Consider the following 57,671-nt stretch of genomic DNA (forward strand, 5'->3'; position numbering starts at 1 on the left):
AAACTGCTGATTTTATTATAAGCACCCCGCAGTTTGTACGACCGTACTACCTGTAAATCTTCCCGTTTCAGGTAAATGTTGGCCCGATACTTTTCTGACAGGTTGATACTACGCAGTAATGGGGTATGATTTACTACTTGCTGCAAACGGGCAGCAGCTACTTTTATATCTTCGGCTCGCACCAGCGTTGCCTTTTCCACCGCAACTTCTTCCGGCATAATTTTACTTCGTTGTTTGTTGTTGGTTACTCGTTGTTCGTCAAATTCCAGATGCGAATTTTACAACCTGCGTAATCTTTATTTAATGGTAGATTTAAGCAAAAATTCTTCTCTGAAATGGGGATTGAACAACGAGTAAAACAACAATTATTAATTATTCTGAGGACGTAGTTTACGTACTTGAGCGCCGGCTTGCCACATTTCGGAATCGCGTAGTTCTTTTAGTTCAGCATCTAGTTTTTCCCGGTAATCGGGCTGGCTGTTGGTATCAATGGAGCGTTGGGCTTCGTTACCGGTAGCTACGCTTTCGTATAATTCTTCAAATACAGGTGCTACCGCATCCCGGAATTTATCTTTCCAATCTAAAGCACCCCGCTGGGCAGTAGTAGAACAGTTGGCATACATCCAATCCATACCATTTTCGGCTACCAGTAAAATTAAACTTTCGGTTAATTCTTCTACTGTTTCGTTGAACGATTCGGAAGGCGAATGCCCTTTTTTACGTAGCAAATTATATTGCGCTTCCAGAATACCCGCTAAGGCCCCCATTAAAGTACCGCGTTCGCCGGTTAAATCAGAAAATACTTCTTTTTTGAAATCAGTTTCGAACAAATAACCCGAACCCACCCCAATACCCAAAGCAACTACTTTTTCGCGGGCTTTACCAGAAGCATCTTGGAAGATAGCGAAGCTGGAATTTAAACCTTTGCCTTCCAGGAACATGCGGCGCAAACTGGTACCCGATCCTTTTGGAGCCACCAGAATAACATCTACATCCGTAGGAGGAACAATGCCGGTACGTTCTTTAAAAGTTACGCCAAAGCCATGCGAGAAATAGAGCGTTTTGCCTGGTTTAAGAGCATTTTTAACCATCGGCCAAGCGGCAATCTGGCCGGCATCTGAAAGTAAGAATTGCAAAATAGTACCGCGCTCACAGGCTTCTTCCAGTTCAAATAAAGTTTCACCGGGTACCCAGCCGTCGTTTACAGCTTTTTCCCAAGTTTTTGAATCTTTCCGCTGACCAACAATCACGTTAAAGCCATTGTCGCGCAGGTTTAATGCTTGGCCAGGACCTTGCACGCCGTAACCGAGTACCGCAATTGTTTCATTTTTTAAAACTTCTCTTGCTTGCTCCAAAGGAAACTCTTCCCGGGTTACAACACTTTCTTCAGTTCCGCCAAAATTGATTTTTGCCATTGTTTTTTAAATAGTTTATAGATTATTATAATAGGTTTCTTTTCTGGATGTTAGACGTTAGATATTCGATATTCGCGTTTGATCAAAGGGTATACTGCTACGCATTAAAAGAGAATTGAACAATCTAGAATTGAATACCGAACATCTAAATCACAAATAAGCTTCTTCCTGTTCGCGCAGGTAAGTGCTTAAATCTTTCATGTGTTTGGTGATGGCTACCCGGCCGCTACGCACAAATTGCAGAATACCAAAAGGAGATAGTTTTTCAAATAACTCGCGGGTTTCTTCCATGTGCCCGGTTTTCTCGATAATAATGTACTGCGGATCTACCGTTAAAATGCGGGCATGGCTATCACGCACAATTTGTTCTACCTGGCTGCCATTTATCATGGAACTCATTGGTATTTTATACATCGCAATTTCCTGGAAAACGGTTTCTTCTTCCGGATAAAACGAAGCCCGCAAAACGTCGACCTGTTTAGCTATTTGTTTTACTAGTTTTTCGACCTGAGCGTAGGTAGTTTTAATGATAATGGTATAGCGGTATACATTTTTTACTTCCGACTCTGAGACGGTGATACTCTCGATATTGATGTGTCGACGGGTAAAAATAATGGTAATGCGGTTGAGCAGACCAACTTTGTTTTCGGTAAATGCAAATATGGTAAAGGTTTTTTCCTCGCCTGAATCTATTTGATAATCTTCAATCGCCATTGCTATTTATAAATACTTAATGCTGTATTAATTTATTTTACGCCCGTTTTTCTTACTCTAAAACCTCCTCTACTGGCAAAAATTTAAAAAATTGTATGGGCACTCCTTCTCCGGTTGGTGGAGGGCCATAGAACAGGATATTACGATAGCCGAATGTTAGCCACAGAATCGCCGGCAGGTACCATCGGGAATACGTTATCTTCTTTCTCTACCACTACCTCTAGTACATAGGGACCTTCGTGATCCAGCATGGCCTGAATAGACTCTTGCAGACTTTCGCGCTCCGTTACTTTATTGGCAGCAATACCGTAAGCTTTAGCAATGCCTACAAAATCGGGGTTTACCATTTCGGTGAAAGAATAGCGTTTTTGATGAAAAAGTTGCTGCCACTGACGGACCATCCCTAAGAAATTATTATTTAAAATAACCACTTTCACCCCGATCTGGTACTGAAAAATGCAACCGAGTTCCTGTATAGTCATCTGGAAACCACCATCGCCGATTACCGCAATTACTTGCCGGTCGGGAGCACCAACTTTAGCGCCCATAGCAGCAGGCAAACAAAAGCCCATCGTTCCTAAACCACCGGATGTTATGTTGCTTCGGCGGGTATCTTTGAAATTATAATAACGCATGGCGGTCATTTGGTGCTGGCCTACATCCGTAACCACTACGGCCTTGCCCTCAGACAATTCGGAGATAAGGTGCATGGCTTCGGCCATTTTCAGCTTTCCTTCTGCCGGATACATCTCGGGCGCCATTACTTTTTCAAATTCAATCTTAGCGCAATCATTAAACTTCTGAACCCAATCGGTGTGCTGGTTTTTATTAATTAAAGGCAATAAGGCTTGCAATGCTTCTTTGGCATCTGCATTTACGGCCACATCTACCCGGATATTTTTATTTATCTCCGCTGGGTCAATTTCTATGTGAACAATTTTGGCCTGCCGGCCATAACGTTTTAAATCACCCGTTACCCGATCATCGAAACGCATACCAATAGCAATCATTACATCGCACTCGTTCGTTAATAAATTAGGACCGTAATTACCGTGCATGCCCAACATACCAACATTTAACGGGTGATCGGTAGGCAAACCGGCTAAACCCAAAATTGTCCAGGCAGCAGGAATGCCCGCTTTTTCGATAAAAGCCTTTAAATCTTCTTGGGCATTAGATAATAAAACACCTTGGCCCCATAATACATAAGGTTTCCGGGCATTATTAATTAACTCGGCAGCTTCTGCTATAGCTTTTCTGTTTAGTTTTGGGACCGGATAATAGCTCGAAATGCGCTTACATTTCTTGTAGGTATATTCAAACTTGGCATTCTGCGCATCCTTGGTAATATCAATTAAAACCGGACCAGGCCGCCCAGAAGTAGCAATATAAAAAGCCCGAGCGATAGCATCCGGAATTTCTTCGGCACGAGTTACTTGCAGGTTCCACTTGGTTACCGGCATGGTTACTCCCAAAACATCCGTTTCCTGAAAAGCATCGGTACCCAGTAAATGCGAAAACACCTGGCCGGTTATACATACTAAAGGCGTAGAATCAATCTGCGCATCGGCAATACCCGTAATTAAATTGGTAGCTCCCGGCCCGGAAGTAGCAAAACAAACGCCCGGTTTACCGGTAATGCGGGCATAACCCTGAGCAGCATGCGCTCCGCCTTGTTCGTGGCGGACCAGGTAATGATTTAACTGGTCTTTGAAATCATAAAGCGCATCGTAAATGGGCATGATAGCTCCACCCGGATACCCAAAAATAGTATCGACGCCTTCTTCCAGTAAAGCAAGTAGGAGACCTTGGGCGCCTGTTACTATCTTTTTTTCTGTTACTGCTTGCTCTCCCTTTTCGGTAATTTCTGCTACTGCTGCGTTCATAACATTTTGAATTTATTCTACTCCTAGCCCGTTTGCGGAATGGAGAATCTTAAAATATTTTTATTTTTAAATTAACTATAAAGCACCTTCCAAATATCTAACTAATTATAATCCAGTAGAATTCATCCGTTACCACATTTTTATTTTTTTACCGCTATAACAATACCGGTAGCCCAAATCTGTTTTGTTAAAACTATATCATTTCGCTGATCCAGATCCTGAATGAGTTTGATTGCTTTTTGATCATGACCATCCGGCCAATTAGGTTGAGGCAACATATCATCTAAAATATAAAGCCCGCCGGTATTCAGCATTTGCAGTGCTTCTTCCAGTAAAAAGTATTTTCCAGGCCAAGTATCGGCAAAAATATAATCAAACTTCTGATCTTTATTTTGCTCCATCCACTGCTCCCCATTTGAGCAAATAAGCTGCAACCGCTCATCGTGGCCTAGGAAATCTTGAGCAATTTTTAAAAAATCTGCACTATTATCTACAGATATTAAGGTGGAGTCTTGGTCCATTCCGTCCAGAATCCAGGAGGTTGAAAGACCCGTTCCGGTTCCGAGTTCCAGAAACTTAGCAGCTGGTTTAGTAGCGGCCAAGGTACGCAGTAAAGAACAAGTCAGTACCTCCGAAGCCATGGTAAAACCCGCAGCAATTGTAGCTTCGTTTATTGCCAAGTAAGTGCTAGGCAAAGGCTGATTTATTTCGTCTGACATGAGTACTGGCTTTAACCTTATTTTTTAAATTTATTTTTTCTGATTCTTGATTTATTAAAGGTAAACACCTTAAGAAGATGCGATTTTTAAATTTTTATAAATTTAATTACCTTCATTATAAAAGCTTATTTCCTTTATCATTAATTATCGATCGGTAACACAACCTTCGGAGGCCGATGAAACCGATTTGGCGTATTTATACAAGATACCCGAATTTTTGCGCAATGGCCGGGGCTGCCAGGCTGCCCGGCGTTTCGCAATTTCTTCTTCGCTCAAATCTACTTCCAGACGATTGCTCACGGCATCAATGGTAATTTTATCACCATTCTGGAGTAAACCAATCATACCGCCCACGTGTGCTTCCGGCGTAATGTGCCCTACCACAAAACCGTGGGTACCACCCGAGAAACGTCCATCGGTAATTAAGGCTACCGATTTGCCTAAACCCGCTCCCATAATTAAAGAAGTAGGCTTCAGCATTTCTGGCATACCAGGTCCTCCTTGCGGCCCTTCGTACCGGATAACCAACACATCACCTTCTTTTACCTGGCCTGATAAAATACCATCGTTGGCTTCAAATTCGCCGTCGAATACTACCGCTGTACCGGTGAAAACTTCCCCCTCTTTACCGGTGATTTTAGCCACCGAACCTTGCTCGGCTAAATTGCCATAAAGAATGCGGATGTGACCCGTTTCTTTTATAGGCTGATCTAAGGGCATAATTACATCTTGTCCTTCGGTTAAGTCTGGTACATTGGCTAAGTTCTCGGCAACGGTTTTACCTGTTACGGTTAAACAATCGCCGTGTAATAAACCAGCATTCAATAACATTTTCATTACCGCCGGAATACCACCAATTTTGTGTACGGCTTCCATGTGGTATTTGCCACTGGGCTTCATATCGGCCAGTAACGGAGTTTTGTCGCTGATGCGTTGAAAATCATCAATGGTTAAGTCTATCCCCGCGGTTTTGGCAATGGCTAATAAGTGCAACACCGCATTAGTAGAGCCACCTAAAATTGTAAGCACCACCATGGCATTTTCAAACGCCTTTTTGGTCATGATATCCAAAGGCTTAATATCTTTAGCCAGGAGCTCCCGGATAGCAATACCCGCCTGCACCGATTCTTCTGCTTTTTCCGGACTGATTGCCGGGTTAGAAGAATTATAGGGCAAAGTCATACCCATGGCTTCTGCTGCCGAGGCCATAGTATTAGCCGTATACATACCACCACAAGCACCAGCACCCGGACAAGCATGTTCTATTACTCCTTTAAAATCTTCCGGCGAAATAGTACCAGCGTATTTTTCACCCAACGCTTCGAATGCCGAAACAATATCTAATTTTTTACCCGTGAATTTACCGGCCGCATCGCAGTAGTTACCCGGGGCAATTGTACCACCATACACCATAATAGCGGGGCGGTTTAGGCGAGCAAAGCTTATAAGTGCCCCGGGCATATTCTTGTCGCAACCTACCACCGCTACTACACCATCGTAGCTTTGGGCATTTACCACTGTTTCGATGGAATCCGCAATAAGATCGCGCGACGGTAAAGAATAACGCATGCCGGGTGTTCCCATAGAAATACCATCACTTACCCCAATAGTATGGAACATTAAACCAAGTACATCCTCTGTAGTATTTACCCCATTTTTAACCAGTTTCGCTAAATCATTCAGGTGCATGTTACACGGGTTACCATCGAATCCGGTGCTAACCACTCCTATCTGGGCTTTTTTCAGGTCGTCGTTGCTTAAGCCAATAGCGTGCAACATAGCCTGTGCCGCCGGATTGGTTTCTTCCTGGGTAACGAGGTAACTGTAACGGTTTAATGTAGTACTCATTTTAAATAGTTATAAAGTTAAAATCTAAAAGTTTAGAAGATTATTTTGACGAAAGAATCTTCTTCTTAAAGCAATTAATTTTAAAAATCAGAATTAATTACTTCCGCTTGCAGCCTTATTCTCAACATTATAGTTAAAAAAAAGCGCCATTCTTGTTAAAGGAATGGCGCTGCTTCTATTTTATCAAAGTAAATTACACCATCCATCGTTTAGCGTCGATAATGACGCTAAAAATAATTCGGTTCAGGACAGATGAAGTAAACAACATATAATTTTCTCAGTATTATTTTGCTTAAAGTGTTGCTAATGTAAAGAACAAAAATTAAAAACCAAAAATTACGATTTCAATTTTTGTTCAAATATTTTAAATCTGCTTCTTAATTTATATTAAGGAAAGCCCGTATTCTTAATAATCTTTATAACAAAAGGCTTTTACAAATATGTTTTTTATTAAATTTCAAAATATTCAGATTCTTTTTGCAAAATTATAAAATCTACTTTCTCCCTTACTTAAAGTATAAATTCATGCATTAATTTACACTCATTTATTGCTTGAATTTTAAAATTCTCCATTTCCCACTCCTTTTTTAAGCATTGTTACTAATTTTTCAGATGAAAAATAAAACCTTTTAACACATAACCTTGAAATACATATACATAGCCAGCTTATCTGAAATAAATAGCATCAGTGAAGTAATGCTAAAGAACGGCTGTAATTACCAGAAAGCCTTTAATTCACAGTAGACAAAAACCCGGCGGCGAAAGGCTTAGTGAAGCTTTTCGCCGCCGGGTTTTTGTCTACTCATCAGGGAACGGTCTAAAGAAAAATTAAAGTAAAGAAAATTTAATTTTGATAATCTTATCTACGATTAACAAAAGCTGACTCTACTGTTTTAAAAGAAGGCTCGATCAAATTTTCTTTTACTTCTAAGGTAAAAGTCTTAACTCCTTTTTTATTTAAATGAACTTCATCATAGAACATATTTAGTTCATTATTATAAATAGTGGCATAGTTAATATAATCAACCCCTTTGCGGCTCATCATCTGTTTAAATGCTTCAACGTTTTGTTTGTACTTTTCAGTAACAGCCACATTACTGTAAGGAGCAGTAAATAAAGTAAGCTTTACATTTTTAGATTTACAAAGAGCAATAACTTTATTTAAATATTTATAGTTATTTGTTAAATCAAACTCGTATGCCTGCTGCTTTTTATAAGACCTTTTATAATTGGATACTGGATAAAAACGTCCGCCGTACTTATCATATTCTTTAGGAAATAATTGGAAGGAATCGTTTAAGAATTGATGTATTCCCCAGATGGTATTATATTCCGCATAACGATAAAATGGTACATACCGGTAAACATACCATATATAACCAAATTGTTTAAAATGATTAAAAACCTCTTTCTCTTTTATATAAGGAAAAAATTTAGGAATAGTAGTACTGTTTATCTTCTCTGTTCCGGATGAAACAGGATCCACTTGCAAGTACAAATGGTTAATCTTATTCCCATGTTCCAGGAAAAGCTTTAAAGTAAGATATTGATCAGCGATGTAGGCCCCATCCACCGATAAATTTATACCCTTTAAGTGAGTGGCTTTATTAATATCGCCAACATCAATAGTAGTATACCCTCTGGAACTTCCATGAATAGCGTAATCGAACTGCTGCCCTTCCATTTTATAGATCCATTGCGTTTTGGTATATTCTCCTTTTTTGTATACCCGGGTAAAAACCTCATCGAGTATCCAAAAAAAGCCATATAGAAGCACAAGCAGCGTAAATAAATTTAAAAAAAGCTTTTTCATGATTAAAACTGGAAATATATAAAACTACTTTGCTCAACCAACACACCAAAGAAAGCTATTAAAACTATCAGGGAAATATAGCAGGCGTACCGTAAAGGCTTTGAAGAATAAAACAGATTTTGTGCCCAGTTAAACTCCTGGCTTTTCTCCAGTAATAACAATAATATAATCAGCGGAAAACCAACTGCTAAATTATATAAGTTTACTCCGCTCAATCCTTTCATTTCTTTCAGGAAAGAATAGTCAAACGAAAACATATTATTGATAAGTAAGAAAGAATCATGCAAATTATTTGCCCGGAAAAATATCCAAGCAAAGCATACTATGGTAAAGGTCCAGATATTGGCTAATAAAGGCGGAAGAGAGAACCGGATAAAATGCGTTTTAGAATTAAGAGCTTCCAAGGCATTCAGTAAACCATGAATAGCGCCCCAGATCACGAAGTTCCAACTAGCGCCGTGCCATACACCCGAAACCATAAAAGTAATAAAGAGGTTTAAAGCCCAGCGGGACGTGGAAACCCGGTTACCACCCAAAGGAATATACACATAATCCCGGAACCAGGTAGATAAGGAAATATGCCAGCGGCTCCAGAATTCTTTGATTGATTTAGAAAAATAAGGCGTACGAAAGTTTTTAACTAAATCTACTCCCATTGTTTTAGCCACCCCAATTGCCATATCCGAATAGCCGGAAAAATCACAATAGATCTGAAAAGCAAAAAATATAGTGGCTATTACTACGGATAAGCCATGATAAGAATCCGGATCGTTATAAACGATATTTACAAAATAAGCAAGACGGTCAGCGATGGCTACTTTTTTAAATAATCCCCAAAGCATAAGCCGCAGCCCAACTATAATGTTTTCTGATGCCAAAGGCTTCATGTTGCTCAGTTGGGGAAGCAGTACTTGCGGCCGGTTAATTGGGCCGGCTACCAGTTGGGGAAAATAAGAGACAAACAGGGAAAATCGGAAAAAATTTTGTACCGCTTTTTGGCGACCGTAGTAAACTTCTACGGTGTAACTGATGCTTTGGAACGTATAAAAAGAAATACCAATTGGTAATAAGATGTTAGCCAGAGGCAAAGAAAAGCTGGAACCAAATAAAGAAACGCTAGAATTAATGCTATCAATAAAGAAATTATAATACTTAAAGTAAAAAAGTAGCCCCAAATTCGTGATTAAACTAATACTTAAGAGTAACTTTTTTCTTTTTATATCTGCTGTTTTCTCTAAGCCTTTAGCAACAAAAAAGTCGATGGTGGCCGGAAAAAACATAATAAAGATGTATTGCCATTTCCAGCTCATATAAAAATACAAACTGGCAATTAGCACCATAAACCACCTGAATTTACTGGGCAGCAAGTGGTACAAGGTAAGTACTACCGTAAAGAATACTAGAAAGTCGTAAGAATTAAAGAGCATAATAGATACTGTAAAAAGCTTTTATGTTATAGTACATTTAAATTAAGATCAACTTCAAAATCAGTGGAATATCGGGCATTCTCCTTCACAGAACTAATTACACGCTAATAGATAGACTATTTACAATATTTAAATTCATTTATAGGAGAGGCTCTTAGCAAATAAATTGCCAAACTTATATATATTTTAATAATTTTTAGAATATAACTTATATCTCTTAGAACTAATTGCACTAAATTCGGCCCTATTACTAAGTTCTTCAACCCTTACGATGCATACTCTCGATTTTACCTGTAACCATAAAATAAGGTAACTCAGCAGAAATACTCTACTTTAGAAAACAGCCAGAATAGTTGATGGAGAATGTACTGCTGACAAGAATTTGCTATACACTTAAAAATGCTTATTTAGCTTTAATCATCTCGTTTAAAAAATTTACATTTTGATTATGAGAAACTTAACTTAAATACCTTAATTAAACCACTCAGCAAATTACGAGTTAGTAATATGGAATCTATATAGCACATAAATACCATAGCAATTTTTAAATATTTCCAAACAAAATTACCATACATTACCCATATAAAAAAATTATCAATCAATTATTGAAAATATTATAACTTTAAATCAAATTTTTAAAATATTTACATTCAGCAGCTAGTTACTTAAAGCAGAATAAATCTATAGCTTTGCAAGAAAAAGGTATAATAGAATTTGCAGGATTTGTAGCTGCTGTAAAATCTGCTTTACCCAAGTCTCTTTTTAAATGGGAGTTCTTGACAAAAACAAATATATAATCTTGAGCAAGATGAGGAGTATAAGTAGATTGACTTTGACAAACAGATTGTAAATTACAAGCTATACTTGTTAGGAACAAAAGCCTACATCATTAATTAAAAAGAGAAATAAACAAGGAATCAATAACCTATTATATAGAATAAACTAACGTATAGTAGCCTGTTCCTAAATTAAAGCCTTCATTAAAAATTTGCCATTTTAGACAAAAATCAATAAAATAAGTAAAACGCTGAAAATTTTCTTTGCTTTGTTTTGAAATTTTAAAAATTATAGAGTTTCTTTCGCCTCGCAAAAATCAAAGAGCATTAATTCCATAAAATCACCTTACCTTATGGCGCTTTAGCAGTTACATAACGCTGTTGAAACCAACAATCCATTAGCATATTTTTATTATCGCATGATAGTTTTAAAGTTTGGCGGGTCTTCGGTGAGTACGCCGGAGAACATCTTAAAAGTACTGGCTGTAGTTAAATCGCACGCGTCAGTAAATGAATTGGCTGTAGTAGTATCGGCGTTTGGTGGTGTTACCGATAGCTTGATTAATACCAGCCGGTTAGCCGAAAAAGGCGATCTGGCTTATAAAGAAGAACTTAAAAAATTAGAAGAACGCCACTTAACGGCCGTTAAAGAGTTAATTCACGCCACGCGCCAAAGTGCGATTATTGCCAACGTAAAGTTTTTACTGAATGAACTGGAAGATATCTTACAAGGAGTTTACTTGGTAAAAGAATTAAGTTTAAAAACCCTGGACTTTGTTTCCAGTTTTGGCGAACGCTTATCTTCGTATTTAATAGCCGAGGCTTTTAAGGAAAACGGAGTACCGGCTTTTGCCGCCGATTACCGCCAACTAATTATTACGGACCGTACTTATGGTAATGCTAAAGTAAAGTTTGAGGTAACGAATGCCCGCGTTAAGCAGTATTTAACTAATACCAACGAGTTGCCCGTTATTCCAGGTTTTGTAGGCACAACCGAACACGGCGAAACAACTACTTTAGGCCGGGGCGGCTCCGATTATACCGCAGCTATTGTAGCAGCGGCGCTCGACTCGGCGAGCCTGGAAATCTGGACCGATGTAAACGGCATGATGACCGCCGATCCGCGCCGCGTAAAAAATGCCATTCCGATTGAAGAGTTGTCGTATGAAGAAGCCTTGGAGCTATCTTACTTTGGAGCGAAAATCATTTATCCGCCTACCATTCAGCCGGCGTTAAGCAAGAAAATTCCGATTCGGTTAAAAAACACGTTTGAACCGGCGGCACCTGGTACTTTAATTACGCAAAACCCGCGACAGAGCGAAGCGCCCGTAAAAGGCATTGCTTCCATCGAGAACATCGCTTTGCTTACCATTTCGGGCAGCGGTATGGTGGGTGCCAGTGGTATAGCCATGCGTTTTTTTGGCGCTTTGGCCAACCAAAAGGTAAACGTTATTTTAATTACCCAAGCATCCTCAGAACACTCGATTACCGTAGGTATTAATCAACGCGATGCAACGCGGGCCCAACTAGCCATAGAACAGGAATTTCAGTTAGAGATACAGGCGGGCATTGTGGATAAAGTAAATATTCAAAACGATTTAGCTATTCTGGCTTTAGTAGGTTTGAATATGAAAAACACCCCAGGTATTGCCGGAAAATTATTTAGTTCGTTGGGCCGCAATGGTATTAATATAATTGCTATAGCCCAGGGCACTTCCGAGCTCAATATTTCTTGCGTTATTCAAAAGAAAGATGAAGAAAAAGCTTTAAATACCATTCACGAAGCTTTCTTCCTTTCCGACATAAAAACCCTGCATTTATTTGTGGTAGGGACCGGTACGGTGGGCGCTACTTTATTAAAACAAATTAAAAATCAAGCGTTTAATTTATACAAAACTTTAGCTATTGATATTAAACTGATTGGCCTTACCAACAGTAAGCAGGCGGTATTTAATGAAAAGGGTATTCCGTGGGCACAATGGGAAGAAATATTTGAGCAAAAAGGGCAAGAGTCGAATATTGAGATTTTTGTGGAGCGGATGGCTGAGTTAAATTTACCGAATGCCATATTTGTAGATTGCACCGCTAATCCGGATGTAGCGGCTACCTATAAGTTTTTACTGGAACGCAGCATTTCGATTGTAACACCTAATAAAATAGCGGCCTCCAGTAATTACCACACCTACAAAGAATTAAAAACCTTAGCTGCTAAACGCGGAGTAAAATATTTATACGAAACTAACGTAGGTGCCGGTCTACCCATTATTAGTACCCTAACAGATTTAATCCGGAGCGGCGATACCGTTCATAAAATAGAAGGTATTTTCTCGGGCACCATGAATTATTTGTTTAACACCGTAAGTGCCGATAAAAAACTGAGTACCGTAGTACAGGAAGCCATGGATTTAGGTTACGCCGAACCCGATCCGCGTATTGACTTGAGTGGCAAAGATGTAGCCCGCAAAATTATGATTCTGGCTCGCGAAACCGGTGATAATCTGGAACTGGAAGATGTGCATATAAAACCCTTCTTACCAGCTAACTGTTTACAAGACTCCCCCATGGACCAATTCTGGCAGAACCTGCGTTCGTACGAAGATACGTTTGAAGGGCAACGCGCCGAAGTGGAAAGCCAAGGTAAAGGTTACCGTTTAGTTGCTTCGTGGGAAGACGGCAAAGCCCGCATTGAATTACGGGAGGTAGATAAAAGCCATCCGTTCTACTCGGTTTCCGGTTCTGATAATATTATTTTGTTTACTACCGAGCGCTACAAAACGCAGCCGCTGATTGTAAAAGGTTCCGGGGCGGGTGCCGAAGTAACCGCTGCCGGCGTATTTGCCGATATTATCCGGATTGCGAATTAGATGTTAGATACTGGATGTTAGACTAAAAATAGAAAGTGTCTTTTTAAAGTAATTATATTCGATCCAGTAAATAGTTAAAAATTTAAAAATTTACCCTGTTCTACTTAAACCTAGGCGGAAAGTTCTAAAAAATGAGTACCAGCTTTTCTTTAGAACCATGGCGGCATCTCCTCCCCTGCTTTTAGGGGAGGTCCCGCAGGGGGAGGGGTTTTCACATATTCTCATGGCAGACAGTAACAGCATTAAAATATTCTCACCGGCTACCGTAGCCAATGTAGCTTGCGGGTTCGATATATTGGGTTTTGCCCTTGATCATCCGGGCGATGAAATTCAGGTACGTTTAAAAGATGCGCCCGGTATTACCGTACTGAACCAAACCAAAGACACGGTGTTTCCGGCGGATGTAAACAAAAACACCGCTGTAGTTTCGCTGCAAGCCTATTTAGCGCATCTGGGCTCGGAGCAGGGATTTGAAATTATCTTTACTAAAAAAATAAAACCTGGCAGTGGTATTGGTTCCAGTTCGGCGAGTGCCGCCGCCAGTGTGTTTGCCGTAAACGAATTACTGGGCAACCCGCTTAGCAAAGAAAACCTGGTGCAATTTGCCATGCAAGGCGAAAAGGCTGCTTGCGGTGTAGCCCACGCCGATAATGTAGCCCCTGCACTGCTGGGTGGTTTTGTATTAGTTCGGTCCTACTCTCCCCTGGATATTATTTCTATTCCGTATCCCGCAGAATTATACTGCACCATTATTCATCCGCAGATTGAAGTAAAGACGGAGGATGCCCGTAAAATTTTGCGCCAGGGCATTTCGCTGAAAGATGCCGTAAAACAATGGGGCAACGTAGGCGGTTTAATTGCCGGTTTAATGAAAGGCGATTACGCGTTAATAGGTCGTTCGTTGGAAGATGCTATTATTGAACCCATCCGTTCTATTTTAATTCCGGGGTACGATGCCGTAAAAGAAGCGGCTTTGAAAGCAGGTGCCTTGGGTTGCTGCATTTCCGGTTCTGGTCCCAGCATGTTTGCCTTAAGCCGCTCCCAGGAAGAAGCGAATCAGATTGCATCCGCCATGAAAAAAGCTTTTACCCGCTACGAAATTGATAATATTGATTACGTATCGAAAGTAAATAGCCAAGGGCCAAAGGTGATTTAGTTGCTGGTTGTTGGTTGCTAGTTATCAGTAAACAATAATTAAGCAAAATCTGCTTCTCTGATTTTAATAAACCAAACACTTACAACCTACTACTACTACCTAAAACCTACCCACCATGAGCACCTTTACTATAAGAGAACAACTGATAGAAATAGTAAACAAGTTGTTTGTATACACTGATTCCCGGGAATGGCAGAAGATTCAGGAAGAAATTTTTGGCCACAAGGTTTTATTCGATATGTCTTCGTTAGGCGCTGGTGAACCCGCCGAGAAAACCTCTGCCGATATCTGTGCCATGTGGGATGCCGGATTTAAAGGAATAGATGCGATACATCACCAGAGTGGCAACTTTTTAGTAACTGCAACAGAGAACACCGCCACCGTTTTTTGCTATGCTATTGCTAGTCATTACAAAGCCGCCGCCACGCAAGGTAAAACTCGTGAATTTGTGGGAAGCTACGATATAAACTTATCTTTAACCGGATATGGTTGGCGGATTACCGCTTTTAAATACACGGTAAAATATACCAGCGGTAATATATCCTTGGAATAGAAAAATTTAAAAATTTAGTAATTTAATACGCAATAATAAATGTCTTTTTACAGTACCAACCAGCAAACCCCGCACGTCAGTTTGCGCGAAGCCGTTACCAAAGGCTTAGCCGATGATAACGGTCTTTTTATGCCTTTACAAATTCCGGAGTTACCCCACAGCTACTTTGAGGTTATTCAGGAAAAATCTTTACCCGAAATCGCCTTAGATGTATCAGCCACGCTGTTGCGCGGCCAGATCGAAAGAGGTGTTTTGCAGGAAATTGTAGAAGAAAGCTTGAATTTTCCTATCCCGGTAGTGCCGGTGCATGGCCGTATACATACCCTGGAGTTATTTCACGGACCAACCTCCGCGTTTAAAGATGTAGGTGCCCGGTTTATGGCCCGCTTGCTGGCCTACTTTGTAAAAGACAGTGATAAAGAATTAACTATCCTGGTAGCTACTTCCGGCGATACGGGTAGTGCCGTAGCTAATGGCTTTTTAGGTGTGCCTGGCATTAACGTAGTCATTCTATACCCCCATGGCAAGGTAAGCGACATTCAGGAAAAACAATTAACCACGCTGGGTCAGAACATTACGGCTTTGGAAATTGACGGTACTTTTGATGATTGCCAGCGTTTGGTAAAACAAGCTTTCCTGGATCAGGAACTAAACCAGCGGATGCAATTAACCTCGGCTAACTCCATCAACATTGCCCGGCTTATTCCGCAATCGTTTTACTATTTTCACGCGTATGCGCAGGTAAAGCATTTGAGTGAGCGCGTTATATTTGCGACTCCCAGCGGTAACTTCGGCAATTTAACCGGTGGTTTACTGGCTAAACGCATGGGCTTGCCGGTAGCTAAATTTATTGCGGCCACGAACATCAACGACATTGTTCCGGAGTTTTTAACGAGCGGCAATTTCAACCCAAGAGCTTCTACCCAAACTATTTCTAACGCCATGGACGTAGGAAACCCCAGCAACTTCGTGCGCCTGATGGAACTATACAACCAAAATGGCGATGCTATGCGGGAAGATGTAATTGGTTACCGCTTTACCGATGAGCAAACCAAAATGCTGATGCGCGAAGTATACGAAAATCACGGCTATATTCTGGACCCGCACGGCGCCATTGGCTACGGTGCCATCCGCGATTACCTGGCTATGGAACCAGATGCTATTGGGATATTCCTGGAAACCGCGCACCCAGCCAAATTTATAGATGTGGTAGAAGAAGTTATCGGGCAAAAAGTTACGATACCGGAAAACCTGCAGGCCGTCATGCAAAAGACCAAGCAATCTACCCGCATGAGTCACGATTATAATGATTTAAAAACTTGGCTGTTAGCCCGGGCGTAGAACCTGCCCCAACCTAAATCCCTCCCCGGTGGAGAGGAACTTTAAAAATTTACTTTACCTTAACCAGCACTCCTTTTTATCTTAACTGGCACCCCTTCTCTACCGGAGAAGGGGCCGGGGGATGAGGCAAATCCGATATCATTATAGATTTTACAAAAATTTTGTAAATAAATTTAAAATTTTCAATAAACTGGGGAGAGCAAATTATTTTTACTAGTTAAGCTTGGATATTTTTAAAAAAATTACGCATCTTTAATAAACGGCTTTAGTTAAGATTTTTCTTCGGGTTTGTAAGAAAATAACAGAGCAGCCGTTTTTCAGAAAATAGATGGTGATGCCGGTTTTATTTCTGAACTATAATTCTGAGCAGAACCGCCCTTTCTGGAACTGCTGATCAAGCCTGGCAACGTGCCGGCTTCTGTTGTTTTAATACATTTAAACATTTTTCTACCATGAGCGACAAGGTCCATATTTTTGACACCACGTTACGCGACGGCGAGCAGGTTCCTGGCTGCCAGTTAAATACCAAAGAAAAAATTGAAGTAGCCAAAGCCCTGGAAGAACTAGGTGTAGATATTATCGAAGCAGGTTTTCCTATTTCCAGCCCCGGCGACTTTACTTCCATTATCGAAATATCCAAGGCGGTTTCGGAGCCGGTAATCTGCGCGCTGACCCGAGCCAAAAAAGAAGATATTGACTGTGCCGTGGAGTCGTTGAAATACGCGAAGCGTAAACGCATCCACACGGGCATTGGCGCTTCTGATATGCATATTCAGTATAAATTTAACACTTCGCGCCAAGATGTACTGGAACGCGGCGTATGGGCGGTAAAATACGCCAAGCAATTTGTAGAAGAAATTGAATTTTACGCCGAAGATGCCGGCCGGGCTGATCTGCCTTTTCTGGCGCAAATGGTTGAAGCTGTAATTGCGGCGGGCGCTACCGTGGTAAATATACCTGATACTACCGGCTATTGCTTACCCTGGGATTACGGTGCGAAGATAAAATATTTAAAAGAAAACGTTAAAAACATCGATCAAGCTATTATCTCGGTGCATTGCCACAACGATTTAGGCTTAGCTACGGCCAACTCTATTGCCGGGGTAATTAACGGTGCCCGCCAGATTGAGTGTACCGTTAACGGCATCGGCGAACGGGCCGGGAATACCTCGCTAGAGGAAGTGGTGATGATTATGAAAAGTCACAAAGAACTGGAATTACTTAACCGCATAAACACGCCGCGTATCTATCCCACCAGCCGGTTGGTATCTCGGTTGATGCGCATGCGCGTACAGCCGAATAAAGCCATTGTGGGCGACAACGCATTTGCGCACTCTTCCGGTATTCACCAGGATGGCTTCCTGAAACACCGCGAAACCTACGAGGTAATTGATCCGCATGATGTAGGTGTGGCCGATTCTTCTATTGTTTTAACGGCGCGTAGTGGTAGAGCCGCCTTAAAGCACCGTTTAGAAAATCTGGGTTACTTTGTTACCAAAGAAGACATTGACGAAGTATACCCCGACTACCTGGTGATGGCGGATGAGTTAAAAGTTATTCAGGACGAGCATTTAACCGAGCTTTTTGGAAAACTGGAAACTAAACGGGAACAAGCCGCTGTTAAAACCAACAGCTAATTTTACAGATGAGTACTTCCGATAAAAAAACATTATTTCAAAAAATCTGGGATGCCCATGTGGTAACCAGCATTCCGGACGGTCCCGATGTGTTATACATCGACCGGCATTTGGTGCACGAAGTAACGAGTCCGCAGGCTTTTGCCGGTCTGGAGAAAAGAGGCATTGGCGTATTCCGGACGCAAAATACCGTAGCCACCGCTGACCACAACGTTCCCACTATCAATCAGCATTTGCCCATTGTGGAGCCGCTGAGTAAATTTCAGGTAGATAAACTTACCGAGAACTGCGCGAAATTTGGGGTAAACTTGTATGGTTTAGGTCATCCTTTTCAAGGCATTGTACACGTTATTGGTCCGGAACTAGGTATTACTTTGCCCGGCATGACGATGGTATGCGGCGATAGTCATACTTCTACGCACGGTGCCTTTGGTACTATTGCTTTCGGGATTGGTACCAGCGAAGTAGAGCAAGTTTTAGCTACCCAATGCCTGATGCAGAACAAACCCAAGACCATGCGCATCAACATCGAAGGAGAGCTGGCGAGCGGCGTACTTTCCAAAGACATTATTCTGTACATTATTTCTAAACTCACGATGGGTGGTGCTACCGGCTATTTTGTAGAATATGCTGGTTCGGCTATTCGCAGCTTAAGCATGGAGGCCCGCATGACCATCTGCAACATGAGCATCGAAATGGGTGCCCGTGGTGGTTTAATTGCTCCTGACGATACTACTTTTGAATATATCCGGGGCCGCGAATTTGCGCCAAAAGGCGAGAAATACGAAGAAGCGGTAGCTTATTGGCGTACCTTATTCACTGACGAAGGCGCTGTTTTTGACGTGGAATATACCTACGATGCGGCTGATATTGCTCCCATGATTACTTATGGTACCAATCCGGGCATGGGCATTAAAATCGACGAAACCGTACCAAATCTGGCCGATATTAAAGAAGAAAGCAATAAAGCTTCTTTCGATAAATCATTGGCTTATATGGGTTTGCACCCGGGTGAATCGTTGTTGGGTAAAGAAATTAATTACGTATTTATTGGTTCCTGCACCAACTCGCGCATCGAGGATTTACGGTTGGTAGCGCAGTTTGTGAAAGGAAAGCACAAAGCGCCCAATATTAATGCTTTAATTGTACCGGGTTCTAAACAAGTAGAGCAACAAGCCCGCGAAGAAGGCATTGACCAGATCTTCCGGGAAGCTGGTTTTGAATTACGCGAACCCGGCTGTTCGGCTTGCCTGGGCATGAACGAAGACAAAGTACCCAAAGGCGAATACTGTATTTCTACTTCTAACCGCAACTTCGAAGGCCGCCAGGGACCTGGTGCCCGCACGTTATTGGCTAGTCCGCTTACCGCCGCAGCCACAGCCATTGCGGGAAAAATAACGGATGTGCGGGAATTGATTTAGTCGATAGTCCATGGTCCATAGACAATGGTTCGTTGACTGGAAGTAGATACAAGACTATTGGTAAATTATACTTTAAGCTTTTGTTTGCAGGAAAGAAATCAAATAACAATTTAAATCTATGGACTATCGACTGTGGTCTATGGACTTGAAATCATGGAAAAATTTAAAAAAATAACCTCTACGGCGGTTCCATTGCCGATTGAAGACATTGATACGGACCAGATTATTCCGGCCCGCTTCCTGAAGGCTACTACCCGCGAAGGTTTTGGTGATAACTTGTTCCGGGATTGGCGCTACGATAACCAAAATACGCCGAAGCCGGATTTTGTACTGAACAACCCGCTGTATACGGGTAAAGTATTAGTAGCTGGTAAAAACTTTGGTTGTGGCTCCAGTCGCGAACACGCAGCTTGGGCCATTAACGATTATGGTTTTAAAGTAGTTATTTCGAGCTTTTTCGCCGATATTTTTAAAGGCAATGCCTTAAACAATGGCCTCTTGCCGGTGCAAGTTTCCGAGGAGTTTCTGGCAGTTATTTTCGCGCACATTTTCGCCGACAGAAACACGGAACTAGAAGTAAACCTGGAAGCCCAAACCGTACGCATTGCCGGCACGGACCAAGTAGAAAAATTTGATATTAATCAATACAAAAAAACCTGCTTAATTAACGGGTATGACGATATTGATTACTTACTCAGCTTAAAGAAAGAAATTGAAGCTTACGAAAAAACCAGTAAGTATTTAAGCCTGGTGAACCAAAGCCAGGAAGAAGTAGAAGCTTAATTTTTTTAAATTTACATGCATCACAAAGCCAGTTCTAGAACTGGCTTTTTTCTTTTAAGAATTCCCGGAAAATTGTTGGGTTTCCAATTGGGTTACATTCGGCAAGCAGCTAATTGTAAAATTCTTCTCTTGGTTTTAATTCTTTATTCTTTAAATATTCAGGAATATTGGGTGGCCCGGATTTAAATTTTAAACGAATAGGCAAACTTATACAAATTGCAGACTTCCGAAATATTCCGGCAAATGAAAGTTAGGTTCTGAAGTGCTAATCGGGCTCCAGGCTAAATAATGCGGACGCGGTAAATCGTCGCCGCATTTATAAAAATTCGCACGTGCGTTTACGCCCCGAAATGTAGTAAGGCAGTGTTGGGTAAAAACTTCGGCCGGAATAAGTACCGTTAACTCCCAGAATGTTACCTGGCCGTTGCTGGGCAAAGTTGTTTTTTGCAACGTTCCGGCGTATTTAATCTTGCGGATGGATTCTTCGGGCAGCAACCGGCGGTTTTCGCGGGCGTCACCAAAACCGAGCAAACAGGTTCCTAAGCAATTAAACTCCACATTATAGTAACTGGCTTCGCCGTTAAACGCAATAAAAAACTCTACACAACTATCTTTATACACCGGATCGTTTGTGTTACGAAACTTAGCCTGGATGGCTTCTTCTGCCACGTAAAATTTTAAAAAAATACAATTGTGGTGGTAACCCAGGGCAAATTGCACCCGGGGCTTGTAGCTAAACCGGGGCCAGGGCGTGTGATCCAGGGTATGTTTGTCCAGGGTATCTAGTTCCGCACTTATTTGCTCTAAGGAGCTTTGCCGGTTCAGCATGGGCAAGGAGGCGACTTCCAGGCTTTTCATCTATTAATTAACTTCTTTTTCGGAATATCCCCAGATAATTGCTATTCTTTCGTGGAAATGAGCCATATTTTGGTAAATAGTAACCCTGAGCAAAGGCACATCTTTAAGAATAGAATGGTTAATGCGCTGCAACAGATAATCCGGATATTCTTGGTAGTTGCTAACAAGGTGAAAAATATCGCGAACGTATTTGCTAGGGCACGTTTTAATGTGCTTTAATTTTTGTTAGCTGATGTAATTTTTTTATTTAAATTTTTCTTCCCGGTTTAAAGGTTATTTATGCCTTATATCCTGTAACATCTCTCCAAATCTTTATTCTATTGAAAATTCTGTTTCTCACTTCTTCACCTTCTTTCTCTCCAATTAGTAAGATCCATTTGCCTTTGGGTGTAAACCAGTCATAAATAGAATCATATATAGGAGATCCGTTCCAGTGTTCAAGGTCATCTAATTCTTCAGAAAATGCTTCTTTGAAGTCTTCTACAAAACCTCCAGGGCAGAAGAGGTCATCTCTATTTTCTAATAATTTTTGAGCTAAGTAAAGATCATTAAGCAGTTCAGTAAGCTCCCACTTCTTCCAATATTCAGCCTTCGATAACGTCTGATTTTTCATTTTTCAAAAATATGCCTGCCAACTTGCAGCTATACAACATAACATACGGTTATCTGCACTATATATAAAGTAGGAACACTCGCTTTTATCCGGTTCTTAACAGTTTTTTTCCAAGTGTAGCGACTCGTTTTATATTACAAGTAATATATAGAATTTTTTACCAATTTATTATTCTTTGTATTTCCCTATGCAAAAGTAAATGGCTGTGCTAAAAGCGAACAAAACATTGTATCGAAACCGGACAGATTAAACTTCCCTCAAACATCATTTACACGGCAAATCACTTATTATCAACCAATTAAGATCATGGCACTTTTCTTATTTAAAGATAATCAGGTTTGCTAAAATACCGGAGAGCTAGTTTTTTAAATTTTTCATAAGATTATGTCTTCTCTTGGCTTCTATTACTTATTAATCGCCATAATATGCTTACAAATTACCTGAAAATAGCGTTGCGAAACCTGCTCCGGCATAAAGGTTTTTCTTTTATTAATATTTCGGGTTTGGCCTTAGGCATGACCTGCAGCATTTTAATTATGTTGTGGGTACAAGACGAACGTAGCTTTAACCAGTTTCATGCGCAACTCAACCGGTTGTACCGGGTAATGGAAGTGCAGCATTACGGCGGTAATTCTGATTTTACCTTCGATGCTACGCCCGGACCACTGGGCGAAAACCTACCGCAAGATATTCCCGAAGTAGCGCAAGCGGTAACTTTGCACCCGGGCTTTAACCTGCTGTTTACCCACGAGAACCAAGCTCTAAAGCAAAACGGCACCTACGCTGGTCCGGATTTTTTCCGGATGTTTTCTTTCCCGTTCACGCAAGGAAATCCTCAGACCGCGCTGAAGCAACCTAAGTCAATTGCCATTTCGGAAACCATGGCGCAAACGTACTTTCGGAGCACCAACGTAGTGGGTAAAACCATTAAAGTAAACAACAAAGATACCTACCAGATTACCGGCGTATTTAAAGATGTACCCAAAAACTCGTCGTTGCAGTTTGATTGGGTAATGCCATTTACCGACTATGTGCAGGAAAACGATTGGGTGAAAGACTGGGACAATAACGGACCTAAAACGTACGTATTGCTGCAGCCCAATACTAGCCAGGCCACCGTAGACCAAAAAATAAAGCATTACCTGGCCACCAAAAAAAAGGAAAGTACGATTGATTTATTTCTGCAACCGGTGGGGGATATGTACTTACAAGGCAATTTTAAATCCAGTAACGTGCCGGTAGGAGGTCGTATCGAGTACGTGCGGTTATTCGCGATTGTGGCCGTTTTTATTCTGGTAATTGCCTGCATCAACTTCATGAATTTAGCTACCGCCCGGTCGGCGCGGCGGGCGAAAGAAGTAGGCGTGCGCAAAGTAATAGGTGCCGGACAGCGCGAGCTCATCGGGCAATTTAGCGGCGAATCCATGCTGATTACTTTACTGGCTATTGTGTTTGCCTTAGGGTTGGCGCAGTTGTTAATACCGGTATTTAACCAGCTTACCGATAAAGCAATTGCTATTCCGTATCAAGACCCGCAGTTTATTCTGGCGGTAGCGAGTATTGCTCTTATTACCGGCTTACTCTCTGGTTCTTACCCGGCTTTGTTTTTAGCATCGTTCGAGCCGGTGAAAGTTTTAAAAGGGACTCTTCGTTTTAATACCAGTACCATCTGGTTCCGGAAAGGCCTGGTCGTATTTCAGTTTATCTTATCCTCGGTGCTGATTGTGAGTGCTTTGGTGGTATACAGCCAGGTGCAATATATCCGGACCAAAAACCTGGGTCTGAACCGCGACAATGTGGCTTACGTGTACCTGGAAGGCAAATTAAAAGAACAGGCGGCTCCTTTAAGAAATGATTTACTACGCTCCCCGGATATTAAACAAGCCACCATCGCGAACCAAAATCCGCTTATGGTGGGTTCCTCCACGGGCAATGTGCAATGGGCGGGCAAAACGCCTAAAGCCGATGTGTTGTTTAGCGTATTGGCTACCCAGTATGATTACCTGAAAACCATGGACATCCCCCTGAAAGCCGGGCGCGATTTTTCGAAGGAGTTTGGCACCGATACTTCTAATTTCGTGATAAACGAAGAAGCCGCCCGGCTGATGAACATGCGCGACCCAATAGGGCAAAAAATTCAGGTAATGGGGGTAACCGGGCAGATTATCGGGGTTACCAAAGATTTTCATTCTTCTTCCATGCACACAGCCATGCAGCCGCTGATCCTGATTTTAAACCCGAAGTATGCTGCCGATTACCTGTTCGTGCGCCTGGCCACCGGAAAAACCAAAGACGGTTTAGCCCAAATGGAAAAACTGGTGAAACAATACAACCCGGGTTATCCTTTTGAGTACCACTTCCTCGACGAAGATTTTGAGCAAATGTATAAAAGCGAAGCCATGATTGGCCAGTTAGCTTACTACTTTGCGTTTCTGGCTATTTTTATTTCGTGTTTAGGTTTGTTTGGGTTAGCCTTGTTTACAGCCGAGCAGCGTACCAAAGAAATCAGTATCCGCAAGGTATTGGGTGCCTCGGTGTTTAACATTACCCGCATGCTTTCCCTTGATTTTTTAAAATTAGTGTTACTGGCCAATATTATTGCCTGGCCTTTGGCGGCTTATGTGATGCATAACTGGTTGCAAAACTTTGAATACCGCACCAACCTGGCCTGGTGGATTTTTGCCCTGGCGGGTGGATCTACGTTAATCATTGCCCTGCTTACGGTAAGTTACCACGCCATCCGGACGGCTGTAACCAACCCGGTTACTTCGTTGCGCAGCGAGTAAGCAGTAGTTTAGTTTTTTTCGGATTGCGGCGTTTACCGGAAAAGTAATAGTAGCGTTTTTTTTCGCAGAAAGACCTGGCCAGCGGTTCGGGCAGGCGCCCATAACGGTACCGTTCCGGGAGCAATGGTCTAACTGTTTCTTTTGTAAAAATAAAAGCAGAACTACTTAGATAGGTCCATACAAATCGATCCTAGCGCTGCAAACAAGCTAAAATTTTAAAAAACTGTGGACTATGGGCCATGGATAATCGATTGAAACTATGCTGACCATCTATCTGAAAACCGCCTGGCGCATTTTGTGGCGCCACAAAGCTTTTTCGCTGATTAATAATCTGGGATTAGCCCTGGGCATTACCGCCTTTATTTTAATTTTGGAGTACGTCAGTTTTGAACAGAGTTTTAACCGGTTTCATACCAACCTATCTACCATGTACCGGCTGCAGGTGCAAGGCCGGGGCGGCGAATTTAACATTAATATAGCCCCGGCCGTTGCACCACTCGTGCAGCAACAGTTTCCGGAAGTGCAGGTTTTCTGTCGCGTGGCCGAACAAGCGGCGAATGGTTTGGTTACCTTCGCCGGTGCTAAAAAAGAAAGTGTTCCGCAATCGTTCCGTGAAGATGCTATTGCGTACGCCGACGCGAGCTTTTTTACCTTATTTACTTTTCCGCTGGTGCAGGGCCAGGCCGCTACCGCACTGCAAGCCCCCAATACGGTAGCTTTATCGCAAGCGCAAGCCCACAAATATTTCGGAAATAAGCCGGCGATGGGGCAAGTTATCACGCTTAATAACCAATTTGGTAAAACATTGTACACCGTTACGGCCGTGTACGCCGACATGCCGCTAAATTCTGATCTGCGCTTCGATGCGGTTTTCTCCCTTATTACCCTGGCCAATCCGGCGAACCTGAACGGTAACGGATGGGCCCGGTTAGATGGCTTCGACGGTACTTTTGTAACTACTTTTTTCCGGGTAAGTCCCGGTACCGATTACCAGCGGCTGGCCGCCAAACTAAACGCGCTGGCTAAAAAAATGAATCCCGACGGAGAAGACCGGTTTTGGCTGCAACCCGCCGGTAACTTGCACCTGGCAAACTCGCTGGGCGATCTCTTGCGGGCCAGCGGCAGTCTGGGTTTTGTGTATTTGCTGGAAGGTATTGCCGGGCTAATATTAATTATTGCTTGGTTTAATTACGTTAATCTATCTACGGCCGGCGCCTTAAAAAGAGCAAAAGAGGTAGGCATCCGAAAAGTAATCGGTGCTCGTTCCGGGCAATTAATATTGCAATTTTTAGGTGAGTCGTTGTTTTTGAACCTAATAGGATCTTTATTAGCGCTGGGGTTGGTAGTTTTGCTGCAAAGCCCTTTTAACAAACTGATTAAAAAAGACTTGACTTTTAGTGTACTGCAGGCCGATAATTATTGGTTAATTGGTTTAGGCTTGTTACTGGTAGGGGCGCTGGCTTCGGGTATTTACGTAGTCTTTTACGCTGGTATCGTTCCAGCCGGTGCAAACGTTAAAAGGCACTCCCCGGATGAGCCGCGGCTATTGGTTACGTAAATCTCTGGTTGTCGGGCAGTTCAGCGCCTCGGTGGTGTTAATTATTGCCACTCTGGTATTATACCGCCAGTTACAATACATGCAAAATCAGGATTTAGGCTTTGCACTCACCCAGCGTTTGGTTATCCAAAGTCCGCAGGTAGGCGAGGAAGCGGCTATAACTACGCGTACCGCCGTGCTGGAACAACAGTTAAGCCAGTTGCCATACGTCAAAAATTTCTGCCAGAGCGGCATTGTGCCGGGTAATTATTACAACTTCGGCGCCAACGGCATTGCCCGGCCCGGAGCCCCCGCCGACGATAATAAAAAAGGCTACTCCATGGGTATCATCGATGACCGTTACCTGCCAACGTACGGCATTGCTTTAGCCGCCGGGCGCAACTTTACCCACCAGGAAACTACTTTAGGTTGGGAGAAAAGCGCCAAACTGATGCTCAACGAATCGGCGGCTCGGCAATTAGGTTTTTCTTCGGCTGCCGCGGCCGTGGGCCAGACGGTAAACTGGGGGCAAGCGTACCAGGTAGTAGGCGTTATGCGCGATTACCACCACCAAGGGTTACGTAATGCCATTGATCCCATTATTTTTCTGCCCCGCCGTTCGGTAGGTTACCTAACAGTGCAACTTACCCCCGGTGGCATGTCCCGGAAACTTGCCGAGCTCGAAAAGCTATACCGGGCCAATTACCCCGGTAATCCCTTCGAATTTTTCTTTTTAGACGAACGCTACAACGAGCAATACCAACAAGAGCAACAATACGGGCAAGTATTTACCGTAGCCTCTACCTTAGCTATTTTTATTGCTTGTTTAGGCTTGTTTGGTTTGGTAGCGTTTACCACCGAGCAACGTACCAAAGAAATCGGCATTCGTAAAGTGCTGGGGGCTTCGGTAGCGAATATCCTGTCGTTGATTTCGAAAGATTTTTTAAAATTAGTAGTGCTGGCGAATCTGCTGGCCTGGCCCGTTGCCTGGTAGGGCATGCACCGCTGGCTCCAGGACTTTGAATACCGCATTACCATCACGTGGCCAGTTTTTGCTCTAGCCGGGGCCTTAGCCATCCTTATTGCTTTGCTTACCATTAGTGTGCAGGCCATAAAAGCCAGTTTAGCCAATCCGGTAAACTCCCTGCGGAATGAGTAGTCAGCACCTTGCTTGGTAGGATCAGAGGATTATCCGGATTAACTTCCTGAACTAAAAAGAAAAATTTTTTAAATTTTTGTATGTCCGGAGGCTGCTTTCTTAAAAGCAACGCATTATTTGATGCGTAATCGCCAATAAGAGAAATCTTCTTCTTTGGGTTCTGCCTGCAACAGCTTATATTTATCCATTGGTAGTGTTTTAATTAAAATAGCAGTAGAAGATTCCCAGTGCAACTCCAAAGGTTTCCAATCCTGGTGCACGATCTCCAAGAACTTTTTAATGGCAGGCGATTTTTCAGTATTTGCTACTTCCCAGATCTGGATTCCGTTCGGCGCTTCGTCCAGGGCAGTGGCAAAGGAGCTATTGGCTAAATACTTTTGGTCCGGCGAAACAATTGGTTCTGTCCAGGTGGTTGTGATAGCCCCAGTGGTTTTATCTACCAGATACGTTTCGTAGGCTTCGTAAAAACGACCAGCCACTAAGTATTGGTTAATTTTTGCGTGCTGCCCCAAGTAGCGATACGCTCTTATTGCCGGATCATCGGTATTTAGCAACGTATCCCGGAACATTTTAAAAGGGGTCCATTTATTATTTATTAGACTTCTTTCAAAAGTAATTAGATATTAAGTAAATAGCAGAACTTTGCGGTATGGTGACAAAATACGAACAAATCCGCTTTTTAAGCGAAGCTCTTTTCCGGCGCTTAACAGGGGTGCATAAAGCCACCTTTGAGCACATGAAAGCAGTTTTAAGCGAACAAATAGCCAAAAACAAGAAAGTTCTCGGTCGTCCTAGTCGCTTGTCGGAGGCCGATCAAGTATTGATGATGTTAGAATATAATCGGGAATACCGGACCTATTTTCACATCGCTCAGAGCTACCAAGTGAGTGAAGCCACGGCCTTCCGCTTGATTACACGAGCGGAAAATCTTTTACTCCAATCCGGGGAATTTAGCTTACCTGGCAAAAAAGCCCTTCTCCAAAGTTCCATCAGTTACCAAGTAGTACTGGTAGATGCTACGGAGACAAGAATCGAACGTCCCCAAAAAAACAAAGACGCTACTACTCGGCTAAAAAGAAACAACATCATCTGAAAACACAAATGATAGTGGATAAGAAGAGCGGAAAAATCATTTGTACGCATTTTGCCAAAGGAGCAGTGCATGATTTCCAACTTTTTAAATGCAGCCAGCTTAAACTCCCAACTCCTATCCTGCTATTAGCGGATTCGGGTTATCAAGGAATCAAAAAGTTGATCCCGCAAGCCCATACCCCGAAGAAGGCCTCCAAACATTATCCTTTAACGCGGCAAGACCAGCAACAAAACCGAGCGTTGTCTTCCCAGCGAATCAAGATTGAAAACGTGTTTGGTTTTCTTAAACGATTCAAAATTTTTGCTACCAAGTATAGAAATCGTCGAAAGCGCTTTGGCTTACGCTTTAACCTCTTTGCTGCCATTGCTAATTACGACACTATCTAAGTACTTTTGAAAGAAGTCTATTTTAAAAACTAGTACTCCATCTATTTTACGGGCTTCATCTGGTCCCATTTCAAAGCTAATACTTTGCCTGGTCGCGGCCTGTTCAAAGTCTGCTTTAGAAGCAGTTTCTAAGGCGTATGGCTTAGATCTTTTTAATTTTTTTACGATTTTTACAGAAGCAGTATCCCTTTTAGTTGAAGTTACATTATTTTCTCCGCTAAGATTACCTGGTGAATTATTACAGCGAGTAGTTAAAACTAACAAGATTAATAAATACCAATTACGCATAAATTTTAATTTTTGAATCAATTTTTGGAAACAACGAAATCAGCCACTCTTGTTCTTGCGAATGAAGGGATAAAAATGTTGGCAGCCCCTGCTTTTCGTTATTTCATCTATTAAAGGTGGTAGACTAGTACACAATAAAATAATATAAGAGCATGTTTAAATAATACGTTGATTAGATATCAAGGTATTCGGTTCAGAATAAGTTGACAATTGTGCCATAGCACCCAAGCTTCGGCACTTTGGGTAGTTTTTTCGTGGTCTTTGTCGAGCCGCCGGAAGAAATTAAACAGGCCAAACGCCCGTTCGCTCACCCAGCGCCATTTAACAGGCACGAAGCCTTCTGCCAGGCACGAAGCCTTCTGCATCGGGGGGCTTAGAAGTGATCTCTACTTCTACACCCCGTAGGTTCTCAGTGCCCCAATCGACAAATACCTGCTCATAAGCTGCATCGGCTAGTATCTTTTTCATCCGGTGCAAGTACCCCCGTAGCGGAGCTACCACCCGCTCGGCCGTGGCTCCATCGGCCTGATTAGCGCCATGTACCACTACCCCCCAGACTAAGCCTAGGGTGTCTGTGATTACGTGCCCTTACGGCCATTAACCTTTTTATTGCCGTCTATACCAGTCTGTTGACTAACGAACGGTGCTACTTTAATCGACTGCGAATCAATACACCATAAACTGGGGGAGTCTTCTTTCTTTCTCCTTTTCCGTTCCCAGATATTCAAATGCCAGTTGCGTTTTGCCAGGGTTCCATCCGCTTGCCACTGGTGAAAATAATAGTACACCAACGCCCACTTAGGGAAACTCGCTGGTAAGTTTCGCCACTGGCTACCTACTCGCAGATACCAGAGAATAGCATCGACTATTTCCCGCAACGAATGTTGGCGTTTTCGTTGTGTGGGCAGAGATTCTTTCATAACTTCCCACTGCGAGTCAGTGAGTCGCTGGTAACAGGATTACATAAGCTTAGCAGTTTCGTCGCTCTTTGCTTACGGGCTGACTCGCTTTTTATTCCCATTTCCTAATATTTAAACACGCTCTTACTTGTAAGTTCAAGCCTAATAATTCTCGTTCGCTTAGCATCGGCTGTTGCTTTGGTTGCTGACTAGTTGATTCTCGTTCGCATAGCTGGTTGAGTAGCTTTGGTTTCGGAGTGAAGTTGTTTCATGGCTTGTGTATTTGTTCTTAAGGACCCTTCCGCCCTAAAGGACACCATCCCTAAAAACAGGGAAGGAGAGGCGACTTTTTGCTTGAGAATAAAAGTAATGCAAGTCAAAAACTCGCTGAACAACAGAACAGTTTAGCGTCAACACTTGCACCGGGCTACTGCTGTTTGTTCCATAGCAAACGAGCAAAATTTTTAAAAATTTAAAATTTTCGTCATTCAGGAGGAACCTATTTGGCTACGCAGCAAGAATACTTTGTTAAGTAAATGCCTCTTGGTATACCACTATGTGTGATTATCCCGATTGCCAATAAAAAGTTCCCCCTTCGGAGGTAGTAGGAGGAGGATAATTATCACGATCATATATTGGTAAATGGTAACTGTAAAAAGAAAGCTCCCCGCCTTGGATAAGGAGGGGTTAGGGGTGGTTGATTTCTGGACAAATTCAGTAGTAGTTTTAATAAATAAGGAAGTAACTACCGCCTTAACTTAAGATTAATTCGGTTTTATTAAATCGCCAATTTAACTGCAAAGTACCCCGATAACCAAACCCGTACACCCAAAGAATAAACAACAGCTGCAATGGAATCCGGAACCATAAATAACTTAAACCCGGACCAGTAAAGTCGGCGGCTTGAATGTTTACGTGCTTTATAGCCGCTACTACGTTGGCCGGTAAAATAGCTATCAGGAACAGAATTAAAAGCAGACTACTGCTTTTTCTGGTTTTTTTGAACCACAAACCCAGACCCAGAATTATTTCCAGCACGCCGGTTACATAAACTAACGCCATCTTAGCCGGTAAAAAATCCGGCATCATCCATCCCAGGCCTTTGGTTAAATAAAAATGCGAGATACCGGTAAATACCAGCATGGCGCCCATAGCTATCCGGCCGGCTTGCGCTACGGAGAGGGATGTTTTTTTAAAAAATTTGCTTATCAGCAGCCCTAAGGCAAATACCACGAGCAATATTATGAGCGTAATCATAGCGTGTAAGTTTTTCACGTGAAACAAGATGCCGGCAAAATTACCGGCTCAGGTGCGCTGGAAAAATGATGTAGGTTAGGAAATGTGGTTTACTTTCTGCCGGATTCGGCTTAAACTTTCGGGATGAATGCCCAGGTAGGAAGCTAAGTGTTTCACCGAAAGGCTACGCACTAACTTCGGATTCTTGCGCAGTAAGTTCACGTATTGTTCTTCGGCGGAGAGCGACAATAAATCAATTTCGCGGTTGGTTTTGTGCACGAAAAGCGTTTCGGCGAATAAGCGGCCCAAGCGTTCGGCCGGATGATGTTGTTCGTAGGATTGATATAAATGCGCCCGGTAGATGCGCGAAGCGTGCACGTTCTCTAGTGCCTGCAAATAAACCCGCGATGGTGTTTGCGTGAGAAACGACGAAAACGCACTCACAAACTCCTGGGCAAAATGAAAGTTTAAAGTAAATTCTTGCTGCTCCGTTTGGTGGTATACCCGAACGGCACCCGCGTGAATGAAATACAAGTACTGTTCTACTTGCCCAGCCTGGCACAAATAATCCTTTTTTTAAATTTCACTTCTTCCAGGTGCTGCTCAAACGTAGCCCACTGCTCGGGGCTGAGTGCTACCAATTGCTGAAAAACTTGCCGGATTTCTTCGCCACGATTCATGTAAGTTCATTTAAAAAATACCAGATAGCCACTTTACGTGCATTGAACTGTATCCGGATAAAGACAATTTAAAAGAGTACTAATCAAAATTACAAACTTCCGGAAACCTAAAATAAGTATCTGCAAATGCGGTGAAACCTAAAATTTTAAATTTTTCGTAACATAAATTACGGATACCTGCTAGCCGAATAAATAAGTTATAGAAGAAAGTTATGCCGTTCTGGTACAAGTATTTACAAGTTTGCTTCTGGCAATTATTTAGTGTAAATTTGTAATAGACCAAGATTAAAATGCAAAATTACGATAGTGTAACGGTTGCCAATTATTTGCTGGCTTTAGCTTATAAAAAAGGCATTGTACTAAATGTAACCAAAGTACAAAAGCTTTTATTTATTGCTTACGGGTATTTTCTGGCGCACCATAACCAGCATTTATTTAACGAACCGCCAAAAGCCTGGCCTTACGGACCAGTGTTCCCGAAAACCCGTAAACAGGTCGATTACAGCAAAATAATCGATGTGAAAGATGATTCCTTAAAAGATATTGCCGCGGACCCGGAAGTTACCAATGCCCTGAACCGCATTATTGATAAATACTCTAAATTTAGCGCTTCGCAATTATCGGAGTGGTCGCACATGCCCGGAAGCCCCTGGGATAAAACCACTAAAGAAGCTTCTTTTACCTGGGACTACCCGATTCCGGACGAATACATTAAAGACTATTTTTCCGGTATTGAAATATAAAAGCGAAGGAAACAGACTTGCAGCGTTTAGAAGATATTATTCAATCGCGCATTACCCTCCCGGGCAAAGCCGATACTGATATTGATGCCGATGATTTAACAGCCCAACGCCGGCGTTTTGAAAACCAACGTTATAAAGAAGATACGTCGCACCGGAAATGGCTCGGCGTCTGGACGGCCATAGTAGTAACTTGTTGGCTGACAGCAGTATTGGCTATTCTGGTTTATAACGAGCGTTACATTTGCTTAAGCGATACCGTGCTTACGTCTTTACTGGCTACTACCACTTTAAATGTGCTGGGTTTGTCGTTTATCGTGCTGCGCGGGCATTTCCAGTTGCCCCCCAAATAACAAAAATTTAAAAATTTTATCTTTTGTAGATTATCCCCTGCCCTAGCGCCTACTTTTGGCTAAACTTTCCGCAGCTATGAAGTGTGGCTTATCGGTGAAAGCCGCTTTTAAAACGTATCCTTCTTTTACTTCAGCAGATCGTTGCAATTTTACTTTGTAGAAAAAATAATCCATGGTATCTAAAACCTGTAAGGTTTCCTGCGGTTGCACCAGGGCTATTCCCAAACCTTTTACGGTAGGCCGGTCATAGACCTTCTCCTGAATAGTGGGTATAATTACTGAAAGTTGAGGCTGTTTAACGGTGGCTTGGTTTTTCTGGTCCGGGTTGGATTGGCATTTACAGAAGACCACCAGAATAAACAGCAGCGCAAAAATATTTTTCATGTATTTCAAAAATTAGCTATTTATTTTCCGGAGAGTTATTTACTTTTAAGCAGTTACTACTGGTAACTAATTCGCTCCCACTTTACCGCGCAAAACAAACAAAAGATTATTTTGGGGAACTGCGGCTCTCTATAAACGAGCTGCGCAGTAAATAATTTTTATCTACCTACCCGACTCTTAAATTTTTAAAATTTAAACAATTTTCAACTATGCGCGCTTATTTTTTACCCCGGCAGAAGCTATGGTTAGCTTCTGCTGCCCTCGGACTTGGAATAACACTTTCGTTGGGAGCTTGTAGTCCTAAAACCGTAAGTTCTACCACCTCCGCCACCCCAACTACCACCCAACCAACCACTACCAGTCCTACTACTGCTGCGTACCAGGTAGCGGTAGATTATTACACCCTGGAAAATGGCCTACGCGTTATTTTATCGCCGGATAAAACTACGCCCATTGTTACCACCGCGGCTTACTACAACATTGGCTTCCGGAACGAACCAAAAGACCGTACGGGGTTTGCCCACTTGTTTGAGCACATGATGTTTCAGGGCTCACAGAACCTGGGTAAAATGGAGTTTATTCAGTTAATTCAGAAAAACGGCGGCGTGCTTAACGGCTCTACCCGTTTCGATTTTACCAATTACTTCGAGATTGTACCGGCCAACAAACTCGAAACTATTCTGTGGGCCGAAGCCGACCGCATGCGGGGCTTAAACATTACCCAGGATAATTTAAAAAATCAGCAGGAAGTCGTAAAAAACGAAGTAAAAGTAAACGTACTCAACCAACCGTACGGCGGTTTTCCGTGGCTGGACATGCCGCAGTACGCGAACAAAAACTGGTTTAATGCGCATAATTTTTACGGCGACTTGAAAGACCTCGATGCGGCTAATCTGGAGGATGTGAAAAGCTTTTTTAAAACTTTTTACTCGCCCAACAACGCGGCGCTCGTGGTTACCGGCGATTTTGAACCGGAGCAGGCCAAAACCTGGATCAAACAATATTTCGGCAATATTCCTTCCTCTCAATTACCGCCCAAAGTAGATTTAACCGAGCCCCGCCAGGAAAAAGAACAGCGTTTTTCCAAAGACGATAAACTGGCCACCAAGCCGGCTTTAGCGTTTGCCTATCACATGCCCGACCGCAACACGCCCGAGTACTACGCCATGGGCTTACTCGACCAGATTTTGCTGCAAGGCCACGACAGCCGCTTGTACCAGGCGCTGGTGCAGGAACGCGGCTACTCCGACGCCGTAACCGGCGGCATTAACTCGGGTTTAGGCAATATGTTTAACTATAACGGACCCATGCTCTGGGACGGCAGCCTGGTGCACGACAATACCGTTACCGCCGATTCGATTATAATGGTACTGGACCGAGAAATTAAAAAATTAGAAACCCGCGGCATCGACCAGGCTTTGTTAGATTTAGCCATTGTAAAAATGCGTTCCAGTTTTTACGACCAGATTAACGAATTATACGGTTTCGGGAAAGCCGATATGCTGGCGAGTTTTGCTTTGTTTGATAATAATCCGGCGCGTATTAACACCCTGGAAGCGGAGTTCCGGAAAGTAACGCCGGAACTGATGCAGAAAACCTTGCGCGAATATTTACGGCCGACCAACCGCACCATTTTAACCATTAATCCTTTAGCCAAAAGTTAAAAATTTCGGATCATGAAACCAATATCGCTATATATTTTAAGTGCGGCTTTCGCCCTGAGCAGTACCGCCGCCGTGGCCCAAAAACAAACGCCCCCGGCTGGTGGCGAACCGCGCAATTTTACCTTGCCCGCCAAGCAGGAATTTACTTTACCAAATGGTTTACAGGCTACCCTGGTGCCCTATGGCGCTTTACCGAAAGTTACGGTGAGCCTGATTGTGCAAGTGGGCAATGTGCACGAGCAAGAAAGCGAAAACGGCTTAGCCGATATTACCGGCCAACTCATGCGCGAAGGAACCGCTAGTTTAAACGCCAAACAAATTGCCGATCAAGCGGCCCGCATGGGTGGCTCGGTAAACGTAAGTGTCGGCTCTAACCAAACGAGCATCTCGGGATCGGTGTTATCAGAATACGGTCCGGAACTGGTAAAACTACTGGCCGATTTAGTGCAGCATCCGGCTTTTCCGGAATCGGAGATGGCGCGGATTAAGAACGATTTTAAGCGCAACATGAACCTGGCCCGCTCGCAACCCAGCACCCAGGCTGATGTTAAATTCCGGATGGCTTTGTACAAAGGCCACGCCTACGGTCGCGATTTACCCACCGATGCTCAGATTAACGCTTTTACCACCGAACAAGTCCGGGATTTTTATCAGCGGCAATTTGGCGCCCAGCGCACCGGTGTGTACGTGGCCGGTAAGTTTGAAGCGAATGCCATGCGCCAGGCCATTACGTCGGCACTCAGCGAGTGGCAGCAAGGCCCGCCGCCCCGCATCGAAATAGCGCAACCCGTTACCAAACCCGATTTGTTACTGCTCGACCGGCCGGGTGCCCCGCAATCCACTTTAATTATTGGTTTGCCCACCATTGATCCGTCGCACCCCGATTATACCAAACTGCGCGTGATGAACTCTTTACTGGGTGGCTCGTTTGGCTCCCGCATTACCAGCAATATCCGCGAAAATAAAGGGTATACCTACTCCCCACGCAGTACCGTTGCCCCGCGCTACCGGGTAGCCGACTGGAGCGAAGTAGCCGACGTAACCACCGAGCATACGGGTAATTCTTTAAAAGAAATTGTAAACGAAGTAGAGCGGCTGCAAAAAGAAGCGCCGAGCCCCGAAGAGCTAAAAGGCATTCAGAACTACGAAGCTGGTTTGTTTGTGCTGCGCAACTCCACCCCCGAAGGCATTATCAATCAACTCAGTTTTTTAGATTTGCACGGTTTGCCTGATACCTACTTAACCAACCAGGTACAAGCCATTCACGCGGTAACGCCGCAGGAGGTAAAAGATCTCACCAAAAAGTACATTCGCCCCGAAGATATGACGATGGTAGTGGTGGGCGATAAAAAAGTAATTACCCCGCAGATCAAGAAGTTTCAGGCCGAAACCAAGAAGAAAGCTCTGTAGGATTTAGTTCTTGGTTGTTAGTTGCTGGTTGTTAGAAGAATAGGTTGCTAGAAGGTGGCTCTTTGCTGATTGTATGTGCTAAATCTCAAATAAATTTAGAGCTATCTTTTAGATTTTCCCTTTTCTGTCATTCCAAAAAATCTAATCAGTAGAATGTAAACCCATTACTTAGTGACCTTCTTTTTTACCCGTATTTAAAAACTTTTTAATTTTTGATAGTACAAGTAGAGTTTATTTATCCGGAAAGGCTGGTTTTGGTACCGGCCTTTCTTTATTTTACCGTATAGCAGAAATACTTACCGCAGCTGCTTATATTATGGAAAACAAACATTTGTTTATTATAACTACTACCACTAACAAAACGGTAGATTTAACCAAAGCCAAAGAACTGCGCAGTAATAATTTATTTCCGTTTGGCCGGCACAACTACGCCATTTACCGCACCCCCGATTACGTGTTTGTAAAAGGTACCAATTCGGGCCGCGAAACGCACATGCTCGATACCTACGAGATTATTGACGAAGCTACCGCCATAAGCTATCAGCATCCTTATTTCCGGGAAGAGTAATCCGGTACAAGATTCATTAGTGAAAAAAATATACTTGACGGTTGTTAAACTTCGTACCGGCTAATTGCCTAACAGTAAGTATTGGGGGCTGTCGTCTATGGAAAGTGGACTAAAAAAACATAAAAAAGGGTAAACTGCCTGTGCTGTTTACCCTTTTAAGAGTTGGTGGTGGGGCTAAAATTTATATCCATCGGGTTTGAAAGTTGTTGGCTACAGGAGTTGGTTTTATTAATTGTTTCTCCGATTCGTAATACGTTTGGTATTCGTCGTCGGTTAATTCATCCTGGAGGGCCATGTGAAAACGGGATAATTCGGGGTAAGTGGTGTAGCGTTCCTGCCGTTCCGTTGGGTTGTCTACGTCGTAATCATAAAAGCTTTTCATACAGTTATTTAGATTAAATTTTTGTGGGGAAGACTTCTTTACTCCGATGCAGCCGAAAGGTTGTGAACTTTCTCCAAATTTTTAATTTTTTAAATTCTTTATTATTAGCTAAGTACCTAACAAATAAATAGTTTGCTTGCATAACAATTGTATTTAACAAGTATAATATAACAGTTGTGGATGCTATTGAGGAAATGTAAAATCGCTGCAATTCTGTTGTTAGAAAACACCGACCATCCAGTAATCCAATTGAGAGATTTATTGCAACAATACGGCTACCGATAAAAAAACAAATTTACTGTTATTGCTAGCTTTATTACCTTAAGCATAGCACTAAGTAACTGCCCTATGCCAGGTAATGTGTATAATAATGGCCCGGAACAGAAGTTTAAGATTACCGCTGCTTTTACATGATGTTATTTAAGATATAATTCCGGTATTTTAAATAAAAAACCGGGTTAGTAACTCCTAAACCGACTTTTGTTTCTGAAATTAAGTTATCTACTTTCTAATTTATTTTCTTTACCGCTTCTCTAAAATATTGTACGCTGGCGGTTACATCGGGGGCGCTGTTTTCCCAGTTGTATTCGTACTCCGCCGATAAAACACCTTTAAAATTTTGCCGTTTTAACTCGGCTAAAACGCCATCTACATTTGATATGCCCGTGCCCCAGTGTACATCGTGGGCATTTTTGCTTTTTTCGTTTAAATCTTTAAAGTGCAGTTGAATCACATGTCCTTCCAGCTTTTTTAAACATTCAACCGGGTCCAGGCCCGAACGGACCCAATGCCCGATATCGGCGCAGGCGCCTAAGCGATTGCTCTGGCCCTGCATGGCCGCAATCACCACATCGGGGTTCCAATAACGCGAAGGGTTAGGGTGATTATGTAGTGCGGCGTTAATCTGGTATTCGTCGCAAAGTTTAGAAACCAAGGGAATAAATTCTGGTTCCGGTTCCATGGTAATATTTTCCAGACCCATCGCTACCGCAAATTCAAATAATTCCCGCCAGCCGGCTTCGTCTTTCGCGCCGGTAACGCCAAACGATACCATTTTCACGCCTTTGTCCTGCAACATTTTTAAAATTTGCTGGCGTTTTTCGGCCGGCATGCTGGGTTCCATTTTACCTTCGATGCCGCCGCCAATGGTTTGGCCCGGATACGCTTCGACGTAGCTTAAACCGCAGCTTTTAATTTTATCAATAGCTTCGGCAAAGGTAAAACGGTTAAAAGTATACGCCTGCGCACCCAATTTCCAACCTAAAGCTACTTCCGGATTCTGGCTCTGATCGCCATTGGAAGTGGTTGTAGTGGTTGTTGTAGTGGTGGTACCGGAGTTAGTGGTAGTGGTAGATGTAGCCGAACTAGTACTATCGCTGGTTTTACACGATACCGCTAAGCAACAAACGGCTAAAGAGATTAAAAGAAAGTTTTTCATGTACATGGCTTTTTGCGGCATCAATATACAAGAACTCCGGCCAGAAATAAAATTACCGAAGCAGTTTCTAAATCGTCCCTCTTCAACCAGCTTTGGTTACACAGCGCAACCAGATTTAAAGACATTGTAGTAAAATTTTACCCACTTACGTTTGTTTCAGGAAGGTTTCATCCGGTTGTAAATACTAAAATGCCCGAAACAATGTAGCAAATAAAAGCGATTACTAATCCGGTAAATGGTATTTTAAACCAGTATTTTTTTGCTAACCACACATAAAACGCCACTACCGAGATTGTAAAGAGAAAGAAGAAAACATCTGTTTCGAAAATCGCGAAGTAATTTACAGCCAAATAAAAATTTACGATTCCAATAAAAATTACGCCCATACTATGGCTGGCATTAAACCCGATCCAGGCTTTCCAGATGGTGGTTTGCTTGGTTAACAGCATAAAAGATGTTTTCATGGCTGCCATTAACGTTTGATTATCTGATGAAAATTTGTTGGTTAAAAATGTATAATACAGATGAATCGCTCCTAAAAGTATTAAAATACAAGAGCCAATTTCCCATAAGTATTTTGGTGTCATATGCTGTTATTATTAAAAAACATTGATTTAAGGTGTAATTAATGCCCGAAAAAAGTTTATAGGTTTAGCTATACCATTAACTTGGTTCCAGTAATCTGTAAGTCTATGGAAAAGTCAGCAGTTAAAAATACAGTTATTTCAAACCAAAAAGCTTTTTAACCTTATTAGCTGTTATGGGGGCTGAAGGATGTAATTGATTGTATTGCCGTAATAATTCGGGTTCGTAGCGCTTAAAAAATTCCGGATCGAAGTTGGCTTGACGTAGATTTTTTAAAACTTCCTGAATGGGCGTGTTACTTTTAATCCAACGGGCGCATACGTCGTGGCGATACCGGATTCCCATTAAGTTAAATCCTTTTACGCGGTTACTAGCTTTATCATAACAAATCCGAATCGATTTTTTACCCTTCGGATGTTCCCAGTAAAGATGCGCCTCGTCAGGTTGCGGTTCCCGATTTACTTCGCCGTATACCTGGTATTCAATATCAAAAAACTTAGCGGAGTTAAACCATACGCCCGGTTGATAGGGCGTTTTCTGGCCGCAGAGATTATGCGCTAACGCTTCGCCGTGCTGCCGGCCGGCGTACCAAAGCGGCTCCACGGGTTTGCGGCCCGTGGGTGGATTTACATATTGGGCACAATCGCCGATGGCGTACACATCGGGCACGTTGGTCTCGAAAAACGCATTTACCAACACCCCTTTATCCAAGGCAATGCCGCTGTTTTTTAAAAAATCAATATTAGGGTGCACGCCTACGGCTAAACCCACAAACTCTCCGGCAATTTCTTCGCCTTTTTTAGTACGTACGGCACGTACCTGGCCCGCTTCATCGGGCAAAATTTCGGCGAGTTCGGTTTCCAGGCGCAGATCTACGTGGTGGCTTTGGATGTGGCGGGTGACCATCGCGGATTCTTCGGCGGGTAATACGCTGCTCCAGAAACTTTTTTCGCGCACCAAAAACGTAACCGGAATGCACCGCGACAGAAACATTTCGGTTAGCTCTATCCCGATTAAGCCGCCACCCACCACAATGGCCCGTTTTACTTTGGGCGTTATCGCTTCCATGGTTTCTAAATCCTGCCACGAATATAAGCCCTGCACACCCGCTAAGTTCTGGCCCGGCCAGTTAAACGTATTGGATTTAGAACCGGATGCAATTACCAAAATATCGTAGCTAATTGTTTCGCCGGACTGTAGTTGTAGTTGTTTTTGCGTGGTATTTACCTGCATTACGTAATCGCGCTTCAGCTCAATCTGATTTTCGGGCCAGTACCAATCTTCTACGGGTTTTAACTGATCGGCCCGTAAGTGGCCCATGTACACGTACATCAGGGCGGTGCGCGAAAAAAAATAATCGGTTTCCGAAGAAATAATTAATAAAGAATGATTACTGAGCCGCCGCACTTGTTGGGCCAGCGTAACGCCGGCAATGCCATTTCCGATGATTACTATTTTCTTCATAGACGGTAAAACCGGCTTATTTAGTACAAGTGCATTTTATAAAAAAGTACCATATAATTTCAACGGAAGGTCAATCAAAAATAAAATTTTAAAAAATTTACTTTTTAATGCCAGTTCCGGAGCAATTGGGCCATTTCGTGCTGCAAAGAATTAGTTCGGTCGCGGGCGTACCACAGCTGCACGTTCTGGATAAACTCTTTTTTGGTACCAACCGGGTTCGCTTTAAAAGCATAGTACAACTCCTGAGCCGCGGCCGGGCGAGGCCCCCAGGTACCTAGCTCCTGACCCGTGGTAGCATCGAAGCAAATTAACTTAGGAATGGAGCGCGTGCCGTTGGTTAAATACTGATCCATTAATTCTAAATTCTCGTCGCGGAGCAGCAATTTTAACTCAATCTTACCCGCCGATGCCTCCGCAATTTTAGCCAGCACCGGTACATTTTGCGCGGCATCGCCGCACCAGGCTTCGGTTAAAACGAGCCATTGCAAAGGGCGGGTTAAGTGCGCCAGTGCTTCCTGCACTTCGGGCAGCAGCGTGGTAGTGCGGGCAATCCGGGTCATCCGAACCTGGTTCATTTGGGTATACTCCACCATTTTAGGATGCTGGTCGGGGCCGGTAGTTTTGTTTTCGGCCAGTAAGCTATTAATTAAGGCTTCGTACTCGGAGTAAGTAAACGTTTGTTGTAGCTGGCTAAGCGGGTGTTTATAATCGTATTGCATTTTTAATAAATCGTTTTAAAACTAAACCATAAGTATTTTGCAGGCTTCCGGAATTACGTATTTGCTTACCCGGCTTTACTTTTTGTTTAAATTCCAGTCGTATTCGTAAAAGCCAAGCTGGTAATTTTCCGGTATTTTGTTGCTGCGGTACGCATTAATAAAATGGAGCACCGTTTGATTATTTTTTAAAAAATCGGCTTGGTACCAATCAAAAATTTTAGAAATCAGCACTTGTTGCTTCGGAGTATTAACCCGGATAAAGGTCGGATTGTTCAGAGCCAGCTGGGTGCGGGTATTTAGTTGCGTATCCATCTGGTCAGGGGTATAAGCAAAGTCAGCGAGCGGCGGGCAACTTAGGGCGGCACAAACCAGTACAAAATGCAGGCGGGCGTCGCGGTAAGGTTCCAGTAGTTTTTTCTTTTCTAGGTTATTTAGAGTTAATTTCTCGCCGGCTACCAGGTGTAAGGTTTTATCAAAAAAGCCGGGCTTATCCATTACGGTTTGCAAGGGGTACCCATTAGTAACCGCCTGTATCACCAGCAGATTATAGGCATTTATATAAAAAGCTTTTTTACTGTTATCCGAAGCTTCAGCCAAGTCTATACTACCAATTTTGTCGGATAAAGACTGAATACTTTTCGCTTCTTTTTTAACAGCGGCATAATCTACTTTACCAGCTACTACAAATTTTTTTAAAAAAGCATCGGCTTCGGCGGTAAAAGTGGGCAACGTATTTTGGGCAGAGAGGTTAAAACCGGCAAAAATTAAAAAAACAAAGAGGGCAACTTTACTCATGAGCAGTGGAAAACAAAATAATAAGGGAAGCTAAGAAATAAATCAGACATAATAATCAAAAGCCCTCCTACTTAAATTTTGATTTTTGCAACAGACCCGATAGATTTGAAGAAGCCGGCAAAATACAGGTCAGATTTACAGGTATAAAACCTCTTTCTGCCTGATATTAGATTAACTTATGGAGCAAATATTTTATTTTAATCGAAGTAACAGGACAAAATGAAACAGAAGAATGCATTAGAATAAGTAGCTGATTGTTTAAATTTTTAATTAAATAACGAAAGTCGAACAACGAACAACTCATAACGACCAACTACTTAGAATCAGCTTAAAATTTTAAAATTATGGATCGTCGTCATTTTATTAAAACCTCGGCTGCGGCCAGTTTAGCTTTTTCGGCTTATACTTTGCCGGCTATTTCGGTGGCGGGTAAAACGCGGCCTTACCGTACGGCCTTAATTGGCGCTGGCTGGTGGGGCACCAACATTCTGCGCGAAGCATTAGCGGCCGGCGAAAGCAAATTAGTAGCCATGTGCGACGTCGATCAGAACCAGTTAGAAAAATCGTACACCGAAGTACAAAAACTAACCCAGGATAAACCCAAAAGATACAGCGACTTCCGGGAACTGCTAAGCAAAGAAAAACCCGAAATTGTAATTGTAGCCACCCCCGACCACTGGCACCCGTTAATTACCATTGCGGCGGTGCAGCAAGGTGCCCACGTATACGTCGAAAAACCGATTAGCCATACCGTTTACGAAGGCCGTGCCATGGTAAAAGCGGCCCGCGACGCCGACCGGGTGGTGCAGGTGGGTACGCATCGGCGCGTGTCGCCGCACAACGTTTCGGGTATGGATTTTTTAAAATCGGGTAAGGCTGGCAAAATAGGCATGGTGCGGGCCTTTGTGCATTATGGCGGCGGGCCCGGCGAAGTAAAACCAGATGCCGAAGTACCTAAAGGCTTAGATTGGGATATGTGGTGCGGGCCCGCTCCGTTGCGGTCGTATAACCCGGCTATTCACCCCCGCGGATTCCGTTCTTTTTTGGATTACGCCAACGGGCAACTCGGCGATTGGGGCATTCATTGGTTAGACCAGATTTTGTGGTGGACCGAAGAAAAATTTCCGAGGAAAGTGTTCTCCACGGGTGGCCGGGCTATCCGTAAAGATAACACCGATGCGCCGGATCACCAGGTAGCCACGTATGAGTTCGAAGATTTTACCGTGAATTGGGAACATCGCTTATTTGCGGCGAATAACGCTGAGAAAGGCGAAAATGTAGGCTGTTATTTTTACGGTACCGAAGGTACGTTCCACATGGGGTGGCAAAACGGCTGGACCTTCTACCCTACCGATTCTAAAAAAGCACCGATCCACCAGGAACCGCAACTTCATAAACCTGACGACCAAAATATTAAAGAATTATGGGCCGATTTTCTGGCTTCCATTAAAGCTAAAAAACGCTCCATTTGTGATATCGAGATTGGTCACCGGTCTACGAATATGGCTTTATTGGGTATGCTGTCTATGAAATTAGGCCGAAGTGTGGTATGGGACGGCGAAAAAGAAGTTATCCTGAACGACCCGGAAGCTAATAAGCTGCTCAGTCGCGAGTACCGCGGTGAATGGAAATACCCGGTGGTGTAAGTTTTAAATTTTTAACGTAAAAAAGGCCGTGTTTTAGGAGAACACGGCCTTTTTGTTGTATCTGCAGATAATTTTAAAAATAAGGAGATGGTACATGTTACACTCTGAGCTACAAAGCCCAGGTAACATGTGTAGATAGTAAATTACCGGTTAGGGTTTATATTCCAGAATATCGCCGGGTTGGCAATCGAGTTCGCGGCAAATAGCTTCGAGCGTCGAAAACCGGATAGCTTTGGCCTTGCCTTGCTTCAGGATAGATAAGTTAGACATCGTAATATCTACCCGCTCCGATAACTCGGTTAGCGACATTTTCTTTTTCACTAACTGTAAATCCAGGTTAATTAATATCGGCATGGTATTAAACAGTTAGTTCTTGTTCTTCTTTCATTTGCGCGCCAATCCGGAATATCTCCGCAATAACCAGCACAATTAAGCCGGCAAACAAAGTTTTTAAATCAATGACTAAGTGCGCCCGTATGCCGGAGCCACTTAGTAAAAAATTTTGCTGCAAAAACCAGTTTACAATAGCATCGTGCGCAAAGGTAGTAAACGAAGTTACCATAATTAAAATGGCAATAATGCGAAGCCGTTGCGCATTTTCCAGTACAAACGGATTGTTTTGCGCTAAACTCCGGAAGAGCTGCCGCAGCAAGTAGGTAATGGAGAGCGAAATGGTAAAGGCAACCCACATAACAAGTAGGTTAAACCCAATAATAGACTTACTACTCGGGTGGTTAAAAGTAAGTTTACCAGAGTCTAATTGAAGAGAAGCATTTGTAAGATTTTCTGCGATGGCTCTTGTGCTTACCTCAACCGGACGACCTTGCGTTAATCTTACCTCCAAGGTTTCGGGAGTGGGTTCAGTGGTACCATTCTTAAAGAATTTAAGCGATATGGCAAAAGTTAGATAAATCAAAAATAACAACTGAATATACCAGGCGGCACTAATGATAAACCGAATGAAAGAAGCGAGCGAGTAATTTCCTAAAGCTTTCATAGTTTTTGTTTTTATAATTAAATGAACGCTCAAATAAAAATAAAATTTATTAAATATCAAAATATTTTTATTGATAATCAATAATTACTTATTGAAATACATTTAAATAAATTCATCAAAATAAATTTAACCCAAAGGAACTATAAAATGGAATATATAGTTTAAAAACTATATTTACAACTACTATTCTAACCTAGCAACAACCATGACAAAACAGAAATTAGTAACTGTGCTTACATATGCTCTAGGTGTACTAGGGGCTTCTCTGGGGCTTCTTTTTTTAGATTTTCTTCAAACAGCATCTAAAGGGTCGTATGCATTGCCACTTCATTTTTGGGAAAGATTATTTGGGTTGTTTTTTATTTATATGGCTGGAGCTTACCTAGTGGTTATTCTGGGTAATAAAGACAAAACAGATATTTTTTGGAGAGAACCGATTACACCCGAAGAGTAAACCCTCCCTCTGCAATTAACCCGCTATTCACAAATTAATCATTAAATCAATCCATCCTTTCTTGCATGTTTCTACGCTTATCTGGCCGGTACTCAACTGTAGCCTTTTTTGTGTTTACATTTATCATTCAGGCAGCAACCAGTTCCGCTGCAAACCGCTTACCCAAAGGTCCGGTTCCGGATTGGGTGATTAACCGGCCGGTAAAACTTACCACTGCTGTTAAAGCAAAAGATGTATCGGGCGGCTATCATATCCTTCTCCGGGATATTCAATTCGACTTAGAAAGTCAAACTAATTACTACCACAATGGCTACGTTGTTTTTACCGACGAAGGATTACAGGCTGTTTCGGAGATTCAGGTGGCTTACGATCCGAACTACGAAAAAGTAAATTTTCACGCTATCCGGGTTTGGCGCAACGGGAAGTTAATAGATAAGCTGGGCACGGCTAAGTTTAAACAAAGCCAGGTAGAGAAAGAACTGGATAAACACATTTACAACGAACAGCTCTCGGCAATTGCTATTCTGGATGATGTGCGCATAAACGATATCGTAGAATTTTCTTATTCTATCACCGGTTGGAACCCCATTTTTAAAAATAAATTCTTTAACAGCTTTAGTCTCCGCACCTACGATCCTTTAGACGAGATTTATGTGCGGGTAAATACTACTGCTAACCGAAAAGTAAATTATAAACTATTTAATGCAAAAGAACAACCAGCCATTACTTCAACCAATAACCAACACGCTTATACCTGGCATTTAAAAAACCTGCCTGGCTTTCCAGTCGATTCCGATATTCCTTCCTGGTACGATCCTTATCCGTGGGTAAGCCTATCGGAATTTACAAATTGGCAAGAGTTTGGGCAGTGGGCCGCCGCACTTTACGAAGTGAATGGTTTAAGTAAAAAGCTACAATTAGAAATTGATTCTATTAAAAATATTTCGGGCGATGCCGGAGAACGCTTAACGGCTACGGTGCGCTTTGTGCAAGATAAAGTACGTTACTTAGGCCTCGAAAATGGCATAAGCGGCTACAAACCACATGCACCGGCCCAAACCTTTCGGCAACGTTTTGGCGATTGCAAAGACAAATCCTTGCTCTTAAGCCAAATGCTGCAAGCCATGAACATTAAGGCTTATCCCGCTTTAGTGCACACCGACTACCAGGATCAAATCTCAAAGTGGTTACCTTCGGCGTATGCGTTTAACCATTGCATTGTAGTGGTTGAGTTACTAGGCAAAAAAATCTGGATCGACCCAACTATTAGTTTGCAACGGGGCCGCTACAATAGCATTGCCACGCCTAATTACAAAATGGCTTTTGTGCTAAAAGAAGGGGGCGGCACTTTCGTTAAAATGCAAACACCCCAGATCGCTAAAGTAAAAGTAAACGAGAATTTTATTTTTGATAATGTGGGCGGGCCCGTTAAACTAGAGGTAAAAACCTATTACTACGGCTCCGAGGCTGATAATATGCGCCAGCGCTTGGCTACGAGTAACTTAAAAGAAACCGAGAAAAGCTACCTTAATTATTACGCAAATACCTATCCCAACATAACTGTTGCCCGCGACCTGGACTACCTTGATAATCCGGACCAAAATATTTTAACTACGCTGGAGGAGTATAGTATCCAGGATCTCTGGACCAGAGTCTTGGAGAATCAGGATAGTTTGATAACGGCCTACTTTTACCCGCAAATACTTCGCGACCGTTTAAGTAAGCCCAGTACCGTTATTCGCAAAATGCCGATTAGCTTATCATATCCTTCCAATTTCGAACAAACTATTACTTTGCTTCTGCCAGAGCCTTGGTCTGTAGAAAACACCTCTCAAATTATTCAGGATAAATCATTTTATTTTAAAAATGATATTACCTACAAAGCCAGCAGCAATTCGATAATTCTAATATATTCTTATAAAAACCTGCGCGATCATGTACCGGTTGCCGAAGCTGGTTTTTACTTAAAAAAGCAAAAAGAAGTACTGGATAAACTAGGCTTTGAGATATCTAAACCCTTAAATACAACAATTTCTCCTGCCGGAGAGAACGAAATCTTTAACTCATGGATGGTGGGATTAAGCATTTTGTTTTTAATGGGTTGGGTATTTGGGGCATATAAATTAAATACTTACAATCCTACCTTGCCCGAGCCTAAATACTACCAAAATGAAATAGGAGGCTGGCTTATACTGGTTTGCTTTGGCTTGTACGTAAGTCTGTTGGGTATTATCATTAACTTATTTAATAACTTTTTTAAAATTGAGTTCTGGGCGATGCTTACCGATACTGGTCATGAAAGCTATAATCCAGCACATGCTTTATTGATTCTTTTTGAATTAGCCAGCAACACGGCATTTTTAGTTTATATCGCATTGCTAATCTGGTTATTTCATCAACGGCGTACCAGTGTGCCTCGCCTGCTTATGGTATACTATGGAGTTAATTTTCTTTACATATTTTTTGATAATGCATTAGCGGCGATGCTAAAAATTACGGATGCCGAATTCAAGCAAATTTTTTATGCGTTGTTAGGTGCCGCTATCTGGATACCTTATTTTATAAAGTCTAAGCGCGTAAAATACACCTTTACCGAAAGGTTGCCTCAGCCAGAAGTAGAACCAATAAAGCATGAGGTAAACCCAGAAGAAGTAGAAGCCTTGATAGGAGCTTAATTTTTAAGTTTAAAGCTTTTTATAACTAGTACGGTTCATCAGGAATATTTATTTTAAAATTCCTGATGAACCATGAAGATAAAAGGTGTAGCCTTAAGGTTTAAGAAATATGGAAAGACTCTAAAAAGTACGCAATCGAGCTTATTTTTAATTTTAACGCTTACAATTCAAACCCGATTTGGCAGCGTTCGCCTTGTAGCTTGTATAGTTCCTGCTCAATCGTTAAGTTTGATTTTACATTGTTGAACTGGTCGGCGTACTGGATCTTCATTTCTTTGCGCTTTATGGCTTCGAGGTAGCGGCGCACCTGGTTGCGGGTTTCCAGGATTAAACCTGGTACTTCGGTAGGTTTATCGTCTTCGCCTTTAGCCACCATTGTAAAATACGAAGTATTGGTATGTTTCATCACCCCGGTTCTTACGTTTTCGGCGGTAACTTTAATACCTACCAGCAGCGAAGTGCGACCCACATAATTAATAGAAGCCATAAGCGAAACCAACTCGCCTACTTCTACGGGTTGTAGAAAATTAACCCCGTCTACGGTTACCGTAACGCAATAATTACCTGCGTGCTTGGCGGCGCAAGTGTAGGCTACCTTATCCATCAACGACAATAAAATTCCGCCATGTATTTTACCACCAAAGTTGGCGTAACTCGGAATCATTAATTCGGTTAGAGTGGTTCGCGAATAAGCTACAGAACGAAAATCAGGCAGTATGGCAAGCATGGGTTAGTTGAAAAGTTGCAGGTTTAAGGTTGCAAGTTACAGGTTTTACAAAATACTTAATCTTTCAAAAACATAACAGACCACGTAAACTATAACCATTTAACTTTTCAACTTTCTAACTTGCAACCGCTCAACCCCTCTATAAGAATACTACTTCTTCTACAACTCCTGCTCCTACTTCCAGATTAATTAATTCTATAACGCGGGTTTTAGACATAATTAATTGATGCTTAAGTGGCGCCGAAGAAAGTAATACAAACAACTTGTTATCTTTAAAGTAAAGTTCCTTTGTTTTAAGGGCAATGGCTTTCCCCATAATTTTCTCCCAACTGGCAACAACCTGCACCTGGTTTACCTTGCCTTGTATCCGGTAGGCCTTTAGCAAAGCCTGAATACTATCCCGTACCGGTTGAATGTCGGATTGCCGGATATTTAATTGTTTATCTCGATTTATAAAGGCCACGTTGAAGAAAATTTAAAAATTTGATTGGCTAGAATGTGTCAGGAGGTAAGAAATTTTACAATTCTTGCTACACCCTAAACTAACCTCTGGGTAAATATACGTGCCCCGAGACCGGATAACTGAATTACCGAAAGGTTTATTTATCCCAGCTTTATCCACTAAGTTATCAACTGCACGGTGCCATTTACCACTTTGAAGTTACTAACCTGCTCTGAAATAGATCCCACGAGCTTTTGGGTACGCTCCAGGTGGGAATCCGTAATAAACAGCTGACCAAAAGTATTTTCAGCTACTAGCTGCAGTAATTTGGTGATGCGCTTTTCATCCAGGCGGTCGAAAATATCATCCAGTAATAACAAAGGTTTTTGATTTTTCCGCTGCGCTACAATCTCAAATTGCGCTAACTTTAAGGCAATTACATACGACTTTTGTTGCCCTTGCGAACCATAATTTTTCACGGGCCAGCTATCCATTAAAAAAACAAAATCATCTTTGTGTGGGCCTACTGTAGTACGTTGTAATAATAAATCTTTGCGTTGCGCCTGGTTTAGCAAATAGATAAAACTATGCCCGGTTAATTGGTTTTTATACTCGAGCGTTACGGTTTCGCTACTCCCCGACAGATGCTGGTAATGTTTTTGAAAAACCGGCACAAAGTTTTCTAAAAACGATTGCCGCACCTGGGTGATATAATTACCGGCAGGCACCAACTGCTCATCCAGGATCTGCAGGTATTCTTTATCAAAATAATTGCGTTCGGCAAATTGCTTCAGGAGCGAGTTGCGTTGTTTTAAGATGTAGTTATAAGCAATTAATTCATTCAAGTAGGTGGAGTCGATTTGCGAAATCAGACTGTCAAAATAACGCCGGCGTTCTTCGCTGCCTTCCCGGATTAAATCAGTATCGTAAGGCGAAATTAAAACCACCGGGTATTTGCCAATATGCTCGGCTATTTTTTCGTAGGCTAATTTATTATGCGTAATAATTTTCTTCTGACCTGATCGAAAAGTGCATTGGATCGTATCTTTGTAGGTAAAAGTTTCGAAGCGGCCTTTCACCATAAAATAATCTTCGCCTTGTTTTACGTTTTGTAGATCAGAAGCCGTAAAAGCACTTTTTCCCATCGAAAGGTAATAAATAGCATCGAGTACATTGGTTTTACCGCTACCATTATCGCCGATAAAGCAATTAATATGTGGCGAGAAAGAAAGGTCTGCCTCTTCGTAATTTTTAAAATACAGTAAATGGAGATTTTCCAGAACCATTCATTTCTTTGTTGAATTTTTTACTTAATTTCGCACTCTAAACAGTTTAGCTCGTTACAAGTTATGGCAGTTACAAAGCAAATGCCCAAAACAAAGGTAAAACCTGCGACAAATTTCTCAAAAGAAACCTATGTACGTTGGTACGACATGATGCAGTTGATGCGTAAGTTCGAAGAGAAAGCAGGTCAGTTATACGGTCAGCAAAAAATAAAGGGCTTTTGCCACTTATATATTGGTCAGGAAGCCTGCGTAGCCGGGGCAGTTACCGCACTTACCAAAGATGACAAATGGATTACCGCTTACCGCGATCACGCGCATCCGTTAGCATTAGGCACATCTCCGAACGCCGTTATGGCCGAGTTGTTTGCCAAAGCAACAGGTTGTTCTAAAGGAAAAGGTGGTTCCATGCACATCTTCGACAAATCAGTCAATTTTGTGGGCGGCCATGGTATTGTGGGTGGTCAGATTCCTTTGGGAGCTGGCTTAGCGTTTGCCGAGAAATATAACAAGACCGGCAATTTGTGCATGACCTACATGGGCGATGGTGCCGTACGTCAGGGAGCTTTCCACGAAACCTTTAATATGGCTATGACCTGGAAACTACCCGTAATATTTGTGGTAGAAAACAATGGTTACGCTATGGGAACCTCCGTATCTCGCACATCCAACGTTACCGAACTGGCAACTTTAGCCCTGGCGTACGAAATGCCTGCCGAAACCGTAAATGCGATGCGCTGCGAAGACGTGCACGAAGCAGTAGCCCGTGCCGCCGAACGCGCCCGGGCTGGTGAAGGACCTACTTTCCTGGAATTTAAAACCTACCGATACAAAGGTCACTCTATGTCGGACCCGGCCAAATACCGCACGAAAGAAGAGTTGGAAGAATACCGGAATCAAGACCCAATTGAAGTGGTGCGCCACACCATTCTGGAAAACAAATACGCCACCGAGCAAGAACTCGAAGAAATAGATAATAGAATTAAAGCCCAGGTAGCCGAGTGTGTGGAGTTTGCGGAAAAATCGCCTTATCCAACAGCCGATGAGCTGTATAAAGACGTGTACGCCCAACAAGATTATCCTTATATTCAAGATTAATAAGTTTAATTAGTCGTTGTTGGTCTTATTTTTGGTAATATTTTTAAAATTATTGAAAATGAGGCGAATGAAATTTTATTTTTGAATGTTGTAGCAAAAAACAACGATTAGTGAACAAGAATAACCCACAATAATGGCACAAAATATCACCAAGAAAGACCACACCTTAGATGTCCTGGAGAATCCGGATGTATTAGCAGATCGCTTAACGCATGGCTCGGAAGACTTTATTAGCAAGTATAAAAATGTACTCCTGGGTCTGTTAGGAGTAGTAGCGGCTGCTATTATTGGAGGTTACTTGTTTTACAATTATCGTAACTCGCAGGAAAAAGAAGCTCAGGCTGATATGTTTCAGGCGGTCTATTACTTTGAAGCCGATTCGTTAAATAAAGCTTTAAAAGGTGATGGCCAGTATCGTGGGTTAACTACTATTGCGGATGAATATGGCAGTACTAAAGCTGGTAATTTGGCTAAGTTTTACGCCGGAGTAATTTATTTAAAGCAAGGTAAATTTAAAGAAGCTGTTGACTACCTGGAAGATTACAAGTCTAACGACTTGATTTTACAAGGGAAAGCTTATAGTTTACTAGGAGATGCGAACCTGGAACTTGGTAATAAAAAAGAAGCTATTGCGCTTTACTTAAAAGCAGCTGATTATAACTCTAACGAATTTTTTACGCCGCAGTACTTAATGAAAGCGGGAGCTGCTTACGAAGCCAATAAAGAGTATGCCAAGGCAACAGAAGTATACGATAGAATTATCAATAATTACACTAATGCGGCAGAGGTAGCTGATGCTAAAAAATACAAAGCCCGCGCCGAGCTTTTAGCGGCTGGTAAGTAATTTTTTAAATTTTCCCCTTAAACAGAGCCTCATTATCGAAGTAAAACATTCGATAATGAGGCTCTGTTATTTCATAATACTTTGTTATCGTAAAATATTACTTGATTACGTTTGGTAAAGATGAATTGCTCTTAAGAGCATGTTTAAATAATACGTTGATTAGATATCAAGGTATTCGGTTCAGAATAAGTTGACAATTGTGCCATAGCACCCAAGCTTCGGCACTTTGGGTAGTTTTTTCGTGGTCTTTGTCGAGCCGCCGGAAGAAATTAAACAGGCCAAACGCCCGTTCGCTCACCCAGCGCCATTTAACAGGCACGAAGCCTTCTGCCAGGCACGAAGCCTTCTGCATCGGGGGGCTTAGAAGTGATCTCTACTTCTACACCCCGTAGGTTCTCAGTGCCCCAATCGACAAATACCTGCTCATAAGCTGCATCGGCTAGTATCTTTTTCATCCGGTGCAAGTACCCCCGTAGCGGAGCTACCACCCGCTCGGCCGTGGCTCCATCGGCCTGATTAGCGCCATGTACCACTACCCCCCAGACTAAGCCTAGGGTGTCTGTGATTACGTGCCCTTACGGCCATTAACCTTTTTATTGCCGTCTATACCAGTCTGTTGACTAACGAACGGTGCTACTTTAATCGACTGCGAATCAATACACCATAAACTGGGGGAGTCTTCTTTCTTTCTCCTTTTCCGTTCCCAGATATTCAAATGCCAGTTGCGTTTTGCCAGGGTTCCATCCGCTTGCCACTGGTGAAAATAATAGTACACCAACGCCCACTTAGGGAAACTCGCTGGTAAGTTTCGCCACTGGCTACCTACTCGCAGATACCAGAGAATAGCATCGACTATTTCCCGCAACGAATGTTGGCGTTTTCGTTGTGTGGGCAGAGATTCTTTCATAACTTCCCACTGCGAGTCAGTGAGTCGCTGGTAACAGGATTGCATAAGCTTAGCAGTTTCGTCGCTCTTTGCTTACGGGCTGACTCGCTTTTTATTCCCATTTCCTAATATTTAAACACGCTCTAAATACCAATTACGCATAAATTTTAATTTTTAATCGATTTTTGGAAGCAACGAAATCAGCCACCCTTGTTCTTGCGAATGAAGAGATAAAAATGTTGGCAGCCCCTGCTTTTCGTTATTTCATTTATTAAAGGTGGTAGACTAGTACACAATAAAATAATCTGTTTACTCGAATAGCCTCCTGCAAAAATAAGTAAGCTTTTATGCAACGCTGTTGCTGGTAATTTATTTACCTGTTTTGAGTTATAAGAATTTCTTTTAGCTGCTCCCCTTGCCGGCATTTTCTTCTGCACGTGTTCTAAAAGCGGACAAAAACTGTATCAAAAACGGACAAAATTTAAAAAAAATTGCTTTTTTGTCGCTGTATCTAATTGATAATTAATCTAATATAATTATGGCATCTTTCTTATTTCAACTATAACAAGAGTTATTATCTCGCTTGATGGCTGGGGATAGTAACCTGCTACACGAAGGAAGTACGTAATTTTTTAAATTTTACATGCAGCGGATATGTTCCAGAACTACCTAAAAATTGCGTGGCGTAACCTGCTTCGCCACAAAGCTTTTTCTTTTATTAATATTTTGGGATTGGCCTTAGGCATGACCTGCAGTATTTTAATTGCGCTCTGGGTGCAAGACGAACTAAGCTATAATACATTTCATAAGAACGGGCCGCAGCTATACCGGATTATGGCTAATTTAAACTGGGGCGAAATCCAGACTGGCACCAATACGCCGCAGCCTTTAGCCGAAGCGCTCCGCAAAGACATTCCGGAAATTACCCATGTGGTACAGTTAACGGAATGGGATTTAGGAGTGATATTTAAAGCGAACGGCAAGACCAACAAAGAAACCAAAGGCCGCTTCGCCAGTCCCGAACTGTTTCAAATGTTTTCGTTTCCGCTGGTAGAAGGTGACCCGAAAACCGCCTTGGTTGCGCCGGATGCGGTGGTGATTTCCCAATCTTTAGCGCGCCGGTATTTCGGGAACCGGGCAGCGCTAGGCCAAATTATTACCATCAAAGGTCAGAACAATGTTCGGGTAACGGGCGTGATGCAAAACATTTCCAAGAATTCTTCTTTGCAGTTCGATTTTGTGTTACCCATGCAGGGATTCGTGAAGAAGAATGACTGGGTAAAAACCTGGGGTAACTTTAGCCTAACTACCTTCTTGCAACTGCGGCCCGATGCTGATTTTGCTAAGGTAGATGCCCAAGTCCGAAAATACATGCCGCAAAATCATCCGGAACAAAAAGCAGACTTTTTCTTACAACCCGTTTCAGCTATTCATTTGTACGCCTATAAAGCTAGTAAGCCCGATGGCGGCCGCATTGTGTACGTGCGCTTATTTACCCTGGTAGCCGTTTTTATCTTACTTATTGCCTGTATTAATTTCATGAACCTGGCTACGGCCCGCTCCTCCAAACGCTCCAAAGAAGTAGGAATTCGCAAAGTTATTGGCGCTGCCCGGTCGTTGTTGGTAGGACAATTTATGGGAGAGGCCTTGCTCACAGCCTCACTGGCCGTACTGTTCTCGCTGGTATTGGTAATTTTATTGTTGCCTGCTTTTAACCAGCTTACCGGTAAAACTATTACAATAGCCTATTCCAGCCCCCTGTTCTTTTTATCTTTAATGGGCATTACCGTAGTAACTGGCCTGATTGCGGGCAGTTACCCCGCCTTGTTTTTATCGGCCATGGAGCCGGTAAAAGTATTAAAAGGAGCGGTGGCAGGAACGCGCCGCGGCGCGTTCCTGCGTAAAGGCCTGGTAGTTTTTCAATTTACCTTATCGCTTATCCTAATGGTTGGTACTGTAGTCATTTACCGGCAGATCAACTTTATTCAAAACACTAACTTGGGCTTCGACCGGGAAAATGTAATTGCTATCGGGATAGAAGGCGATTTAGACAAAAATATAAAAGTTTTTAAAACCGAAATACTACAAACGCCGGGTATCAAAAGGGCTACCATCACCAGCGATCTCCCCCTAGCTATCTATAACTCGTCGGCAGATTTGCAATGGCCCGGCAAAGCCGAAAAAGAAGCGGCTTCCATTTCCGGCGTTTTTGTGGATTACGACTATCTCCAAACCATGAATATCCGGATAAAGGAGGGCCGGGCTTTTTCCCGCGATTTTGCTAGTGATAGCGATGCTTACATGATAAACGAAGCTGCCGCCGACATGATGGGCATGCGCAATCCGGTTGGGCAAACGGTATCTTTCTGGAATGGCAAAGGAAAAATAATTGGCGTTACTAAAAATTTCCATTCGCAATCGCTGCACGAACCGATTAAACCATTGATTATGCTCCCGCTACCGGAGCCACGCGGCGAAGGCGTTTTACTAGTACGCACCGAGCCCGGCAAAACCAAGGAAGCCGTGGCCAGTCTGGAAAAAGCCATTCGTAAGTATAATCCGGGCTACCCTTTCGATTATAAGTTCCTGGACAAAGTTTTTGAAGAACAGTACCGGAGCGAAATGACCGTTGGTACCCTCATTAACTGCTTTGCCGGTTTGGCTATTTTTATTTCCTGTTTGGGCTTATTTGGCTTGGCGCTTTTCACCGCGGAGCAACGCACCAAAGAGATTGGCGTGCGCAAAGTGCTGGGTGCTTCCGTCGTGAACATTGTGGCCTTGCTCTCAAAAGATTTTTTAAAATTAGTGTTATTGGCTAATGTCCTGGCCTGGCCGCTCGCCTGGTGGGCCATGAATAAATGGTTGCAAAATTTTGCTTTTCGGGCCGACTTAGGCTGGTGGATTTTTGCCCTAGCCGGAATTGCCACCTTATGCATCGCGCTTATAACTGTAAGCTTCCAAGCCGTGCGCAGTGCGGTAGCTAACCCCGTAAACGCGTTACGGAGTGAGTAGCCTATCCGCTGGTTCTTAGGCAGTAACCATTAAATCTAAAAACACTCCAGGAAACACAAAAAATCAATAAATTTTAAAAATTAACCATCCCGCTTATGCTTACCAACTACCTGAAACTCGCTGTCCGCAATTTATTGCGGCAAAAGTTTTACACCGCTATTAACGTAGCCGGATTAACGCTGGGAGTTGCCGGTTGTTTGCTCATTTTTATGTTTGTGCAAAACGAACTCAGCTACGACAAATTTCACGCGAATGGCAATCGTATTTACCGTTTACTGCGCAATAATTACATGAACGGGAAAATAACCAGCACCCCGTACACCTCCGGGCCGTATGCCCCCACTTTGGCTGCCGATTTTCCGGAAGATATACAAGCTGCCGTACGGGTAATGGCCAACAATGCCTTGGTAACTTACGGGGATAAATCTTTTAACGAAGACCGCTTTTACTTTACCGATCCCCAATTTTTTGAAGTGTTTTCTTTTAAGTTGTTAAAGGGAAATCCCCGCACGGCTTTAGCCGAACCCAATACCCTGGTTATTACCGAAGCAATGGCCAAAAAGTACTTCGGTAAGGCCGAACCAATGGGCAAGCTGGTAACCATTAATAAAGACCAAACTTTTAAAGTTACGGGCGTAATGGCCAACGTGCCCGGTAACTCGCAGCTCCAATTCGATATGCTGAGCTCCATTAAGTTAATGGAAAACGAGGATTACTTGAAAGCCTGGCGCGCGAATATGCTATATACGTATTTGCTGCTCCCAGAGGCTGGTCGTCATGATGCGCTGCAAAGTAAAATGCCCGGTTTTGTGCAGAAATACCTGGCCGAGACCATGCGCCAGTTTAGTATGAACGTAAAATTAACGTTGCAGCCTTTTCAGAACGTTTACCTGGATGATTCTACCACTTTTGATTTTACGGAGCACGGCAATAAAAATAACGTGTATATATTTTCGGCTATTGCCATTTTTATCTTGCTCATAGCCTGCATTAATTTCATGAACCTGGCCTCAGCGCGTTCGGTAGGGCGCGCCAAAGAAGTAGGTGTACGCAAAGTGCTGGGAGCCTACCAACGGCATTTAATCGGGCAGTTTTTAGTAGAGTCCGTTTTGTTGGCTACCGTGTCGGTGGTTTTAGCCGTAGCGCTGATTTATGCTGTTTTACCCGCATTTAATACCTTTGCTGAAAAGCAACTAACTTTGCCAGTAACGAACCCC

Annotated in this window: 56 protein-coding genes and 1 pseudogene (2 of these 57 running past the window's edge); 24 read left to right on the forward strand and 33 right to left on the reverse strand. The window is 42.6% G+C overall.

Annotated elements, in window-relative coordinates; all coding sequences use genetic code 11:
* From ilvA to AHMF7616_RS19580, 8 genes are all read right to left on the reverse strand, one after another.
* Nucleotides 1-218 carry the start of a threonine ammonia-lyase IlvA gene (gene ilvA / locus AHMF7616_RS19545; protein ID WP_115374410.1) on the reverse strand. 1,057 nt of this gene lie to the left of the window's left edge, so only the first 218 of its 1,275 coding nucleotides appear in the window; it begins with the start codon at nt 216-218; its stop codon lies beyond the left edge, outside the window.
* A gap of 150 nt (nt 219-368) precedes the next feature.
* A complete protein-coding gene (gene ilvC / locus AHMF7616_RS19550; RefSeq protein WP_115374411.1) occupies nt 369-1,415 on the reverse strand; it encodes a ketol-acid reductoisomerase in 1,047 nt (348 codons plus the stop codon).
* Nucleotides 1,416-1,565: 150 nt separating this feature from the next.
* Nucleotides 1,566-2,129: an acetolactate synthase small subunit gene (gene ilvN, locus AHMF7616_RS19555; RefSeq protein ID WP_115374412.1), complete on the reverse strand. Its 564-nt coding sequence runs from the start codon at nt 2,127-2,129 to the stop codon at nt 1,566-1,568.
* 140 nt (nt 2,130-2,269) lie between these two features.
* Nucleotides 2,270-4,015, reverse strand: coding sequence for a biosynthetic-type acetolactate synthase large subunit (gene ilvB / locus AHMF7616_RS19560; protein ID WP_115374413.1), 1,746 nt, complete (start codon nt 4,013-4,015; stop codon nt 2,270-2,272).
* A 140-nt stretch (nt 4,016-4,155) separates the two neighbouring features.
* Nucleotides 4,156-4,734 carry an O-methyltransferase gene (locus AHMF7616_RS19565; protein ID WP_115374414.1) on the reverse strand — a complete coding sequence of 193 codons (579 nt, stop codon included), beginning with the start codon at nt 4,732-4,734 and terminating at the stop codon, nt 4,156-4,158.
* Nucleotides 4,735-4,878: 144 nt separating this feature from the next.
* Nucleotides 4,879-6,582, reverse strand: coding sequence for a dihydroxy-acid dehydratase (gene ilvD / locus AHMF7616_RS19570; RefSeq protein WP_115374415.1), 1,704 nt, complete (start codon nt 6,580-6,582; stop codon nt 4,879-4,881).
* Between the two features lie 859 nt (nt 6,583-7,441).
* Entirely contained in the window at nt 7,442-8,395 is a 954-nt protein-coding gene (locus AHMF7616_RS19575) for a hypothetical protein (RefSeq protein ID WP_115374416.1), read from the reverse strand.
* A gap of 2 nt (nt 8,396-8,397) precedes the next feature.
* Complete coding sequence (locus tag AHMF7616_RS19580) at nt 8,398-9,822, reverse strand: MBOAT family O-acyltransferase (RefSeq protein ID WP_115374417.1); 1,425 nt, start codon at nt 9,820-9,822, stop codon at nt 8,398-8,400.
* A 1,195-nt stretch (nt 9,823-11,017) separates the two neighbouring features.
* Here AHMF7616_RS19580 and thrA point away from each other — a divergent pair.
* The 7 genes from thrA (at nt 11,018) to leuD (ending at nt 20,353) form a co-directional block, all read left to right on the forward strand.
* The gene (gene thrA, locus AHMF7616_RS19585; RefSeq protein WP_115374418.1) at nt 11,018-13,462 is read left to right on the forward strand and encodes a bifunctional aspartate kinase/homoserine dehydrogenase I; all 2,445 of its coding nucleotides are present in this window, start codon (nt 11,018-11,020) and stop codon (nt 13,460-13,462) included.
* Nucleotides 13,463-13,685: 223 nt separating this feature from the next.
* Complete coding sequence (locus tag AHMF7616_RS19590) at nt 13,686-14,618, forward strand: homoserine kinase (protein WP_115374419.1); 933 nt, start codon at nt 13,686-13,688, stop codon at nt 14,616-14,618.
* 115 nt (nt 14,619-14,733) lie between these two features.
* Complete coding sequence (locus AHMF7616_RS19595) at nt 14,734-15,171, forward strand: nuclear transport factor 2 family protein (RefSeq protein WP_115374420.1); 438 nt, start codon at nt 14,734-14,736, stop codon at nt 15,169-15,171.
* Nucleotides 15,172-15,210: 39 nt separating this feature from the next.
* The gene (gene thrC, locus AHMF7616_RS19600; RefSeq protein WP_115374421.1) at nt 15,211-16,512 is read left to right on the forward strand and encodes a threonine synthase; all 1,302 of its coding nucleotides are present in this window, start codon (nt 15,211-15,213) and stop codon (nt 16,510-16,512) included.
* A gap of 452 nt (nt 16,513-16,964) precedes the next feature.
* Nucleotides 16,965-18,149, forward strand: a complete 1,185-nt coding sequence (locus AHMF7616_RS19605; protein WP_115374422.1) for a 2-isopropylmalate synthase — start codon at nt 16,965-16,967, stop codon at nt 18,147-18,149.
* 8 nt (nt 18,150-18,157) lie between these two features.
* Complete coding sequence (leuC, locus tag AHMF7616_RS19610; protein ID WP_115374423.1) at nt 18,158-19,570, forward strand: 3-isopropylmalate dehydratase large subunit; 1,413 nt, start codon at nt 18,158-18,160, stop codon at nt 19,568-19,570.
* Between the two features lie 153 nt (nt 19,571-19,723).
* Nucleotides 19,724-20,353 (forward strand): 3-isopropylmalate dehydratase small subunit, encoded by a 630-nt coding sequence (gene leuD / locus AHMF7616_RS19615; RefSeq protein WP_115374424.1) that lies wholly within the window; start codon nt 19,724-19,726, stop codon nt 20,351-20,353.
* Nucleotides 20,354-20,560: 207 nt separating this feature from the next.
* Here leuD and AHMF7616_RS19620 read toward each other — a convergent pair whose 3' ends face one another.
* Nucleotides 20,561-21,211, reverse strand: coding sequence for a carbohydrate-binding family 9-like protein (locus AHMF7616_RS19620; protein WP_199474274.1), 651 nt, complete (start codon nt 21,209-21,211; stop codon nt 20,561-20,563).
* Nucleotides 21,212-21,488: 277 nt separating this feature from the next.
* A complete protein-coding gene (locus AHMF7616_RS19625) occupies nt 21,489-21,824 on the reverse strand; it encodes a hypothetical protein (protein ID WP_115374425.1) in 336 nt (111 codons plus the stop codon).
* 425 nt (nt 21,825-22,249) lie between these two features.
* Between AHMF7616_RS19625 and AHMF7616_RS19630 the strand changes: the two genes are divergently transcribed.
* The 4 genes from AHMF7616_RS19630 to AHMF7616_RS27795 all read left to right on the forward strand — a co-directional run bounded on the left by AHMF7616_RS19630 (nt 22,250) and on the right by AHMF7616_RS27795 (nt 27,306).
* Nucleotides 22,250-24,610, forward strand: a complete 2,361-nt coding sequence (locus tag AHMF7616_RS19630) for an ABC transporter permease (RefSeq protein WP_115374426.1) — start codon at nt 22,250-22,252, stop codon at nt 24,608-24,610.
* A gap of 259 nt (nt 24,611-24,869) precedes the next feature.
* Nucleotides 24,870-26,168: an ABC transporter permease gene (locus AHMF7616_RS27785; RefSeq protein WP_317047617.1), complete on the forward strand. Its 1,299-nt coding sequence runs from the start codon at nt 24,870-24,872 to the stop codon at nt 26,166-26,168.
* A complete protein-coding gene (locus tag AHMF7616_RS27790) occupies nt 26,116-27,141 on the forward strand; it encodes an ABC transporter permease (protein ID WP_317047618.1) in 1,026 nt (341 codons plus the stop codon). Before AHMF7616_RS27785 ends, AHMF7616_RS27790 begins: the two co-directional genes overlap by 53 nt.
* Nucleotides 27,142-27,144: 3 nt before the next feature.
* A complete protein-coding gene (locus tag AHMF7616_RS27795; RefSeq protein ID WP_317047619.1) occupies nt 27,145-27,306 on the forward strand; it encodes an ABC transporter permease in 162 nt (53 codons plus the stop codon).
* Between the two features lie 113 nt (nt 27,307-27,419).
* On the opposite strand, the gene AHMF7616_RS19640 is transcribed toward AHMF7616_RS27795, so the two are convergent.
* On the reverse strand, nt 27,420-27,875 hold the full coding sequence (locus tag AHMF7616_RS19640) for a hypothetical protein (RefSeq protein ID WP_115374427.1): 456 nt from the start codon (nt 27,873-27,875) through the stop codon (nt 27,420-27,422).
* Between the two features lie 80 nt (nt 27,876-27,955).
* Here AHMF7616_RS19640 and AHMF7616_RS19645 point away from each other — a divergent pair.
* Nucleotides 27,956-28,785, forward strand: a protein-coding gene (locus tag AHMF7616_RS19645) for an IS5 family transposase (protein WP_115371190.1) whose coding sequence is annotated in 2 segments (ribosomal slippage) — nt 27,956-28,349 and nt 28,349-28,785 — 831 coding nt in all. Because the reading frame shifts where the segments join, the coding sequence is not laid out codon by codon here.
* On the opposite strand, the gene AHMF7616_RS26210 is transcribed toward AHMF7616_RS19645, so the two are convergent.
* The 7 genes and pseudogenes from AHMF7616_RS26210 to AHMF7616_RS26490 form a co-directional block, all read right to left on the reverse strand.
* The gene (locus tag AHMF7616_RS26210) at nt 28,738-29,094 is read right to left on the reverse strand and encodes a hypothetical protein (RefSeq protein ID WP_147275730.1); all 357 of its coding nucleotides are present in this window, start codon (nt 29,092-29,094) and stop codon (nt 28,738-28,740) included. The genes AHMF7616_RS19645 and AHMF7616_RS26210 overlap by 48 nt on opposite strands.
* 158 nt (nt 29,095-29,252) lie before the next feature.
* Nucleotides 29,253-29,405: a hypothetical protein gene (locus tag AHMF7616_RS19650; RefSeq protein ID WP_158546209.1), complete on the reverse strand. Its 153-nt coding sequence runs from the start codon at nt 29,403-29,405 to the stop codon at nt 29,253-29,255.
* Nucleotides 29,395-29,619, reverse strand: a complete 225-nt coding sequence (locus AHMF7616_RS26215) for a hypothetical protein (RefSeq protein WP_147275731.1) — start codon at nt 29,617-29,619, stop codon at nt 29,395-29,397. The genes AHMF7616_RS19650 and AHMF7616_RS26215 overlap by 11 nt, the downstream gene beginning before the upstream one ends.
* A 32-nt stretch (nt 29,620-29,651) precedes the next feature.
* Nucleotides 29,652-30,005 (reverse strand): annotated as a pseudogene (locus AHMF7616_RS19655) (transposase); the annotation flags it as partial.
* A 720-nt stretch (nt 30,006-30,725) separates the two neighbouring features.
* Nucleotides 30,726-31,229, reverse strand: a complete 504-nt coding sequence (locus tag AHMF7616_RS19660; RefSeq protein ID WP_199474275.1) for a DoxX family protein — start codon at nt 31,227-31,229, stop codon at nt 30,726-30,728.
* Between the two features lie 75 nt (nt 31,230-31,304).
* Nucleotides 31,305-31,742, reverse strand: coding sequence for a Crp/Fnr family transcriptional regulator (locus tag AHMF7616_RS19665; RefSeq protein WP_233507665.1), 438 nt, complete (start codon nt 31,740-31,742; stop codon nt 31,305-31,307).
* An 8-nt stretch (nt 31,743-31,750) separates the two neighbouring features.
* Complete coding sequence (locus tag AHMF7616_RS26490) at nt 31,751-31,888, reverse strand: hypothetical protein (protein WP_158546210.1); 138 nt, start codon at nt 31,886-31,888, stop codon at nt 31,751-31,753.
* Between the two features lie 290 nt (nt 31,889-32,178).
* On the opposite strand from AHMF7616_RS26490, the gene AHMF7616_RS19670 reads away from it, so the two are divergent.
* On the forward strand, nt 32,179-32,631 hold the full coding sequence (locus AHMF7616_RS19670; protein WP_115374431.1) for a Panacea domain-containing protein: 453 nt from the start codon (nt 32,179-32,181) through the stop codon (nt 32,629-32,631).
* 17 nt (nt 32,632-32,648) lie between these two features.
* The gene (locus AHMF7616_RS19675) at nt 32,649-32,981 is read left to right on the forward strand and encodes a hypothetical protein (protein ID WP_115374432.1); all 333 of its coding nucleotides are present in this window, start codon (nt 32,649-32,651) and stop codon (nt 32,979-32,981) included.
* Nucleotides 32,982-33,023: 42 nt separating this feature from the next.
* Here the strand turns inward: AHMF7616_RS19675 and AHMF7616_RS19680 are convergent, their stop codons facing one another.
* Nucleotides 33,024-33,365, reverse strand: coding sequence for a hypothetical protein (locus AHMF7616_RS19680; protein ID WP_115374433.1), 342 nt, complete (start codon nt 33,363-33,365; stop codon nt 33,024-33,026).
* Nucleotides 33,366-33,574: 209 nt separating this feature from the next.
* Between AHMF7616_RS19680 and AHMF7616_RS19685 the strand changes: the two genes are divergently transcribed.
* The 3 genes from AHMF7616_RS19685 to AHMF7616_RS19695 all read left to right on the forward strand — a co-directional run bounded on the left by AHMF7616_RS19685 (nt 33,575) and on the right by AHMF7616_RS19695 (nt 37,007).
* Nucleotides 33,575-35,029, forward strand: a complete 1,455-nt coding sequence (locus AHMF7616_RS19685; protein ID WP_115374434.1) for a M16 family metallopeptidase — start codon at nt 33,575-33,577, stop codon at nt 35,027-35,029.
* Between the two features lie 12 nt (nt 35,030-35,041).
* Entirely contained in the window at nt 35,042-36,439 is a 1,398-nt protein-coding gene (locus tag AHMF7616_RS19690) for a M16 family metallopeptidase (RefSeq protein WP_115374435.1), read from the forward strand.
* Nucleotides 36,440-36,755: 316 nt separating this feature from the next.
* Nucleotides 36,756-37,007, forward strand: coding sequence for a hypothetical protein (locus AHMF7616_RS19695; RefSeq protein ID WP_115374436.1), 252 nt, complete (start codon nt 36,756-36,758; stop codon nt 37,005-37,007).
* A 181-nt stretch (nt 37,008-37,188) separates the two neighbouring features.
* On the opposite strand, the gene AHMF7616_RS19700 is transcribed toward AHMF7616_RS19695, so the two are convergent.
* The 6 genes from AHMF7616_RS19700 to AHMF7616_RS19725 form a co-directional block, all read right to left on the reverse strand.
* Nucleotides 37,189-37,389 (reverse strand): hypothetical protein, encoded by a 201-nt coding sequence (locus tag AHMF7616_RS19700; RefSeq protein WP_115374437.1) that lies wholly within the window; start codon nt 37,387-37,389, stop codon nt 37,189-37,191.
* Between the two features lie 508 nt (nt 37,390-37,897).
* Nucleotides 37,898-38,827 carry a sugar phosphate isomerase/epimerase family protein gene (locus tag AHMF7616_RS19705; protein ID WP_199474277.1) on the reverse strand — a complete coding sequence of 310 codons (930 nt, stop codon included), beginning with the start codon at nt 38,825-38,827 and terminating at the stop codon, nt 37,898-37,900.
* 167 nt (nt 38,828-38,994) lie between these two features.
* Entirely contained in the window at nt 38,995-39,414 is a 420-nt protein-coding gene (locus AHMF7616_RS19710; RefSeq protein ID WP_115374438.1) for an LIC_13387 family protein, read from the reverse strand.
* Nucleotides 39,415-39,547: 133 nt separating this feature from the next.
* Nucleotides 39,548-40,876 carry an NAD(P)/FAD-dependent oxidoreductase gene (locus tag AHMF7616_RS19715; RefSeq protein ID WP_115374439.1) on the reverse strand — a complete coding sequence of 443 codons (1,329 nt, stop codon included), beginning with the start codon at nt 40,874-40,876 and terminating at the stop codon, nt 39,548-39,550.
* Between the two features lie 104 nt (nt 40,877-40,980).
* On the reverse strand, nt 40,981-41,595 hold the full coding sequence (locus tag AHMF7616_RS19720; RefSeq protein ID WP_115374440.1) for a thioredoxin family protein: 615 nt from the start codon (nt 41,593-41,595) through the stop codon (nt 40,981-40,983).
* 75 nt (nt 41,596-41,670) lie between these two features.
* A complete protein-coding gene (locus AHMF7616_RS19725; protein WP_115374441.1) occupies nt 41,671-42,390 on the reverse strand; it encodes a DUF547 domain-containing protein in 720 nt (239 codons plus the stop codon).
* Between the two features lie 344 nt (nt 42,391-42,734).
* On the opposite strand from AHMF7616_RS19725, the gene AHMF7616_RS19730 reads away from it, so the two are divergent.
* Nucleotides 42,735-44,036, forward strand: coding sequence for a Gfo/Idh/MocA family protein (locus tag AHMF7616_RS19730; protein WP_115374442.1), 1,302 nt, complete (start codon nt 42,735-42,737; stop codon nt 44,034-44,036).
* A 150-nt stretch (nt 44,037-44,186) separates the two neighbouring features.
* Here AHMF7616_RS19730 and AHMF7616_RS19735 read toward each other — a convergent pair whose 3' ends face one another.
* Entirely contained in the window at nt 44,187-44,390 is a 204-nt protein-coding gene (locus AHMF7616_RS19735) for a helix-turn-helix domain-containing protein (protein WP_115374443.1), read from the reverse strand.
* 4 nt (nt 44,391-44,394) lie between these two features.
* On the reverse strand, nt 44,395-45,033 hold the full coding sequence (locus AHMF7616_RS19740) for a DUF2975 domain-containing protein (protein ID WP_147275732.1): 639 nt from the start codon (nt 45,031-45,033) through the stop codon (nt 44,395-44,397).
* Between the two features lie 205 nt (nt 45,034-45,238).
* Here AHMF7616_RS19740 and AHMF7616_RS19745 point away from each other — a divergent pair, with 205 nt between their 5' ends.
* Nucleotides 45,239-45,487 (forward strand): hypothetical protein, encoded by a 249-nt coding sequence (locus AHMF7616_RS19745; protein WP_115374445.1) that lies wholly within the window; start codon nt 45,239-45,241, stop codon nt 45,485-45,487.
* 65 nt (nt 45,488-45,552) lie between these two features.
* Nucleotides 45,553-48,162 carry a DUF3857 domain-containing protein gene (locus tag AHMF7616_RS19750; protein ID WP_115374446.1) on the forward strand — a complete coding sequence of 870 codons (2,610 nt, stop codon included), beginning with the start codon at nt 45,553-45,555 and terminating at the stop codon, nt 48,160-48,162.
* A 160-nt stretch (nt 48,163-48,322) separates the two neighbouring features.
* On the opposite strand, the gene AHMF7616_RS19755 is transcribed toward AHMF7616_RS19750, so the two are convergent.
* The 3 genes from AHMF7616_RS19755 to recF all read right to left on the reverse strand — a co-directional run bounded on the left by AHMF7616_RS19755 (nt 48,323) and on the right by recF (nt 50,617).
* Nucleotides 48,323-48,889: an acyl-CoA thioesterase gene (locus AHMF7616_RS19755; protein ID WP_115374447.1), complete on the reverse strand. Its 567-nt coding sequence runs from the start codon at nt 48,887-48,889 to the stop codon at nt 48,323-48,325.
* A gap of 139 nt (nt 48,890-49,028) precedes the next feature.
* The gene (locus tag AHMF7616_RS19760; protein WP_115374448.1) at nt 49,029-49,352 is read right to left on the reverse strand and encodes a DciA family protein; all 324 of its coding nucleotides are present in this window, start codon (nt 49,350-49,352) and stop codon (nt 49,029-49,031) included.
* 158 nt (nt 49,353-49,510) lie between these two features.
* The gene (gene recF / locus AHMF7616_RS19765; RefSeq protein ID WP_115374449.1) at nt 49,511-50,617 is read right to left on the reverse strand and encodes a DNA replication/repair protein RecF; all 1,107 of its coding nucleotides are present in this window, start codon (nt 50,615-50,617) and stop codon (nt 49,511-49,513) included.
* 63 nt (nt 50,618-50,680) lie between these two features.
* Between recF and pdhA the strand changes: the two genes are divergently transcribed.
* Nucleotides 50,681-51,712: a pyruvate dehydrogenase (acetyl-transferring) E1 component subunit alpha gene (gene pdhA / locus AHMF7616_RS19770; protein ID WP_115374450.1), complete on the forward strand. Its 1,032-nt coding sequence runs from the start codon at nt 50,681-50,683 to the stop codon at nt 51,710-51,712.
* A 133-nt stretch (nt 51,713-51,845) separates the two neighbouring features.
* Entirely contained in the window at nt 51,846-52,556 is a 711-nt protein-coding gene (locus AHMF7616_RS19775; protein ID WP_115374451.1) for a tetratricopeptide repeat protein, read from the forward strand.
* Between the two features lie 166 nt (nt 52,557-52,722).
* Here AHMF7616_RS19775 and AHMF7616_RS19780 read toward each other — a convergent pair whose 3' ends face one another.
* From AHMF7616_RS19780 to AHMF7616_RS19785, 3 genes are read right to left on the reverse strand one after another with little or no spacing between them, the layout of a single operon-like run.
* On the reverse strand, nt 52,723-52,875 hold the full coding sequence (locus AHMF7616_RS19780) for a hypothetical protein (RefSeq protein ID WP_158546209.1): 153 nt from the start codon (nt 52,873-52,875) through the stop codon (nt 52,723-52,725).
* Nucleotides 52,865-53,089: a hypothetical protein gene (locus tag AHMF7616_RS26220; protein WP_147275731.1), complete on the reverse strand. Its 225-nt coding sequence runs from the start codon at nt 53,087-53,089 to the stop codon at nt 52,865-52,867. Before AHMF7616_RS26220 ends, AHMF7616_RS19780 begins: the two co-directional genes overlap by 11 nt.
* A gap of 32 nt (nt 53,090-53,121) precedes the next feature.
* The gene (locus AHMF7616_RS19785) at nt 53,122-53,508 is read right to left on the reverse strand and encodes a transposase (RefSeq protein ID WP_115374452.1); all 387 of its coding nucleotides are present in this window, start codon (nt 53,506-53,508) and stop codon (nt 53,122-53,124) included.
* A 588-nt stretch (nt 53,509-54,096) separates the two neighbouring features.
* Between AHMF7616_RS19785 and AHMF7616_RS19790 the strand changes: the two genes are divergently transcribed.
* Both AHMF7616_RS19790 and AHMF7616_RS19795 read left to right on the forward strand, forming a co-directional pair.
* Nucleotides 54,097-56,454, forward strand: coding sequence for an ABC transporter permease (locus AHMF7616_RS19790; protein ID WP_115374453.1), 2,358 nt, complete (start codon nt 54,097-54,099; stop codon nt 56,452-56,454).
* A gap of 95 nt (nt 56,455-56,549) precedes the next feature.
* On the forward strand, nt 56,550-57,671 hold the 5' end (the start) of the coding sequence (locus AHMF7616_RS19795; protein ID WP_115374454.1) for an ABC transporter permease. 1,272 nt of this gene lie beyond the right edge of the window; only the first 1,122 of its 2,394 coding nucleotides appear in the window; the start codon lies at nt 56,550-56,552; its stop codon lies off the right edge, out of view.

It is taken from the genome of Adhaeribacter pallidiroseus (assembly GCF_003340495.1).
Lineage (GTDB): Bacteria > Bacteroidota > Bacteroidia > Cytophagales > Hymenobacteraceae > Adhaeribacter > Adhaeribacter pallidiroseus.

Bases quoted from the DNA above. Each gene is read 5' to 3' on its own strand.
- AHMF7616_RS19715 (WP_115374439.1), bottom strand. From the start codon at position 40,876: ATGAAGAAAATAGTAATCATCGGAAATGGCATTGCCGGCGTTACGCTG.
- AHMF7616_RS19750 (WP_115374446.1), top strand. From the start codon at position 45,553: ATGTTTCTACGCTTATCTGGCCGGTACTCAACTGTAGCCTTTTTTGTG.
- ilvD (WP_115374415.1), bottom strand. From the start codon at position 6,582: ATGAGTACTACATTAAACCGTTACAGTTACCTCGTTACCCAGGAAGAA.
- AHMF7616_RS19700 (WP_115374437.1), bottom strand. From the start codon at position 37,389: ATGAAAAGCTTTTATGATTACGACGTAGACAACCCAACGGAACGGCAG.
- AHMF7616_RS19620 (WP_199474274.1), bottom strand. From the start codon at position 21,211: ATGAAAAGCCTGGAAGTCGCCTCCTTGCCCATGCTGAACCGGCAAAGC.
- ilvN (WP_115374412.1), bottom strand. From the start codon at position 2,129: ATGGCGATTGAAGATTATCAAATAGATTCAGGCGAGGAAAAAACCTTT.
- thrC (WP_115374421.1), top strand. From the start codon at position 15,211: ATGTCTTTTTACAGTACCAACCAGCAAACCCCGCACGTCAGTTTGCGC.
- pdhA (WP_115374450.1), top strand. From the start codon at position 50,681: ATGGCAGTTACAAAGCAAATGCCCAAAACAAAGGTAAAACCTGCGACA.
- AHMF7616_RS19735 (WP_115374443.1), bottom strand. From the start codon at position 44,390: ATGCCGATATTAATTAACCTGGATTTACAGTTAGTGAAAAAGAAAATG.
- recF (WP_115374449.1), bottom strand. From the start codon at position 50,617: ATGGTTCTGGAAAATCTCCATTTACTGTATTTTAAAAATTACGAAGAG.
- ilvC (WP_115374411.1), bottom strand. From the start codon at position 1,415: ATGGCAAAAATCAATTTTGGCGGAACTGAAGAAAGTGTTGTAACCCGG.
- AHMF7616_RS19575 (WP_115374416.1), bottom strand. From the start codon at position 8,395: ATGAAAAAGCTTTTTTTAAATTTATTTACGCTGCTTGTGCTTCTATAT.
- thrA (WP_115374418.1), top strand. From the start codon at position 11,018: ATGATAGTTTTAAAGTTTGGCGGGTCTTCGGTGAGTACGCCGGAGAAC.
- AHMF7616_RS19605 (WP_115374422.1), top strand. From the start codon at position 16,965: ATGAGCGACAAGGTCCATATTTTTGACACCACGTTACGCGACGGCGAG.
- AHMF7616_RS19625 (WP_115374425.1), bottom strand. From the start codon at position 21,824: ATGAAAAATCAGACGTTATCGAAGGCTGAATATTGGAAGAAGTGGGAG.
- AHMF7616_RS19590 (WP_115374419.1), top strand. From the start codon at position 13,686: ATGGCAGACAGTAACAGCATTAAAATATTCTCACCGGCTACCGTAGCC.
- AHMF7616_RS19745 (WP_115374445.1), top strand. From the start codon at position 45,239: ATGACAAAACAGAAATTAGTAACTGTGCTTACATATGCTCTAGGTGTA.
- AHMF7616_RS27795 (WP_317047619.1), top strand. From the start codon at position 27,145: ATGCACCGCTGGCTCCAGGACTTTGAATACCGCATTACCATCACGTGG.
- AHMF7616_RS19630 (WP_115374426.1), top strand. From the start codon at position 22,250: ATGCTTACAAATTACCTGAAAATAGCGTTGCGAAACCTGCTCCGGCAT.
- AHMF7616_RS19705 (WP_199474277.1), bottom strand. From the start codon at position 38,827: ATGAAAAACTTTCTTTTAATCTCTTTAGCCGTTTGTTGCTTAGCGGTA.
- AHMF7616_RS19660 (WP_199474275.1), bottom strand. From the start codon at position 31,229: ATGATTACGCTCATAATATTGCTCGTGGTATTTGCCTTAGGGCTGCTG.
- AHMF7616_RS19565 (WP_115374414.1), bottom strand. From the start codon at position 4,734: ATGTCAGACGAAATAAATCAGCCTTTGCCTAGCACTTACTTGGCAATA.
- AHMF7616_RS19730 (WP_115374442.1), top strand. From the start codon at position 42,735: ATGGATCGTCGTCATTTTATTAAAACCTCGGCTGCGGCCAGTTTAGCT.
- AHMF7616_RS19640 (WP_115374427.1), bottom strand. From the start codon at position 27,875: ATGTTCCGGGATACGTTGCTAAATACCGATGATCCGGCAATAAGAGCG.
- AHMF7616_RS19580 (WP_115374417.1), bottom strand. From the start codon at position 9,822: ATGCTCTTTAATTCTTACGACTTTCTAGTATTCTTTACGGTAGTACTT.
- AHMF7616_RS19690 (WP_115374435.1), top strand. From the start codon at position 35,042: ATGAAACCAATATCGCTATATATTTTAAGTGCGGCTTTCGCCCTGAGC.
- AHMF7616_RS19720 (WP_115374440.1), bottom strand. From the start codon at position 41,595: ATGCAATACGATTATAAACACCCGCTTAGCCAGCTACAACAAACGTTT.
- AHMF7616_RS26490 (WP_158546210.1), bottom strand. From the start codon at position 31,888: ATGAATCGTGGCGAAGAAATCCGGCAAGTTTTTCAGCAATTGGTAGCA.
- AHMF7616_RS19790 (WP_115374453.1), top strand. From the start codon at position 54,097: ATGTTCCAGAACTACCTAAAAATTGCGTGGCGTAACCTGCTTCGCCAC.
- AHMF7616_RS27785 (WP_317047617.1), top strand. From the start codon at position 24,870: ATGCTGACCATCTATCTGAAAACCGCCTGGCGCATTTTGTGGCGCCAC.
- AHMF7616_RS19740 (WP_147275732.1), bottom strand. From the start codon at position 45,033: ATGAAAGCTTTAGGAAATTACTCGCTCGCTTCTTTCATTCGGTTTATC.
- AHMF7616_RS19775 (WP_115374451.1), top strand. From the start codon at position 51,846: ATGGCACAAAATATCACCAAGAAAGACCACACCTTAGATGTCCTGGAG.
- leuC (WP_115374423.1), top strand. From the start codon at position 18,158: ATGAGTACTTCCGATAAAAAAACATTATTTCAAAAAATCTGGGATGCC.
- leuD (WP_115374424.1), top strand. From the start codon at position 19,724: ATGGAAAAATTTAAAAAAATAACCTCTACGGCGGTTCCATTGCCGATT.
- AHMF7616_RS19695 (WP_115374436.1), top strand. From the start codon at position 36,756: ATGGAAAACAAACATTTGTTTATTATAACTACTACCACTAACAAAACG.
- AHMF7616_RS19785 (WP_115374452.1), bottom strand. From the start codon at position 53,508: ATGCAATCCTGTTACCAGCGACTCACTGACTCGCAGTGGGAAGTTATG.
- ilvB (WP_115374413.1), bottom strand. From the start codon at position 4,015: ATGAACGCAGCAGTAGCAGAAATTACCGAAAAGGGAGAGCAAGCAGTA.
- AHMF7616_RS19680 (WP_115374433.1), bottom strand. From the start codon at position 33,365: ATGAAAAATATTTTTGCGCTGCTGTTTATTCTGGTGGTCTTCTGTAAA.
- AHMF7616_RS19710 (WP_115374438.1), bottom strand. From the start codon at position 39,414: ATGACACCAAAATACTTATGGGAAATTGGCTCTTGTATTTTAATACTT.
- AHMF7616_RS19670 (WP_115374431.1), top strand. From the start codon at position 32,179: ATGCAAAATTACGATAGTGTAACGGTTGCCAATTATTTGCTGGCTTTA.
- AHMF7616_RS19595 (WP_115374420.1), top strand. From the start codon at position 14,734: ATGAGCACCTTTACTATAAGAGAACAACTGATAGAAATAGTAAACAAG.
- AHMF7616_RS19685 (WP_115374434.1), top strand. From the start codon at position 33,575: ATGCGCGCTTATTTTTTACCCCGGCAGAAGCTATGGTTAGCTTCTGCT.
- AHMF7616_RS19725 (WP_115374441.1), bottom strand. From the start codon at position 42,390: ATGAGTAAAGTTGCCCTCTTTGTTTTTTTAATTTTTGCCGGTTTTAAC.
- AHMF7616_RS19755 (WP_115374447.1), bottom strand. From the start codon at position 48,889: ATGCTTGCCATACTGCCTGATTTTCGTTCTGTAGCTTATTCGCGAACC.